The sequence below is a fragment of the Xanthobacter pseudotagetidis genome (assembly GCF_043194795.2).
Lineage (GTDB): Bacteria > Pseudomonadota > Alphaproteobacteria > Rhizobiales > Xanthobacteraceae > Xanthobacter > Xanthobacter tagetidis_A.
This window is the reverse complement of record NZ_CM195534.1, coordinates 3,355,680-3,411,197: the sequence shown is the minus strand read 5'-3', so window position 1 is coordinate 3,411,197 and position 55,518 is coordinate 3,355,680. Positions and strand designations below refer to the sequence as shown.

Below are 55,518 nucleotides of genomic sequence, written 5' to 3'. Positions count from 1 at the left end.
TTCAGCTCGGAATAGAAGTCGAGCGAGCGCGCCCCGCCCTCGCGGCCGATGCCGGAGCGCTTGAAGCCGCCGAACGGCGCGCGCTCGTCGCGCACGCGCCAGCAGTTTGCCCACACCGTGCCGCTCTGGAGTTCCGCGCCCACCCGCTCCACGCGCGCGGCGTCGGTGCTCCAGACGGTGGCCGCAAGGCCGAACTCGGAGGCGTTGGCGCGGGCGACGACTTCGTCCTCGTCGTCGAACACCGAGAGGTGGGCGCAGGGGCCGAACACCTCGCGGCGGCAGATCTCCGCCGTGTCCGGCAGGCCGGCCCACAGCGTGGGCTCGACCCAGTAGCCGTCCGCGAACGGGGCGGGCATCTCCAGCGCGCCGCCGCCGGTGAGCACCTGCGCACCCTCGGCCTTCGCCGTGGCGTAGAGGCCGAGCACCTTCTCGCGCTGCACCGCGCTGATGGCCGGGCCGAGCGTCGTTTCCGGCGCACGGGGATCGCCCGGCTTCAGGGCTTTGGCCGCGGCGGCGAGGCCGGCGGCGAAGCGCTCGAAGATCGGCCGCTGCACGAACACCCGCTCGGTGGTGAGGCAGACCTGCCCGCAATTGTCGAACATGGAGCGCGCGGTGCCGGCGATGGCGGCGTTAAGGTCGCAATCGGCGAAGATCAGGGCCGGGTTCTTGCCGCCCAGCTCCAGCGAGACCGGGCGCGGCCCGGCGGCTGCGGCGCGCATGATGGCCTCGCCGGTGCGCGTCTCGCCGGTGAAGGAGACGGCGTCGACGCCGGGGTGGGCGACGAGGAACGCGCCCGCCGCGCCCGCGCCGTGGCCGTGCACCACGTTGAGCACCCCGTCCGGCAGTCCGCATGCCTTGGCCATGCGCGCCAGCATGAGGGCGGTGCGGGGCGAGTGCTCGGAGGGCTTCACCACGATGGCGTTGCCGCACACCAGCGCCGGCGCCACCTTCCAGGTGAGCAGCAGCAGCGGCAGGTTCCAGGGCGCGACGATGCCGATCACGCCGACAGGATGGCGCAGCACCCGGTTGCGCGCCCGCCCGCCGGCCATGGGGGTCTCGAACGTCTCTTCCGGCGCCTGCCGGGCGATCTCGGCGAAGGCGCGAAGATTGGCGATGGCGCGGGGAATCTCGATGCCGGTCGTCACCGTGACCGGCTTGCCGGTGTCGGCGATCTCCGCCGCGACGATGGTGGCAAGGCTCGCCTCCATGTGGGCGGCGAGCTTTTCCAGGAAGGCGATGCGCTGGTCGAGCGTGGTGCGGCCCCACGGTCCGCGCAGCGCCGCGCGCGCGGCCGTGACCGCCGCATCCACCAGCGCCGCATCCGCCTCCGCCACGCGGGCATTGGGCCGGCCGGTGGCAGGATCGTGCTTGTCGAAGCTCGCGCCAAGCGGCATCTCGTCCCCGCCGACGAAGCAGGGAACCGGCTCGATGGGGTTCATGGGCGTTTCCTCGCGCGTTGTTATGCGTCCTCGTCCTGGAAGATCTCCTCGCGCCGCTTGCGGATGAAGGGCAACGCCACGGAGATCAGCAGGGCGACGGAGAGAAGCAGGAAGGCGAGGCTGATGGGGCGCTCCAGGAAGACCATCGGATCGCCCCGGCCGGTGATCATGCTGCGCCGGAAGTTCTCCTCCAGCATCGGCCCGAGCACGAAGCCCATCAGCATCGGCGCCGGCTCGGCGTCGAGCTTGCGCAGCAGATAGCCGAGCAGGCCGAAGCCGATCATCAGATAGATGTCGAAGACGGAATTGTTGACCGAGTAGACGCCGATGGCGCTCACCACCACGATCAGCAGGAACAGGAAGCGGTAGGGCAGGCGCAGCAGGCGCACCCACAGCCCGATCATCGGCAGGTTGATGATGATGAGCATCAGGTTGCCGACGAACATGGAGGCGACGAGGCCCCAGAACAGGTCCGGCTGGCGGGTGATGACGTTCGGCCCCGGCGCGATGCCGTGGAGGGTGAGCGCGCCCACCATCAGCGCCATGGTGGCGCTGGTGGGCAGGCCCATGGTGAGGAGCGGGATGTAGGAGGTCTGCGCGGCGGCGTTGTTGGCTGATTCCGGCGCCGCGACACCCTCGATGGCGCCGTTGCCGAAGCGCGAGGGGGTGCGCGAGACCTTCTTCTCCAGCGCGTAGGAGGAGAAGGCGGCCATGGTGGCGCCGCCGCCCGGCAGCACGCCCATGAGCGAGCCCAGCGCCGTGCCGCGCAGGATCGCGCCCATGGACTGGCGCAGCACCGCGAAGGACGGCCACAGGTTGGTGATCTTGGTGTTGTTGATCGCCCGCGTGGTGTCCTGCTCCAGGTTGCAGATCACCTCGGCGACGCCGAACAGACCGAGGGCGATGGCGACGAAGCTCACCCCGTCCGACAGCTCGATGAAATCGCCGGTGAGGCGCGGCATGCCGGTGTTCACGTCCATGCCGATCATGCCGAACAGCAGGCCGAGCACGATCATCGCCACGGCGCGGAACAGCGAGCCGTTGGCGAGCACCACCGCCGAGACCAGGCCGAACACCATGAGCGAGAAATAGTCCGGCGAGGTGAAGGACTGCGCCACCCGCGCCAGCGGCGGGCCGGCGAAGGCGATCACCAGCGTGCCGATGCAGCCGGCGATGAAGGAGCCGATGGCGGCGATGGCGAGCGCCTCGCCGGCGCGGCCCTGGCGCGCCATGCGGTAGCCGTCGATGGCGGTGACCACCGAGGTGGATTCGCCGGGGATGTTGACCAGGATCGCGGTGGTGGAGCCGCCATACTGGGCGCCGTAATAGATGCCCGACAGCATGATGATGGCGCCCACCGGATCGAGCGCGAAGGTGGCGGGCAGCAGCAGCGAGATGGTCGCCACCGGGCCGAGGCCGGGCAGCACGCCGATCAGCGTGCCGCACAGGGCGCCGATGAGGCAGAACAGGAGATTGTCGAAGGTCAGGACGACGCCGAAGCCGTGGCCCAGAAGCTGGAGGCTCTCGATCACGGCCACACCTCCACGGGGATGCCGAGCAGCCAGACGAACAGCGCCACCGAGCCCGCCGCCATGGCGGCGCCGAACAGCAGCGTCTGCCACAGCACGCTCTCGCGCGAGGCGAAGCTCGCGATCAGGGACTGGGCGAGGATCGCGGCGACAAGGCCGAAGCGGTCGAGCAGCAGCGCGAAGGCGAGGAAGGAGGCGAGGACCAGGACTGTCGCCCGCAGGTTCATCGGCGGGACCTCGGGACCGTCGACCGCGAGGCCGCGCACCACCAGGGCCGCGCCCATGACGGCCAGCACCGAGGCGATCATCAGCGGGAAGTAGCCGGGCCCCATCTCCAGGGCCGTGCCGATCTCAAGGCTTGCAATGTAGTAGAGCGCGGCACCGGCGATCGCCACGAGAAGCAGGCCGGACCAGAAGTCCACGGCGCCCCGCACCAGCTTTATCCTCATCGTCCCTCTCCAGGCCTCACGCGCCGCCATGCTGCCGGACCGGCGGCGGGAACGCCCATTGGACGCGGTGCGCTGGGGGTCGAGCAAGATGGGAGCGCTCCTCGCGCGCCATCCCGCCCGGAGCGGCGACGCGCAGGTGGCGCGCGGCCGGCCCGCGCGCGGCGGGCCGGCGATGCGTCAGTTCTTGGTGGTCTTGATCTCCTTGAGGAGATCGGTCCACTGCGCCACTTCCTTGGCGATGGCGGCCTGGTACTCTTCCGGGGTGGTGAAGACGGGCGTGGCGCCGATCTTGGCGAGCGCCTCCTTCACTTCCGGGTCCTCGGCCATCTTCTTCAGCGCCGCGGACATGCGGTCGATGATCGGCTTCGGGGTGCCGGGCGGGGCGATGATGCCGTTCCAGGATTCCACGGAAAAGTCCTTCACGCCGGTTTCCTCGACCGTCGGCAGGTTCGGCGCGAACGGGCTGCGCTTGCCGGAGGTGACGGCGATGCCGCGCACCGTGCCGGCCTCCATCTGCGGCAGGGCGTCGGTCATGTTGGTGAAGGAGATGTCGACCTCGCCCGCCACCACGGCGGCGGTGGCCGGGGCCCCGCCCTTGAACGGCACGTGCACCATCTTGGTGCCGGTGCGGGTATCGAACAGCTGCACCGAATAGTGCATCAGGCCGCCGGCGCCGCTGGAGCCGTAGGTCAGCTTGCCGGGGTTGGCCTTGGCGTAGGCGATCAGCTCCGGGATGGTCTTGATGGGCAGCTTCGGATTGACGATCACCGTCTGCGGGATGGTGCTGACGATGGAGATCGGCGCCAGGTCCTTCAGCGGATTGTACTGGGTGGTCTGCGCCACGGGGGCGACCGAGACCGCGCCGACGCTGCAGACGCAGAAGGTGTAGCCGTCGGCCGGCGACTTCGCCACCAGGTCGGTGCCGACGATGCCGCCGGCGCCGGGCTTGTTCTCCACCACCACCGTCTGGCCCAGGTCCTTCTCCAGGAAGCGGGCGGTGATGCGGCCGGTGAGGTCGGTATAGCCGCCCGGTGCGTAGGGGACGATCAGCTTGATGGTCTTGGCCGGCCACTTCTCCTGGGCCATCGCCGCGGGCGATGCCAGAATTGCGAAGGACATCACGGCCGCCGCCAGCGTCTTCATGTTGTTCTCCTCTGTCCCTTGAAGGTGCGGGCGATTGAGCCGCCTCGTGGTCTGAATGGAGTGGCGAGCCGGAAGGCATCCACCAAAGCGATCAGGGCACGGTTGCGACCATGCCCCTCAACCACCTGTATCGGAACGGAAGTTTTAGCTAAGCGACAAAGCTAGTCAAGCCGCGATTGCGGGCAGGCCGTGGCGCCGATGAAGGCACGAACGGCCTTGATGCGATCGTGGCTCTTCGCCACCTCGCCCGCAACGGTATCTTCCGTGGTGCTGCCCTGGCTGGGAGGCAAACTGGCTTTTTAACAAAGCTAAAATGCACGCAGATCGACTGTGCGTCCACGTCCACCGAGGGCATGCTGCCCACGCATTGCGCATGGGGTGGAGCCTTTGGCCGTCGGCTCGGCTTCCTCGGCGGGATTGCTGCGCTGCGTATTGACTAGCTTTGTCGCCTAGCTAATTTGAGCCGCAAAGCGCGATCCCGCGCTCCCCGCGCGCCCCGCGCCACTTCCTCCCAGCCCTGCCGGAGCCCTCATGGCGATCTCCAACACCGTGGACACGGGTTTCAGGCCCGCACTGGAGCGGCTTGCCGCAGACGGGCGCATCCGCGTCTTCACCGGCGAGGCCGACCCGCATCTCGAGATCGCCGCGCTGATGAAGAAGCTCGACGGACAGGAAATGCTCCTGTTTCCGAAGGTCCGGGGCTTCGACGCGGCCGTCGTCGGCAACCTCTTGAGCTGCCGCGAGAACTGCGAGAGCGCCTTCGGCCGCGACTATCGCGGCATCCGCGAGAGCATCTCCCAGGCGCTGGGCTCGCCCATGGCGCCGCGCCCGGTGGAGAACGCGCCGGTGCACGAGGTGGTTCAGACCACCGGCATCGATCTCGGCAAGACCCTGCCGGCGCTGTTCCACGCGCCCAAGGACGGCGGGCGCTACGTGACCTCCGGCATCCTGGTGGCGCAGGACCCGGAGACCGGCATCTACAACGCCTCCTATCACCGCCTCCAGCTCATCGGCCCGGACACCTTCGCCGTGAAGCTGGATTTCGGCCGCCACCTGCGCCTCGCCTTCGAGCGGGCGCAGAAGCAGGGCCGGAACCTGCCGGTGGCGATCTGCATCGGCGCCGACCTCGCGCTGCACTTCACCGCCGCCACCATGGGCTCGCAGATGCCCGAGAACCTGGACGAGCTGGCGGTGGCGGGCGGCCTCTCCGGCCGTCCTCTGTCGGTGGTGAAGGGGAAGACCGTCGACCTCATGGTGCCGGCGGAGTGCGAATACGTGCTGGAGGGCGAGATCAGCGCCACCGAGGTCCACATGGAGGGGCCGTTCGGCGAGTTCGTCGGCTTCGCCGCGCCGCCGGCGGACGCGCCGGTGCTGAAGGTGAAGGCGCTCACCCGGCGCGCCAAGCCCATCTACCACGCCATCAACGGCTTCGGCCGCGAGACCATCATGCTGCGCAAGTACGTGCTGGAGGCGAGCCTCCTGAAGGTGCTGCGCGCGGCGGTGCCGATCGTCACCGATGCCGAGATGACGGCCGGCGGCCTGCACCGCTTCCACGCCATCCTCCAGGTGAACAAGCAGGGGCCGCACCACGAAGGCCTCCAGCGCAACGCCATGCTGGCCGCCTTCGGCGCGCTGAAGGACCTCGACATGGTGATCGTGGTGGACGACGACATCGACATCCGCGATCCCGCCGACGTGGAATACGCGCTCGCCACCCGCATGGAGGCCTCGGGGGACGTCATCGTGATTCCTGAGGCGCGCGGGCACGAATATGTCCGCATCAGCCGCAACGGCGTGCGCGCCAAGCTCGGCATCGACGCCACCGTCCCGGCGGGCGAGAAGGCGCGTTTCGGCCGCGTGTCGTTCGCGCCCGTGGAGGTGACGGCCGGCATGTTCGGCGCCGGCGGGGAGGCGATGAAGGGGCTCCTGTGAGCCCCTTCGGCCTCACAGATCGAGGGTGATCGCGCCGCGGGCGCGGGAGACGCACGGCATCAGCCGGGTCTTGCGCGCCGCGTGGGACAGCACCACGTCGCGGTGGATCACCGTGCCGTCGCGGTAGCCGCACTCGCAGGTGCCACAGACCCCGATCTCGCACGACGATCCGCGCACGAAGCCGTTCTCCCGCAGCACCGCGAGCAGGCTGCGGTCCGCCGGCACCTGGAGGACGCGCCCGCTCGAGGCGATCACCGCCTCGAACGGCTCGGGCGTGAAGCCGGCATCCGCGCGCGCGGCGAAATGCTCGGTGTGATAGCGCGCCTCGGGCCAGCCGCGCGCCGCCGCCGCGCCTTCGGCGGCCTCGGTCAGGGCGCTCGGGCCGCAGACATAGAGGTCCGCGCCGGCCTCGGCATCGAGCAGGGCCGCGATGTCGAGGCGGCGCCCCTCGGCGGACAGCCAGAGCCGCAGACGGTCTCCGCAGAGCGCCTCCAGCGCCGCCACCAGCGGCGCGCTCTCGCGGCTGCGGGCGCAGTAATGGAACACGAAGTCCGCTTGCTCCGCCGCCAGCTGCCGCGCCATGGCGATCAGCGGCGTGACGCCGATGCCGCCGGCGACCAGGACGTGCCGCTTGGCGTCGGCATTGAGCGCGAAGTGGTTGCGCGGCGCGCTGACGAAGATCTCGCCACCCACCTTGAGGTTCTCGTGGAGCCATCGCGAGCCGCCGCGCCCGGCATCCTCCCGCTTCACAGCGATGCGGTAGAGGCCGCGCTCGGCCGGGTCGCCATAGAGCGAATACTGGCGCACCGCCCCGTCGGGCAGGTGCACGTCCACATGGGCGCCGGGCACCCACGCCGGCAGCGCCGGGCGCCGCGGATGCGCGAAGGCGAACGTCGACACGTCCGCCGTCACCGCCGCCGCCTCGGCGACGGTGAGCTTCATGATGAGGCGTCCGGACATGGTCAGTCCAGAAGCTCGATCTCGTCGCCGGGACGGATGACGCCACCGCGCTCGATGCCGCAGTTCAGTCCCGAGCGGTTGTAGAGCGGCAGGTAGACCGGAAGGTCGAGCAGCTGCTCCAGATACTTGCAGGGGAAGTTGAGGCGTCCGCCGCGCAGGATCACCTCGCCCACCCGGAAGCGCCGGCCGACCAGATGGTTGAGCGGCACGCCGCGCACCGTGAGGTTCCGGCGGTGGTCCACCGGCGCGAGCACGATCGGCGCTTCCTGGAGCGGGGGATCGTTGCGGGCGAGCGCGTCGAGCGCCTCCTGCTCGATCAGCGTCACCTCGCGCACGTCCGGGCGGCCGGAATAGGTGCCGTTGCCGAGGAAATAGCGGTCGCCGACGATGCCGCGCCCGGCGACGCATTCCGCCTCGGCCAGCTCCTCCATCTCGTAGCTCGCCGCCTGGGCGATGTGGATGTGGAGCAGGACGCCCTTGAAGTTCACCGCGCCGCCGGGCATGGCGAGCGCCGCCTGGGCGGCCGGGTGGTCGTACGCCTCGACGATCTTCAGCGGGCCGCTGTCCTTGACGGGAAGGGACGGGGGTGGGGGATGGGCGGTCATGGCAGCCTCAGTCGATGCGCACGGCGATGGCTTCGATCTCGACCAGGGCGCCCTTGGGCAGGCGCGCCACCTCGATGGTCGAGCGGGCGGGGGGATTGGTGGGGAACGCGGAGGCATAGACCTCGTTCATGGCGGTGAAGTCATCCATGTTCTTGAGAAACACGGTGGTCTTCAGCACGCTTGAGAAGCTCGCGCCGCCGGCGGCGAGGACCGCCTCCAGATTGGCGAGCGAGGCCTTGGTCTGGGCGACGATGCCCTCGGCGAGCGCACCGCTCTTCGGATCGACCGGCAGCTGGCCGGAGGCGAAGACGAGGCTGGCGAAGCCGATGCCCTGGGAATAGGGGCCGACGGCGGGCGCCGCCGCCGCCGTCGCGATCACCTTACGTGACATGGTTGTCTCCTGTCGTTCGTTTGGATGGGAGGCCCGGCTCAGTAGCCGAGGTAGTTCGGCAGCCAGAGCACGAGGGCCGGAAAGATCAGGCACAAAGCGAGCCCGGTGAGCTGAAGCAGGGTGAAGGGGATGATGCCCCGGTAGATGTCCGCCAGCGTCAGGAAGCCGGCCCCGGCCTGCCGCAGGTAGAACAGGGCCGGCCCGAAGGGCGGCGTGAGGTAGGAGGTCTGAAGGTTCACCGCGACAGCGATGGCGAACCAGAGCAGGATCTGGTCCTTGGGCACCGCCGCGCCGAAGTCGAGCTCCATCACGATCGGCCGGAACACCGGCAGGATGATGAGGGTGATCTCCAGCCAGTCGAAGAAGAAGCCGAGCAGGAAGATCACCACCATCAGCAGCGCCAGCAGCGACCAGTCGTGCAGGCCGAGCGCGTCGATGACGTGGATGATGGCGTCGTCGCCGCCGAGCTCCCGGAACACGTAGGAGAACAGCGTCGCGCCGCAGAAGATGCCGAAGATCATGGCGTTGGTCAGGGCGGTCGCCTGCACCACCTCGTTCAGCAGCTTCACGCTGAAGGTGCGGTTGTAGATGGCGAGCAGGGTGGCCCCGAAGGCGCCCACGCCCGCCGCCTCGGTCGGGGTGGCGAAGCCGCCGACGATGGAGCCGAGCACCATCACCACCAGCACGGTCGGTGGCACGAAGCCGCGCAGCACGAGCTTGATGAGATCGGCGCGGGGCAGCGGGTCGGCCTCCGGCGGCCGCGGCATGCGCTTCGGCTGGAGCAGGCCGACGACGAGGATGTAGACGAGGTAGAGCCCCGACAGCAGCAGGCCGGGTATCACCGCGCCGGTGAACAGGTCGCCCACCGGGATCGCCAGCAGGTCGCCCATGATGACCAGCATGATGGATGGCGGGATCAGGATGCCGAGCGTCCCCGAGGAGGCGATGACGCCGGCACAGATGCCCTTGTCATAGCCGCGCTCGACCATCACCGGCAGCGCCAGCATGGTCAGCATCACCACCGAGGCGCCGACGATGCCGGTGGTGGCCGCCATGATGGTGCCCATCAGCACCACGGCGAGGGCGAGCCCGCCGGGCACGCGCTTCAGCAGCACCGAGAGGATTTCCAGCAGGTGCCGCGCGACGCCGCTGCGCTCCAGCATGATGCCCATGAAGATGAACATGGGGATCGCCACCAGCACCAGATTGTCCGCGATCGAGCCCCAGATGCGGCTGACGACGAGAAACAATTGGGCCGGCTGGAACAGGCCGAAGGCGCCGCCGACGAGCGTGAACACGAGGCCGACCCCGGCGAGGCAGAACGCCACCGGGAAGCCCGAGAACAGGATCACCACCAGCAGGCCCAGCATGGAGAGCGGCAGGACGGTCTCGAACAGGGTCATAGGCCGACCTCCTGCGGGTGGTGGGGCGCTTCCGGCTTGGGCGGCGATCCGAGGAGGGTGGCGAGCGAGGCGGCAATGGCGCCCAGCGCCGCCAGCAGCAGCGTCGAGAAGCCGATCAGCAACGTCGACTTGATGATCCAGCGGTAGGGCAGGCCGGTGAGCGAGGGCGAGCCCTCGTTCAGCCGGAAGGAACTGGCGAGGAACGGCCAGCCGTAATAGAGGACCACCGCGCAGAACGGCACGATGAACAGCGCGGCGCCGATCAGCTCGATCGCCGCCGCGGTCTTGGCATTGAAGCGGCTGCTCAGCACGTCGATGCGCACGTGCTCGCCCTCGACATAGGCGTAGCCGAGGCAGAGCAGAAAGAGAGCGGCATGAAGATGCCACTCCAGGTCCTGCAGCTTCGTCGAGCCGAGCACGACGAAGCGGCGGGTGATGACGTCGGTCACGACCACGAGCACCAGCAGCACGGAGCACCATGCCGCCACCTGCCCGACCCGCCGCGCGATCGCCTTCAGGATTTGGGCCGAAGCCAGAAGCGCGGACATCAGTTCTTCAGGTAGCCGATTTCACGCCAGGTCGCGTAGTCCTTACGGAACTGGGAGAAGCTCGCATAGGCCCGCGCGAAATCGGGGTCGGCGGCCACCTGCTCGGCGATCACCTCGTCCACGGCGCCCTTGAGCTTCTTCAGGTCCTCGTCCGACCACTTGTGGAGCTGGACGCCCTTGGCCTGGAGCTCCTTCAGCGCCGGGATCTGGATCGCCTCGCCCTCGGCGATGCCATAGCGGATGTTGTCGCCGCAGACCGACTCGATCTGGGCCTTCTGGGTCTCGCTGAGCGCGTCCCACTTGGCCTTGTTCATCATCAGGTCGAAGAAGGTCGACTGCTGGTGCCAGCCGGGGAAGTAATAGTGCTTGGCAATCTGCCAGAAGCCCATCTTGAGGTCGATGGCGGGCTGCACGAATTCCAGGCCGTCGATGACGCCGCGATCGAGCGCGGGATAGACGTCCGGCGGCGCGAGCAGCTGGGCGGAGACGCCGAACTTGCCGAGCGCCTTGGCGCCGAGGCCGAAGAAGCGCAGCTTGAGGCCGTTGAGGTCGTCGACGCTCTTGACCTCCTTCTTGAACCAGCCCGAGCCCTCGGGCGCGAGCATGCCGCACATCACCGACTTGATGCCGTACTTGCCGTAGATTTCGTCGAAGATCTGCTTGCCGCCGCCGAAATAGTACCAGGCCATGTATTCCGGGGCCGGCGGGCCGAACGGGAGCGCCGCGAACACCTGGAGCGCCGGCACCTTGCCGCCCCAGAAGCCGGGCGTGGAGAAGGCGGCATCCACCGCGCCGGCCGCGACCGCGTCGAAGGTCTCCAGCGGCGGTACCAGCGCGCCCGGCTCGTAGAAGCGCAGCTCGATGTTGCCGCCCGAGACCTTCGCGATCTGTGATTCGAGGCGCTTGCCGAGCGTCCCGAGCTGCGGCAGCGAGCTCGAGAAGGTGGCGGCCATCTTCCATTTGACCTTCGGGTCCTGGGCCGACGCGGCCGAGACCGGCAGGGCCGCGGCCAAAAGTACCAGCAGCGCGTGGCGCAAGTGATTGGCGAGCTTCATCACTTTGTTCCCCTTTCATTGCTGGCTGCTATCAAATTAGACAACGTTGCCTAACAAGCAACCAGATTTGCCGGTCCCGAGCCAAATTCGGGCCTGGCGACCCCTTTCACGCAAAGGGCGTGCCAAGAGGCGGTGGGGGATGCTGTGCGGGAGCGGAAGTGTATGTTGTCTGAAGATCAACGTTGGTTAAAGGACTACGATGCCCCTTGCAATCGCTCCAAAGTGAGGGAAATGTTTCTCCTGTCGTTGCTGAATTTTGGTGCTTGTCCATTGAGCCCGCGGAAGAGGCGGGGTTGCCCAGATTTTCGGCCCCTGTCCGGGGCCGCATCAGGAGTTGTTTGATCCCATGGCCACTCTGGATATGTCCCATGGAATGCCGCTGTCGGCCGGCGTCAGCCTCGGCCGCGCCATCCGCGCTTTGCGCGCCGAGCGCGGGCTGTCTTTGTCCCAGCTCGCGCTCGCGGCGGCGCTCGACAAGGGTTATCTCTCGCGCGTCGAGCGGGGGCTGAAGGTGCCTTCGGTCGCCATCGTGCTGCGCATCTCTACAGCGCTGGAGGTCTCGGCCGCGCAGCTGTTCGGCGCCGCCGAGCGCCAGGAGCCGATCTTCGTCACCCGCGCCGGCGACCGCGACGAGCGGACCGCCGACGACGGCAACTACCACATGGAGATCCTCACCCAGAGCACGGGAAGCTCGGGCCTCGAGGTGTTCCTCATGTACCCGCCGGCGGAGTTCGCCAACGAGCCGGAGGCCGCCCATCGCGGCGAGGAGGTGCTGTTCGTTGTCGCCGGCACCGTCGAGGTGCGCTTCGCGGAGAAGGTTCTGGTGCTGGAGAAGGGCGACTCGGTGCAGTTCCCGGGCCCGCTGCGCCACCAGGTGCGCCGGCTCGCGGAGAACAGCTGCGTGCTGATCTCCGTCTACGGGCCGTGATCGTCCGGCATCCTGGAAGGATGTGGCGGCGCGGCCCCCCGCTTGCGCCGCGCCTCAGGCCGCGGACGTCTCCACCGCCGCGCCCGAGCCGAGCCAGTGGTCGATCTCGCCGTCGGCGAAGCCCGCCTCGCGCAGGATTTCGCGCGTGTGGGCGCCGAGGGGCGGGGCGGGAAGGTCCTCGGCGCGGGCGGCGCTCGACCAGCGCGCGGGCAGGCGCATGCTCACGAGCCGGCCCTCGGTCGGGTGCTCGACGGTGCGGAAGAAGTTCACGGCGGCCAGATGCGGGTCCTTGAGCAGGCTCTCCGGCGTGTGCAGCGGCATGGCGGGGATGTCGGCCTTCTCCAGCAGCTCCAGCCATTCGGCGGTGGTCCGCTGCTTCAGCTCCTCGGCCACCAGCGCGTAGAGCGCGTCGATGTGGCGGGTGCGGGTCGCCATGTCGGCGAGGCGCGGGTCGTCCTCGAAGGCGGCGCGGCGCCCGATCAGCTCGAAGAAGGCGCGCCAGTGCCGGTCGGTATAGACCACCACGCAGATGTGGCCGTCGCTGGTGGCGTAGGGCCGGCGATACTTGGCGAGCAGGCGCGCATAGCCCATCTCCCCCTCGGGCGGATCGAACGTGCGCCCGCCCATGTGATCGCCCAGCACGAACTGGGCGATGGTCTCGAACATGGGCACCTCGATCGCCTGCCCCTCGCCGGTGCGCATGCGATGGATCAGGGCGGCGAGGATGGTGTAGGCGAGGCTCTGGCCCACCACCCGGTCGGCCAGCACCACGGGGGCGTAGAGCGGATCGTCGGTGCCCGAGGCCCGCATGGCGAGCGAGGGCACGGCGCTGAGGCCCTGGATCAGGTCGTCATAGGCGGGGCGGCCGGCATAGGGGCCGCCCTCGCCGAAGCCGTAGGCGCCGGCATAGATGATGCCGGGCGCGGCCCGCGCCACCTCCTCGTAGGAGAGGCCGAGCCGCGCCATGGCCTTGGGCCGCGCGTTGAACACGAACACGTCGGCGCCCGAGACCAGCCGCAGGAGGATGTCCCGGCCGCCGGGCCGCTTCAGGTCCAGCACGATGGAGCGCTTGTTGCGGTTGGCGTTGAGGAAGAGCGGGCCCATCCCCTCATGCCGCGCCGGCCCGACCGCCCGCATGCTGTCGCCGCCCGGCGCCTCCACCTTGACGATGTCGGCCCCGAGATCGCCGAGGATCTGGGTGGCGAACGGGCCCATCATCACCGTGGTCATGTCGATGATGCGGATGCCCTCGAGCGGCGCGGCCATGGGGGATCTTCCTCCTGTGGGCGGGCTTACTGGGAGACCGCGGCGAGCGCGCCGCGGAACGCCTTGAGGGTGGCGCTGCCGGGCTTGCCGCGCTGGTCGAGGGTCTTGGCCCAGTCCTCGGCCACCGCGGCCATGGCGGCGTCGACCTTCGCCTGGTCGGCCTTGTCGAACGCGATCATCCTCACGCCCTTCGCCTTCAGCCGGTCGGCGGTCTCGGTCTCCTGGCGGTCGAAGGTCTTGCAGGCGCCGAGCGAGATCTCGTCGCCGGCCTTGGCGAGCACCTCCTGCACGTCCTTCGGCAGGCGCTGCCACTTGGCGTCGCTGATGGAGTAGGTGACCACCACGGTGCCGAAGTTCTGGCCCACGGTGGCGGACTTCACGATGTCCGCGAGCTTGTAGGACTCGACGCTCACGAACGAGAACAGGGTGCCGTCGATGGTGCCCCGCGAGAGGCTCTCATAGATTTCCGGCGGCGCCATGCGCACCGGCACCATGCCGAGCTCGCGCAGCGTGAGGTCCTGCGCGCCGCCGCTGGCGCGCAGCTTCTTGCCGGGGAGGTCGGAGAGGTTCGCCACGTTCGCCGACGCGCCGAGCACCGCCTGGTAGGGCGGCAGCGCGGCGATGAAGAGCGGGCGGATGCGGTTGGGCTTGAACTCGTTCTCGTAGAGGAAGCCGCCCTCCTTGGCGAGGCTCCAATAGGCCCGCATCACCTGGCAGGCATTGGAGAACGAGCCGGGCAGCTCCGCCACCGCCGAGAGCGGCATCTTGTCGGCCACATAAGAGGGCCCCACATAGCCCACGTCCACGAGGCCGGACTGGGTCAGCTGGAGGAAGTCCTTCGCCTTGCCCAGCTGCTCGGCCGGAAAGTACTGGATCTCGACGTTACCGCCCGAGAGCTTGCCCACGAGCTCGATCCAGGGGCGGGTCGAGTTCTCGGCGATGATGTGGCCGATGGGCAGCGAGTCCGCGACCCGCAGCGTCGTCTTCTGCTGGGCGGCAGCGGGCTGTGCGGCGAGGGCGGCGAGCGCCGCGGCGGCGAGGGTGAAGAAGGTCTTGCGCATGGGGGTCCTCCGTTTGTTGCTTCTTCAGTGCATGAGGCTGGGGAGCCAGAGCGCGATCCCGGGGAAGGCCACGAGGATGGCGATGGCGATGAGGTGGGCGACGAAGTGGGGCAGGGTGCCCTTGAACACCTCGCCGACGGGCCGGTTGGCGTAGCGCGCGACCACGTAGCAGTTGAGGCCGATGGGCGGCGTGATCATGCCGATCTCGGCGGTGACGATCTTGATGACGCCGAACCACACGAGGTCGAAGCCCAGCGAGGACATCAGCGGCACCACCACCGGCACGGTCAGCACCAGGATGGCGATCTGGTCCATGAACGAGCCGAGCACGATGTAGCCGGCGAGCACGATGGCGAGGATCACCCAGCGCGACACCTCGAGCGAGCCGACGAAGGCGACGAGGTCCTGCGTCACCTGGGTGAGCGCGAAGAAGTAGCCGAACACGCTGGCGCCGAGCAGGATCACCATGATCATGGCGCTGCCGTGCGCCGCCCGGGCCAGCGCCTGGCCGAGCCCGCGGACCGTCAGCCGGCCGCTGTAGGCGAGCAGCAGGAAGCCCATGAAGGCGCCGATGGCTGCGGCTTCGGTCGGCGTGGCGGCGCCGGTGTAGATGATGCCGGTGACGGCGCCGAACAGCAGCAGCAGCGGCCCCACCACCTTCAGCATGGCAAGCTTCTCGCGCAGCGGCACCGCGGGCGCGGAGGGCGCGTGCTCGGGCTTCCACCACGCCAGCACGTAGACGGTGGCCATGATGGTGAACATCACCAGCAGGCCCGGCAGCAGGCCGGCGATCAGCAGCTGGCCGATGTTGACGTTGGCGAGCAGGCCGTAGACCACCATGGCGACGCTCGGCGGGATCAGCATGGCGAGCGTGCCGGAGATGGACACCACGCCGGCGGCCAGGCTGGGGTCGTAGCCCTGCTTGATCATGGCCGGCAGGCTGGTGGCCGACAGCGTCGCGGCGGACGCGGTGCTGGTGCCGCACACCGCGGCAAAGCCCGCGCCCGCAAGGGCTGTCGCCATGCCGAGGCCGCCGCGCAGGCGGCCGACCCAGGCGGCGGTGGCCTTGAACAGGTCGTCCGCCATGCCGCTCTGGAGGATGAACTCCGCCATCAGCAGGAACAGCGGGATGGTGATGAACTCATAGGCCCCGGCGAGCGTGAGCGGGGCGGTCTCCAGGATGCCGAGGAGGCCGTCGAAACCCACCACAAGCAGGAGGCCGGCGGCGCCGGCGATGAGCATGGCGAAGCCGACCGGCGCGCCGAGGGCGAGCAGGCCGAACAGCGAGCCCATGACGAGGGGAAGGGTCATTCGTAGGCTCCCTGGGCTTCGAGGCTGTGGGGATTGGCGGCGGGCTCCTCGACCAGGCCGGCGGCCTCGCCGAGCGCGCGGGCGATCAGCCGCAGGGCGATCATGCCGGCGCCGACCGGCACCAGAGCGGCCGAGGGCCAGGTCGGCCAGGGGACGATGCCGACCGTCACGTCGCCGTTGGCGAAAGCGTCCACGGCGCGCAGAGCGCCGGCATAGGCGATGAGCGCGAAGACGAGGAACGCCAGCAGGTTGCACAGACAGTCCGTGACCCGCCGCACGCCACGCGGCAGGAGGCGGTGGACGATGTCGACATTCACCTGGGCGCCCGAGCGGAAGCTGTCGGAGAGCGCCAGGAAGAACAGCGCCGGGGTCAGATAGAGGGTGATGACGTCATGCGACCAGGCGAAGGGATGGTTGAGGAAATAGCGCGCGGCGACGTCGGCGGTGACGACCGCCATCAGCGCGAAGAGGCAGAGGCAGGCGACGAGCGTCGCCCCCTTTTCCACCTGCCGCAGGGCGCAGGCGATGCGCTTCATTCCGTTTCCTCCTCGTCCGGTTGCCGCGCTCTTCGCGCGCTTATTGCCGCTGTGGCCGGCGTTATCTGCCGCGATAGGCCGGCGGGCGCTTCTCGGCGAAGGCCCGGCGGCCCTCGATGCGGTCCTCGGTGTCCCGGAGCACCCCCCAGGCGACTTCGGTGAGGGCGATCGCCTCTCGAAGCGGCAGGTTGGCGCTGTCGATGGCGAGCCTCTTGGCCATCTGCACCGCGAGCGGGGCGTTGGCGGCGATGCGGCGGGCGATCTCGCGCACCTTCGGCATCAGGCCGTCGGGCTCGCAGAGGTCCGAGACGAGGCCGGCGGCGAGCGCCGCCTCGGCGTCGATGCGCTCGCCGGTCAGCGCCATGCGCATGGCAAGGGCGGAGGGGACGGCGCGCAGCAGGAGCTGGACGCCGCCCACCGCCGGGATCGAGCCCACCGCCACCTCTGGCAGGCCGAAGGTGGCGGTCCGCGAGGCGAGGCGCAGGTCGCACTGGAGCGCCAGCTCCAGCCCGCCGCCGAGGCAGTGGCCGTTCACCGCCGCGATCAGGGGCTTCAGGATGGCGAGGCGTGACAGCTCGATCAGGCGCACATAGAGCCCGAGCTCCACCGCCGGGCGGGTGGAGAGCAGGCAGGCCTCGGCATAGCTCGCGCTCGGAGGCAGGGTGGACTTCAGGTCCGCGCCCACGCAGAAGGCGCGGGTGCCGGCGCCGGTGAGCAGGATGGCGCGGATCTCCCGGTCGTCGCGCGCCTCCACCAGCGCCGCCTCCAGCGCCTCCAGGTCCGGCACCGAGAGGGCGTTCAGCGCCTCCGGCCGGTCGAGGGTGATCTCGGCGACGTGCCCGTCCTTTTCGAGGGTGATGCTCATGGCGCCCTCACACGCTCGGGCTGGAGAGCGAGCGGCCGCCGCACACGTAGAGCGTCTGGCCGGTGACGTAGGACGCCTCGCGCCCGGCGAGGAAGGTTACCGCGTTGGCGATGTCCGCCGGCGTGCCGATCCGGCCCATGGGCACGGTCCGCGCCAGCTTCTCGCGCACCTCCTCGGTGTAGGAGCGCAGCAGCGGGGTATCGACGATGCCCGGCGCCACGGCGTTCACGGTGATGCCGTCCTTCGCCAGCTCGATGGCCAGCGCCCGCGTCAGGCTCACCACGCCGCCCTTGGAGGCGGAATAGTTGGCCTGCCCGAAGCCGCCCAGCCAGGCGCGCGAGGAGATGTTGACGATGCGCCCGTAGCCGCGCTCCGCCATGTGCGGCACCAGCGCCTTCGCGGTCAGGAACTGGGACTTGAGGTTGACCGAGAGGACGATGTCCCAGTCCTCCTCCGTCATCTTGGAGAAGCGCCGGTCGCGGGCGAGGCCGGCATTGTTCACCAGCACCTCGACCGAGCCGAAATCGGCGCGGGCGCGGGCGACGGCCTCGTCCACCGACGCCTTGGAGGTCACATCCACCTTGTAGCCGCGCGCCTTGGCGCCGAGCGTCGCCACGGCGGCGTCGAGCGCCTCCGCGTTGATGTCGAACAGCGCGACGCCGCAGCCCTTGGCCGCGAACGCCTGCGCGATGCCGAAGCCGATGCCCTGGGCGCCGCCGGTGACGATGACGGTGTCGCTCTCCACGCCTTCCTCCCTCGCGCCTTTCCGGGCGCCGTTGGTCTTGTCAGATGCTCAGGATGTGGACCGCCGAGGCGGCGTGATCGACGCCGGCGATGCCGCCGCCGGTGCACTGGGTCATCCCCACCTTGGGATTGTCGATCTGCCGGCCCTCGGCGCGGCCCTGGAGCTGCCACACCACCTCGACCATCTGGGCGACGCCGGTGGCGCCGAGCGGATGGCCCTTGGCGAGCAGGCCGCCGGACGGGTTCACGGGCACGCGCCCGCCCAGCGCGGTGACGCCGTCCTTCACCAGCTTCGGGCCTTCGCCGCGGCCGCACAGGCCGAACGCCTCGTAATAGAGCAGCTCGCCGATGGTGAAGGCGTCGTGCAGCTCGATGACGCCGAGGTCCTGCGGGCCGAGGCCGGCCTCCTCATAGGCGAGGCGGGTGGCGCGGGCGGTGATCTCGGCGTCGAGGATGTCGTCGCCGTCCTCCTCCCGCCGGCCCGACTGAACCACCGAGGCGCGGATGCGCACCGCCGGGCGGCCGTCCGCCGGCGGCCTGGTGGTCAGCACCACGGCGGCGGCGCCGTCCACGGCCGAGGGGCAGCACTGGAGCAGGGTCAGCGGGTCCGCCACCATGCGCGAGCCCATCACCTCGTCGAGCGTCACCGCCGTGCGGGTCTGGGCATAGGGGTTGAGCGTGCCGTGGCGGCGGTTCTTCACCGCGATCTCGCCCAGCACCGAGGGCGAATGCCCGGTCTCGGCCAGATAGCGCGTGCCGCGCATGGCGTAGACGGTGGGCAGCGTCATGCCCTGAGCGGCATATTGCTCGGTCTTGTAGTCGTTGCGCTGGAGCGGGATGGTGCCGCCGCCGAGCTTGGTGAGCATCTCGACGCCGAACACCACCACGGTGTCGTAGATGCCGGCCAGCAGCGCGTGGCGGGCGAGGTGGACGCCGGTGGCGCCGGAGGCGCAGGCATTCTCCACGTTGTAGACCGGCACGCCCGACAGGCCGAGGTCGCGCAGCAGCGTCTGGCCGAGGATCATGCCGCCATAGACGTTGGCGCAATAGAAGGCCTGGGGCGCCTGGACGCCGAGGCCGGCATCGACCACCGCGCGCAGCACCGCGTCCTGCGCCAGCGCCTGCATGGGCATCTGGTCGTGGCGGCCGAAGGGCGTCATGGCGACGCCGGAGATGAAGATGTCCTGGGCCATGGCGCGCCTCACGGAATGGGTTCGAAGCGATAGGCCGGGGCCGCGGGGTCCGCGTCCGGCTCGACCACGGCGCGCAGGCGCTGGCCGATCACCGGCCGGCCCGCCGGCATGTCGAGCCGGCCGAACACGCGCACGCCCTCCGGGAAGTCGGCATAGGCGAGCGCGAACGGCGGCAGGCCGCTCTTCGGATTGGGATGGACGATGGTGAAGGAATAGAGGACCGCCTCGGCGCCGAGCGCCAGATCCTCGGCGCCCTCGGCCACCGGCAAAGCCGGCGGGAGGGGCGGAAAGGTGAGGCGACCGTCCTTCGGGTCGCGGCTCGCATGAAGGCGCGCACGGCCTTCATCGGACGCGCGGTTCGCGTCCGCCACAGCGGCTGAATTCGGCAAGGGCTGTCCTCGTTACTTGTTCATTGTTATTGCGGTGCGGAATAATTCTTCACGCCACCGCCTTTGTCGGTGCGGATCATCAGAAAGTCGCGGCACGCGCTCAACCGATTATTTTGCCGGGAATGGGTGAGAAAAACTCAACAAATCAGCGCCCGCTGGGGCTCGCGCGCGTTGACCAAAACTCAATGCTCGGCCATGGTTCCACAACGGACCTCTCGGCGTCCGGGTGCCAGGAACAATGCGGGCGCGGGGGCGTATCCGCCGACGGGAGGCAGGGCGCTCAATGATCGCGCCGCAGACCACGCCGCGGGCCGGCGCATCGGTGGGGGCGGCCTCGCCGTCCATGTGCTGATGTCCGCGCTGCCGCCGCTCAATCCCCTGCGCGCGTTCGAGGCCGCGGGGCGGCTGAAGAGCATCCGCCGCGCGGCGGAAGAGCTCGCCGTGACGCCGGGCGCCGTGAGCCGGCAGGTCCAGATCCTGGAGACGCATCTCGGCGTGCGCCTGTTCCGCCGCCTGCCGCGCGCCATCACGCTCACGGCGGCGGGCGAGCAGTATCTGGAGCAGGTGAGCTTCCACCTCGCCGGCATCGAGACCGCCACCGCCAAGCTCACCGGCAAGACCGGCCGCCAGCAGGTGAAGATCCGCGCCTACACCACCTTCGCCATGAAATGGCTGATCCCGCGCCTGACCGCCTTCCATGCCCAGCACCAGAGCGTCGAGGTGCGCCTGACCACGTCGCTGGAGGAGGTGGACTTCGACAGAGAGGACGTGGACGGCGCCGTGCGCCTCGGCGGCGGCGACTGGAAGGGGCACGGCGTCGATCTGCTGGTGCGCAACGAGCTGGTGCCGGTCTGCGCGCCGCGCTTCTCGCAGGAGCGCCGCCTTCGCGCCCCCGGCGATCTCGCCAGCCACATGCTGCTGCATTCCCTCGCGCGGCCGGACGACTGGGCCCACTGGCTGCGCCATGCCGGGCTGTCCGGCATCGACGCCTATGGCGGGCAGAAGTACGAGAGCTCGGTGCTCGCCTATCAGGCCGCCATCGAGGGACAGGGCGTCGCCATGGCGCAGCGCGCTCTGGTGCAGGGGGAGCTTGCCGCCGGCACGCTGGTGGCGCCCTTTCCGCTCCAGCTCGACATGGGCCGCTGGACCTACTACCTGATCTATCCGCAGAGCCGGCTGCGCAACCCGGCGTTCCGCGTGTTCCGCGACTGGCTGCTCGCCAATGCCAGCGCCGGCGCGGCTGGCGGCGCCGGCTGAGGCTCAGGGCTGCGCGGCCGCCTCGGGACTGTCGTAGTAGATCGCGTCCAGCTCCTCGGCGCTCACCGCCGCCGCCGGCGCGTCGAGCACCAGGCGGCCCTTGCGCATGGCGACGATGCGGTCGGCATAGCGGCAGGCGAGATCCGTCTGGTGCAGGGCGCACAACACGGCGATGCCGCGCTCGCGGGCGATGTCCCTCAGCACGTTGAGAACGTTGGAGGCGGAGGCCGGGTCGAGGCTCGCCACCGGCTCGTCGGCGAGCACGAGGCGGCTCCTCTGGGCCAGCACCCGGGCGATGGCGACGCGCTGCTGCTGGCCGCCGGAGAGGCTGTCGGCGCGCTGGTAGGCCTTCTCCAGCAGGCCGACGCGGTCGAGCGCGGCGAGCGCGATCTGGCGGTCCTCCCGGGAGAAGCAGCGGGTGACGGCGCGCCAGGTGGGCACGTGGCCGAGCCGGCCGGCGAGCGCGTTGTCGATCGCGTTCATGCGCCCGATCAGGTTGAACTGCTGGAAGATCAGCCCGATGGCGCCGCGATGCTCGCGCAGCGCCCGGCGGTCGAGGGTGCCGACGTCGCGGCCGAGCACCGTCACCGTGCCGGCGTCCACCTCGGCGAGGCGCGAGATGCAGCGGAAGATGGTGGACTTGCCGGCCCCGCTGGGGCCGAGTAGCGCCACCACCTCGCCGGGGGCGATGGAGAAGCTGACCCGGTCGAGCGCGACCGCGCCGCCGAAGGTCTTGGTGATGGCGTCGAGCCTGAGCGCCGGCTCGCCCGCGGCGGCGGCCTTCATCCCGGACGCGGGGGTGATGAGGGTCATACCAGCCTCCGGCGCAGCCAGGCGCTGAACTGGTCGATGAGCGTCACCATGATGAGCATAATGACGGTCACGGTCAGCAGCTTGGGGAAGTCGAGCAGGTCGATGGCGGCCTTGATCTCGATGCCGATGCCGCCCGCCCCGACGATGCCGAGGATGGTGGACGTGCGCACGTTCGCCTCCCACACATAGAGCGACACCGAGGTGAGGTTCGGCAGCACCGAGGGCAGAAGCGCGTAGGAGACGATCTTGGTCCGGTTCGCCCCGGTCATGGCGGCCGCCTCCAGCGGTGCCTTGGGCACGGTCTCGATGGCCTCGCTGTTGAGCTTGGCGATGACGCCGAGCGAATGGACGATCATGCCCAGCACGCCCGCGAACGGCCCGAGCCCCACCGCCGCCACGAACAGCAGCGCGAACACGATGGTGTCGACGCCGCGGAACGAGTTCACCAGCAGCCGCACCGGCGCGGCCAGCCAGGGGGAGGGCGACGTGTTGTGGGCGATGAAGATGGAGAGCGGGAAGGCGAGGATGGTGGCGGTTACCGTCGCCACCGTGGCGATGGCCACCGTCTCGGCCGCGCGCAGCCAGTAGACGTCGAGGTCGGCGAGGTAGGGCGGCCACGCCTTCGCCGCCCAGTTCAGAAGCCGCGGGATGCCGGCGATGAGCGCCGCGGGGTCCACCTCCGACAGGCGGATGCAGACCCAGAACGCGACCGCCATGGCGGCGCCGAGCGCGATCCGCGCCAGCACCGCCGGCGAGGCGGGGCTGAGGGGCGTCTCCACATAATGTCCCGTCCCGTCCCGGGCGGGCGGCACGCGCTCGATCTCCCACATGGCCTTGAGGCTCCCAAGAAAGCGCGGCCGGGAGGGCAAGGCCGCCCCTGGCCGCCGGTTGGCGCGTCCGCGATCAGCTCTTCAGGACGCCGAGGTCGCGGCCCATGGTCTCCAGCACCACATAGGGCTCGTGGGTGGTGGAGCGATAGCCGGTATAGGGCCAGGGCAGGACCTTCAGCTCCTCGGGGGTGAGGCTGTTGAAGGCCGCCTGGAGCGCCATCGCGGTCTCGTCGTCCATGCTCTTGCGCACCACCACCGGCTCGTTGGGCAGCGGCACCGATTGCCACACGATCTTGTTAGAATCCGCCTTCATCAGGCCGTTGCGGATCATGGTGTTGCGGTGGATGTCCCAGCCCGTGGCGAGGTCCACCTGGCCGTTGATGGTGGCCATCTGCGCGGCGGCGGCGGAGGCGCCTTCCGCGTACTTGCCGAAGAAGGTCTTCGGCTCGATGCCCTGGGAGCGGAAATAGTGGGTCGGCACCATCCAGCCGGTGGTGGAGCCGGTGTCCAGCATCTGCATGGACATGCCCTTGGCGTCCTGCGGGAACTTCTCCAGCTTGAGGTCCGGGCGGGCGACGATGAGGCCGTGATAGGTGGGCTTGCCCTCCACCAGCATGACATTGATGACGCGGGTGCCGGAGGAGTTCTTCGCCAGCACGTAGCCCCACGGGCCGAGCTGGGCGAGGTCGGCATTCTCCGAGCCGATGGCGACCGACACGCCGGCCCAGTCGTTGGCGACGGTGAGCGCGAGGTCGGCGCCGATGCGCTCGCACACCATGCGGTAGAGCGGCTCCCACACCTTGCGGGTTTCCTGCTGGGTGGGCTGGGAAGGGGCGAGAGCCACCTTGATGGTCTTGCGGGTGACGGACTGGGCGCGCACGACGGCCGGCGCGGCGAGGACGCCGGCGGCGGCGCCGATGAGGAAGGTGCGGCGACGGATCATGGGGTCACTCTCCTGTTCAGCGTGAGCAACGGCTGCAACGGTCTTCGGGCGGTCGCCACCCCGGAGCGATGGGACGCGGGGCGGGGAGGCGGTCGGGAACGGCGTTGGATTTATCTATACTCAGTGACATCACAATGACATTGAGGAAAGCTCAAAAATTGTGCGATGCACGCGCTGTTTCGCTGGAGAATTGAGCTTTCCTCACTTTGTCGGCCTTGCTACTGAGGATGTCCGAGCGAGGACGAGATGACGCTGCCAACCCTTTCGACCGCCCGCGCCCCGGGCGTGATCGCCGAGCCGCCGGAGACGTGGAGCGCCCACGCCGCGCCGCCGGGCGCCGTTCCCGGCGTGGACGGCCGGGCCGCGGCCGCCCGTCCGGTCCTCGACGCCGGGGATGCGCGCGCGGTGCTCGCGGCGGCGCGGGGCATCCTGTTCGACCTCGACGGCACCCTCATCCGCACCGACGAGGTGATCGACGGCGCCCGCGAGGTGCTCGCCGCCTACGGCCAGCGTGCCATGATCCTGTCCAACAATTCCTCGGATTCCGCCGAGGGCCTTTCGCTGCGCCTCGCCCGAGCCGGGCTCGATGTCGCCGCGCCGCGCATCGTCCTCGCCGGCGTCGAGACGGTGCGGGCGGTGGCGGCGCTGCGGCCTGGCGCGCGCACCATGATGCTCGCCTCGGCGGCGCTTGTCTGCGAGGCGCGCGCCTTGGGCCTGCATGTCGGCGACGAGCGCCCGGACGTGGTGCTGGTGGCCCGCACGCCGGCATTCGACTATGCGGCGCTGGAGCGCGCCGCGAACGCCATCCGCGCAGGCGCGGAATTCGTGGTGGCGAACCCCGACACCTCCCATCCCGGCGCCTTCGGCCGCCTCGTGCCCGAGACCGGCGCGCTCGCCGCGGCCATCGCCGCCGCCGCGGGGACGTCGCCGGCGCGGGTGTTCGGCAAGCCCGAGCCGGACTTGTTCCGCGCCGCGCTCGGCCGGCTCGGCCTCGCGGCGGGCGAGGTGGTGATGGTGGGCGACAATCCCGATACCGACGGCGCCGGCGCGCGCCGGCTCGGCATTCCCCACATCCTCATCGGCGAGGGCCTGCCCCTGCGCGCGCTGCTCGGCTGAGGGCGGAAAGGTCAGGAGGCGCCGGCCTCCGCGCTCGCGCCTCCCCTCTGCGCGTCGTGGGAGCGCGCGGGGAGCGCCAGCCCCCGAACGAAAAACGCCGCCGGGAGCCCGGCGGCGTCGTCTTGATCGAAGAGGAAGCCGCCCTCAGGCGGCGGGTGCCCCTTCGGCCGCCCTCAGGCGGCCATGGCCTTGGTGAGGTTCTCGGAGATCTTGTCCAGGAAGCCGGTGGTGGAGAGCCATTTCTGGTCGGCGCCGACCAGGAGCGCGAGGTCCTTGGTCATGTGGCCGGCCTCGACCGTGTCCACGCACACCTTCTCCAGCGTCTGCGCGAACTTCGCGAGCTCGGCATTGTCGTCGAGCTTGGCGCGGTGGGAGAGGCCGCGGGTCCAGGCGAAGATGGAGGCGATGGAGTTGGTGGAGGTCTCCTTGCCCTTCTGGTGCTCGCGGTAGTGGCGGGTGACGGTGCCATGGGCCGCCTCGGCCTCCACCGTCTTGCCGTCCGGCGTCATCAGCACCGAGGTCATGAGGCCGAGCGAGCCGAAGCCCTGGGCGACGATGTCGGACTGCACGTCGCCGTCGTAGTTCTTGCAGGCCCACACATAGCCGCCGGACCACTTGAGCGCCGAGGCCACCATGTCGTCGATCAGGCGGTGCTCGTAGATGATCCCGAGCTTGTCGAACTCGGCCTTGAACTCGGCCTCGTAGACCTCCTGGAAGATGTCCTTGAAGCGGCCGTCATAGGCCTTCAGGATCGTGTTCTTCGTGGAGAGGTAGACGGGATACTTGCGGATCAGACCGTAGTTCAGAGAGGCGCGGGCGAAGTCGCGGATGGACTCATCCAGGTTGTACATGGAGAGCGCGACGCCGGCGCCGGGGAACTTGTAGACCTCCTTCTCGATCTTCGTGCCGTCCTCGCCGACGAATGAGATGGAGAGCGTGCCCTTGCCGGGCACCTTGAAGTCGGTGGCGCGGTACTGGTCGCCGAAGGCATGGCGGCCCACCACGATCGGCTGGGTCCAGCCCGGCACCAGGCGCGGCACGTTCTTGCAGATGATGGGCTCGCGGAAGATCACGCCGCCGAGGATGTTGCGGATGGTGCCGTTGGGCGACTTCCACATCTCCTTGAGGTTGAACTCCTTAACGCGCGCCTCATCGGGGGTGATGGTGGCGCACTTCACACCCACGCCGTGCTTCTTGATGGCTTCCGCGGCTGCGATGGTGACCTTGTCGTCGGTGGCGTCCCGGTTCTCGACCGAGAGGTCGTAATATTCGAGGTCGATGTCCAGGTAGGGATAGATCAGCTTGTCCTTGATGTACTGCCAGATGATCCGGGTCATCTCGTCGCCGTCGAGTTCGACGACCGGATTTGCCACCTTGATCTTCGCCATGGGACGGCCTTTCGCGCGTGCTCTGAGAGCCTTGGGGAACTTGGGGGACGACCTCCGGCGCGGCTCTCGCGCCGGCAATCCTCCGGCGCCGCCGCTATAGCACCGCCGCGGTGCGCTGCAAAAGCGCCAAACGCGGCCCGGCGGCCCGTCTTTGGCATGAGGCGCCGGCGCGCCGGCCGGCGTCCGGCGCAAGGTCCCCTTGCCGGGTCTCGACTTCCGCCCGCCCTCCGTGCGAGAGAGCGGATCGCGCGCCAGAAGGATGAAGATGCCTGGTTCCGGTACCGACAGCACCAAGCCCTGGACCGCCGGCGGCCCGGCGGTGATCCTGGTGGAGCCCCAGCTCGGGGAGAATATCGGCTCCGCGGCGCGCGCCATGGGCAATTTCGGCCTGTCGCGCCTGCGCATCGTCAATCCGCGCGAGGGCTGGCCGAACGAGAAGGCGCGCATCTTCAGCGCCGGCGCCGACCGCATCCTGGAACAGGCGGAGCTGTTCCCGGACCTGCGCGCGGCGCTTTCCGGCACCCGCTACGCCTTCGCGGCCACGGCCCGCGAGCGCGGCATGGCCAAGCCCGTGCTCGGCGCCGACGGCGCCGCCGCCGAGACGCTGGCGCGCCTCTCCTCTGGCGAGGACGTGGCGCTGGTGTTCGGCCGCGAGCGCACCGGCCTCTACACCGAGGAGGTATCTTTATGTGATGCCATCCTCACTTTGCCTGTGAACCCGGCCTTCGCCTCGCTGAACCTCGCCACCTGCGTGGCGGTCGCGGCCTATGAATGGTCGAAGGCCGCGAGCGCCGGGGGGCTCCCCTTCGCCCCGCCCGACCGCTCGCCGCTCGCCGACAAGGCGGACCTGTTCGCCTTCTTCGACCATCTGGAGGGGGCGCTGGAGGAGGCCGGCTTCTTCCGCTCGGCGGAGAAGCAGCCCTCCACCACCCGCAACATCCGCAACATCTTCCACCGCCTCGGCCTGACCAAGCAGGACCTCGCCACGCTCCACGGCGCGGTGGCCGCCCTGGTGGAGGGCCGGGAAGGGCGTGAGGCGCGCAAGGCGGAGAACAACGCCCGGGCGGCGCAGAAGGCCGTGGAACGGCGCGCCCGGCGCGAGAGCGGGGACTGAGGCGTCTGACGCTCAGCCGAGATGCGCCCGCGCGAAGGCACCCATATCCGCCAGCGCCGCGCGGCCCGCCGCGAGACGGGCATGCCAGATCGGCCAGGCGTGGATCATGCGCGGCCATACGGAGAGCGTGGCCCGCCCGTCTGCCAGCGCCAGGCGCCGGGCGAGGCGCACCGCATCGTCCAGCAGTGCCTCGGCGGTGCCGACCTGGATCAGCGCCGGCGGCAGGCCGGCAAGGTCGCCATAGAGCGGGGACACAAGCGGGTCGTCCGCCGGCGTGCGGCCGGCGAGGTAGGCATCCGCCAGCTCCTGGAGGTAGGCGCGGTGGATCAGCGGGTCGTCCGCGTCCTTCTCGGCGATGCTGGCGCCGGTGATCTTGAGGTCGGTCCAGGGCGAGACCAGCCACAGGCCGGCGGGCAGCGGCCGCCGCTGCGCCTTCAGCGCGAGGCAGAGCGCCAGCGTCAGCCCGCCGCCGGCGCTGTCGCCGCCCACCACGATGTCGCCCGGCTCGTAGCCCTGCGCGGCGAGGAAGTCCCACGCCGCGCGGGCGTCCTCCAAAGCGGCGGGGAAGGGGTGCTCGGGCGCGCGCCGGTAGTCGATGGCCAGCGTGCGGATGCCGGCGGCGCGGCCGGCGCCCGTGACCAGGGTGCGGTGGCTCTTCAGCGAGCCGGAGAGATAGCCGCCGCCATGGAAGAACAGCAGGGCCTTTTGAGGATCGCTGCCCGGCGCCAGCGACCATTCCGCTGCGACGGCGCCGATCTGCTGCGGCATGAGGGCGATGTCGGGCGGGATCGGATCGATGGCGGTGATGGCCTCCATGCGCGCCCGCCGCTCGGCGAGGCTGGCGGGGCGGGGGCTTGCGGCGATCAGCGCGCGCAGCGCCTCGATCTCGTGCCGGTCGTCGGGCGGCGTCATGAGGCGTCCTCCTGCGCTTTGGAGGAATCATAGCCGGTCTGTGCACAACGGGAATGCCGCGGATCGGCCCGGCCCTGAGGGCGGCCCCAGGAGCCCGTCGGCGCGCGTTCCCGGAAGCCCGCGGTACAGGCGGCGCCTCAGCGCGCGGCGGCGCTGTCCACAGGGTCAGAGGGCTTGACGCTTTTTTATCCATCGCCCCTTTCAATTGGGATCGCGGGTTGCTACATACGCCTCCTCGCCGACCGGCCGCTTCGCCGGCTCAACGGTGATTGACGCGGGGTGGAGCAGCCCGGTAGCTCGTCAGGCTCATAACCTGAAGGTCGCAGGTTCAAATCCTGCCCCCGCAACCAAATTTCCCGAAAACGTCCAGCGTTATCGAACCTTCGCCGCATCGGCGACCGTGGGCGCGCCGCCCTCCAGCACGCGCGCCACGTTGTCGGCCACCAGCAGGCTCGCGCGCAGCACCGCGTCCTTGGTGATGCCGGCGATGTGGGGCGAGAGCAGCAGGTTCGGCACGCCTGCGAGGTGCGAGCCCGCCGCCACCGGCTCCGTCTCCATCACGTCCAGCATGGCGCCGCCGAGGGCACCGGACTTCAGCGCCGCCACCAGCGCATGCTCGTCGACGATGCCGCCGCGCGCGGTGTTGATGAGGTAGGCCCCGGCCGGCAGCCGGGCCAGCGCCGCGGCATCGACGAGGTGGCGCGTCTGGTCGGTGAGCGGCACGTGGATGCTGAGGATATCCGATCCCGCCATCAGGCTTTCGACGTCGGCGCAGCGCCGGTCCGCCTGCGCCCAGGCCGGGTCGCCTTCGGGCACGAACGGGTCATAGGCCGAGACCGCGATGCCGAACGCCTTGGCGCGCTTCGCTACCTGGCGGGCGATGGCGCCGAAGCCGATCAGGCCAAGCCTCAGGCCCTTGGCGTCGCGCGCCTTGAAGCGGGTACGCGGCCACGTGCCCGCCGCGACATCCGCGGTCGCCTGGAAGGCGCCGCCGCGCGTGAGGCTCAGCAGCGCCCCCATGACGAACTCCGCCACCGTCTCGTCATTGGTGCCGGTGGCCGGCAGCACGCTGATGCCGGCGGCGCCGCAGGCGGGAAGATCAATATTGTCGAGCCCGACGCCGAGGCGGCCCACCGTCTTCAGATGCGGGGCCCTGGCCAGCAAGGTCGGGCGCACCTGGGTGCGGTTGCGCACGATCAGGCCGCGGCAGTCGGCGAGAAGCGCGTCGAGCGCCGCCGGCCGGTCGACGAGGTCCGGGTCGTAGACGGTCTCGTGGCGTGCGGCGATCAGGTCGACGCCGTCCTGGTCCATGAACTCGGTGATGACGACGGCGGGCATGGCAGGGCCTTCGCAAGGGGAATGGGAGGCCTGCCCGGCGAGGCGGGAGCTCTCCGGGCAGGCGGAAGGAAGGGCGGCCGGGCGGTCAGGGCTGGCCCGGCCGCAGTGCGGCGGGCCTTCAGCTTCCCTTGAGCTGGTGGGCTTCGGGGAAGAAGAGGTCCTGCCAGCCGGCGGGCTTATTCTTGACCGAGCCCACCTGGTTCAGGAATTTGGCGAACGCCATGGTGCCCTGTGGGGCGGTGGTATAGATCACCTCCGGCTTGGTGATGATCTCGTCGATGAAGGCCTGGTCCAGCTTCGACTTGTCGTATTCCTTGTAGAAGCGTGCGTATTTCAGCTTGTCCGCGTTGATCTTCTCGATCGCCTCGTTGAGGCCGGCCACGAAGGCGGCATAGGTCTTCGGGTTCTCGTTGCGGAATTTCGACGTGGTCCAAACCGCGTTGAAGGTGTGCGGCTCGCCCACCACGTCGTAGGAGGAAAACACGCGGTGCACCTTCGGGTCGCGCAGCTCCTGATACATGAAGGGTGGGGCGGTGAGATGGGCCGTCACCTCGGTCCGGCCGGACATCAGCGCGGCAGCGCCGTCCGGGTGGGCCATGGCGACCGTCAGGCGGTCGAGCTCGTTGGCCTTGCCCGGGCCGAACGCCTTCTCCGCCGCCATCTGCAGCACCACCGCCTGGATCGAGGTGCGCACGACCGGCAGCGCGATCCGGTCCTTGTCGGTGAAGTCCTTGATGGTCTTCACATCGGGATTGATGGTGTTGAGATAGAGCGGCATCGAGTTGATGGAGGCGATGCCCTTCACGTCCATGTTGCCCTTGGTGCGGTCCCACACCGTGATCAGCGGGCCGAGGCCGCCGGAGGAGATCTCCAGGTTGCCGCCGATCAGCAGGTTGGCCTGCGTCGTGCCGCCGTCCACCACCAGCCATTCGGACGTGCTGTCGAGTCCCGCCGCCTTGGCGTGCTTCTCGAACAGCTTCTCGTGCTCCATCACCAGGAGCGGCAGGTAGCTGATGCCGAAGCCCTTGGCGATGCGGATCTTGGAAACCTCGGCATGGGCCGGCGCGGCGAGCGCGGCCCCGGCGGCGAGGGCGAGCGCGACGGCCGCCCTGCGGGTGAGAACTCCCATGGTCTTCCTCCTCTTGTCGTTGCGTGTGCAGGCAGAACCGCCTGCGGCGCCGCTCTGTGGCGGCTTCTTCAGGGCCGGACGCCGGCCTTGAGCTTGGGTCCCACGTTCTGCGCCAGCGCCCCCTGCGCGGCGTCGATGAAGCGGATGAGGTAGGGCCGCGTCTCGCGCGGGTCGATCACGTCCTCCACCGCGAACGCCTCGGCGGTGCGCAGCGGCGAGGCCAGCGCCCGTAGCTCCGCCTCGATCTCGCGCTCGCGCGCCAGCGGGTCTGGCGCGGCCTGGATCTCGCGCTTGAAGGCGGCGGCGACGCCGCCCTCCACCGGCAGCGAGCCCCATTCGCCCGAGGGCCAGGCGATCTTGAGGTCGAGACCGCGCTTGGAGGTGGTGGCCATGCCGGCCATGCCGTAGCACTTGCGGATCACCAGGGTGATGGTGGGCACGGAAAGCTGCCCGCCCACATAGACGCAGCGCATGCCCTCGCGCAGGGTGGCCGCGACCTCCGCCTGCTGGCCGACCATGAAGCCCGGCACGTCCACCAGGAAGATCAGCGGGATGTTGAAGCAGTCGCACAACTCCATGAAATGGGTCTGCTTGCGCGCCGCCTTCACGTCCATGGCGCCGCCATTGACCATGGGATTGTTGGCGCAGATGCCCACCACCTTGCCGTTCAGCCGGGCGAACGCAGTGATCACCGACTTGCCGAACGAGGGCTGGATCTCGAAGGTCGAGTCCTTGTCCACGATCAGCTTGATCAGACGGCGCATGTCGTAGGGCCGCCGGCGCTCGCGCGGGACGATGGAGAGCAGGGCCTCCTCCTTGCGGTCGACCGGGTCGCCGGTCTGAACCACCGGCGGCAGTTCCCATACGTTGGCCGGCATGTAGGAGAGGTAGCGCCGGATCATCTCCAGGCAGGCGGCCTCGTCCTTGGCGAAATTGTCGATGGTGCCGGCCACGTCCACCGCCACCGCGGCGCCGCCCAGGTCCTCCTTGTCGATCTTCTGCCCGAGCGAGCGCTCCACCACCGGCGGGCCGGCGGCGAACACCTGGCTCGTGCCCTTCACCATCACCGACCAATGGGCGAGGATGGCGCGCCCGGCGGGACCGCCGGCGGCGGTCCCCATCACCGCGCACACCACCGGCACCTTGCCCAGAAGCTCGATCGAGCGGTCGAAGCTGTCGACGCCGGGAAACACGGTGTAGCCGCGCCGGCGCGCGCTCGTCACCGTGCCGCCGGCTCCGTCGATGAGGCTGACGAGGGGAATGCGGTAGTTGGCGGCGAGATCCTCGACGAAGCCACCCTGTCCGCCCTTGCGGCGGAAGCCGCCCCAGCTGGTGCCGCCGCGCACGGTGAAGTCCTCGCCGCCCACCGCGACCGGGCGGCCGTCGATCCGCGCGAGGCCCATCACGTAGGGCGCGGGCGTGACGCCTGCCAGCTTGCCGTCCTCGTAGCGGCCCTGGCCGGTGAGCGACCCCACCTCCTGGAACGAGCCCTGGTCCACCAGCCCATCGATGCGCTCGCGGATGGTGAGGCGGCCGAGCGAATGGTGCTTGGCGACAGCCTCCGGCCCGCCGAGCGTGGCGGCATAGCGCTTGCGCTGGGCGATCTCCTCGGCTTCGGCGGCCCAGCTTTCGGGGAGGGCAGGGCGCTCATTCATGGTCGGTGCTCCGGAGGCTGTGGGCGGGCGAGAGGCGGTGGAATTGGGTTGAATGGCGCGCAACGATGTTGCGCATGCGAAGGACTTGAAGGAAATTTTGCGTCGCGGAAACGCGGGCTCGGCCGCATGCCGAAGCGATCGCGAGCCGCGGCGCCGATCGGCTGTCCGTATAAAAATTTATTTCGATACAGGTATTTGCCCTGATCGATCCGATCGCGGCGGCGGTCATCGGCCTCCCTCTTTTTATTATGTCGACAAATTTGTCGACGTTTGCATTGCAATAATGCCGATACTTTTGTTGACATAAATGTTGAATGTAACTTTCATGGCGTCAAGACGCTTCTGAAGAATGGAGGATTGCGTTGGGGAAGGCGCGGGACGGCCGTACGGCGGCGGAAGTGGCTCTGATCCTCCGGGAGAGGATTTCCGGGCACCAGCTTCCGCCGGGCAGCAAGCTGCAGGAAGTGGAGCTGGCCGAGGAGTTCGATGTCTCCCGCGCCTGCATCCGCGAGGTGCTCGGCTTCCTGGAGCAGCGCCGCCTGATCCGTCGCGAGCCCAATCGCGGCGCGGTGGTGGTGCGCCTCGAGGTGGAGCAGGTGTTCGCCCTCTACGAGGTGCGCGAGATGCTGGAAGGCCTGTGCGCCCGCCTCGCCGCCGAGAAGGCCGAGCCCGCCTCCTGGCAGGACCTGATCGAGGCCTTCGACGGCCCCATGGCGCGTTATGTGGAGGACGCGGATGTGAGCGCTTTCGTTTCCGAGCTGGACGGTTTCCGCCGTCGCCTCGTCGCGTCCGCCGCCAACCCGGTGCTGAGCGACGCGCTCGACTCCATCCGCGACCAGACCAAGGTCATCATCCGCCGCATCATCGTGCTGCCGGGCCGCATGGCCGCCGGCCTCAGCGAGCACCGCGCGACCCTCGCGGCGCTGCGCGCAGGCGACCCGGACGAGGCGGAGCGCTGTGCGCGCGCCAACATTCGCTCCGCCAAGTCCTTCCTCAAGCGGTTCGAGGCCTACGTGCTGTGAGCGATCCCCGCACCACCTCCCCCGGCGCCGGCCCGCTTGCCGGCATGAAGGTGCTGGAGCTCGGCTCCACCGTCGCCGGGCCCTTCTGCGGCCGCCTGCTGGCGGATTTCGGCGCCGAGGTGGTGAAGGTGGAGCCGCCCGAGGGCGACGTGGTGCGCACCATGGGCAAGATGATGGAGGGCAAGTCCCTCTACGCCGCCAGCATCTTCCGCAACAAGCGCCTGCTCAGCCTGGACATGCGCGCGGAACAGGGCCGCGCGCTGGTGCGCGAGATGGCGGCGCGCTGCGACGTGCTGGTGGAGAATTTCCGCCCCGGCTCGCTGGAGAAGTGGGGCATGGGCTACGACGTGCTCAGCGCCGCCAATCCCGGCCTCGTCCTGGTGCGCATCTCCGGCTTCGGCCAGAGCGGTCCCTACAGCACGCGGCCCGGCTACGGCGTGATCGGCGAGGCGGTGAGCGGCATGCGCCACATCACCGGCGATCCGGACCGTCCGCCGGCACGGGTCTCGGTCTCGCTCACCGACTACATCACCGGCCTCTACGCCGCCTTCGGCGCCGCCATGGCGCTCCTGGCGCGCGCACGCACCGGGCGCGGCCAGGTGGTGGACACCGCGCTCTCCGAATGCGCCTTCTCCTTCATGGAGCCGCACGTGCCGGCCTATGACAAGCTCGGCTTCGTGGCGGGGCGCACCGGCTCGGCGCTGCCGGGCAGCGTGCCCAACAATCTCTATCCCACCGCCGACGACAGCTTCGTCCACATCACCGCCATGAGCGACGCGGTGTTCGCACGCCTGTGCGCGGCCATGGGTCGGGACGACCTCGCCGCCGATCCGCGCTTCGCCAAGGCCAAGCAGCGCGTGGGCAACGTGGAGGCGCTCGACGCCATGATCGCCGACTGGACCTCGACCCTGCCGCGCGCGCGGCTGGAGGCGCTGCTGGTCGAGGCCGCGGTGCCGGCGACGCGCATCTTCACCATGGCCGACATCTTCGCCGACCCGCACTACGCGGCGCGCCATATGCTGGTGAAGGCGCCGAGCGCGGAGTTCGGCGAGGTGGTGATCCCCGGCATCGCGCCGGTGCTGTCGCAGACAGCCGGCGCGGTGCGCCATGCCGGACGGCGCATCGGCCAGGACACGCGCGCGGTGCTCGCCGACTGGCTGGGCACGGGCGGCGCCGAGCTCGACGTCCTCGAACAGTCGGGCGTCATCCATCAGGACACAGCCGCGCGTGACGCGGCGAGGGGGGAGCGGATTTCGGCATGACCACCATGAAGGACGCCCAGCTCTGCGAATACGATGCCCGCAAGGCGCAGGCCCTCGCCATGGGCGGCGAGAAGAAGCTCGCCGCGCGGCGCGAGAAGGGCCAGCTCGACGCCCGCGAGCGGGTCGCGCATTTGCTCGATCCCGGCACGTTCGTGGAGAGCGGCCTGTTCGGCACCTCCATCATGGCCGAGGAGCGCGCCCGCACGCCGGCGGACGGCAAGATCGCCGGCTACGGCAAGATCGCCGGCCGCGAGGTGGCCGTCGTCTCCAACGACTTCACGGTGAAGGGCGCCTCCTCCAGCGCCGTCAACGGGCGCAAGATCGGCCACATGAAGCGCACCGCCACGGCGCGCGGCATGCCGATGGTGTTCCTCGGCGAATCCTCCGGCGCCCGCATGCCCGACACCATGGGCGCCGCCGGCATGGGCACCATGCTCGGCAACGACCCGACCCAGTACCAGCGCATGCGCGAGACGCCGTGGGCCTCCGCCGTGCTCGGCCACTGCTTCGGCTCGTCCTCCTGGTATGCGTGCCTCTCCGACTTCAACGTGATGCGCAAGGGCGCGGTGTTTGCCGTGTCGAGCCCGCTGCTCGTGTCCAAGGCGGTGAACGAGACCATCGACCCCGAGGAGCTGGGCGGCTGGCGCCTCCATGCCGAGACCACGGGCCTTGCCGACCTGGTGGTGGACACCGACCAGCAGGCGCTCGACGCGGTGAAGACCTTCCTCTCCTACATGCCGGCGCACCACCGCCAGGCGCCGCCGCGCGTGGAGGTGCCCGCGGGCTCCGGAGCCGGCATGGGCCGCATCCTCGACCTGATGCCGGAGAAGCGCACCCAGGTCTACGACATGCGCAAGATCGTGCGCGCCATCGTCGACACCGACAGCTTCTTCGAGCTGAAGGCGCGCTTCGGCAAGGCGCTGCTCACGGGCCTCGCGCGCATCGACGGGCGCACGGTGGCGATCATCGCCAACAACCCGCTCCACAAGGGCGGCGCCATGGACGTGGATGCCTGCGAGAAAGGCACGAGCCTCCTCGTCATGGCCGACAGCTTCAACATCCCGGTGGTGATCCTCGTCGACACGCCCGGCTTCATCATCGGCAAGGAGGCCGAGCTGCGCCGCGCGCCGGGCAAGATCATGAACTTCATGAACGCGCTCGCGCTCTGCACCGTGCCGAAGCTCTCCGTCGTGGTGCGCAAGAGCTACGGGCAGGCCTATCTCAACATGGGCGGCGGGCGGAACTCCGACGAGATGGCGGTGTGGCCCACGGCCGAGATCTCCTTCATGGAGCCGGCCTTCGCCGCCTCGGTGGTGACCGGCGCGGAAGCGGGCGACCCCGCCTATGACGCGGCGCTCGCGAAGATGCAGCGCGAGACCAGCGTGTGGGACATCGCCTCGATCTACGCGGCACAGGCGGTGGTGCGGCCGGACGAGACCCGCGACTGGCTGATCCAGATGCTGGAGGCGCACGAACTGCGCCTGACGGGTGGGGTGGGCCAGCACCTCATGCGCGCCTGGCCCACGAGCTTCTGAAGGAGGACGCCCCAATGTTCGAGAGCATCCTCATCGCCAACCGCGGCGCCGTCGCCGCCCGCATCGTGCGCGCCTGCAAGGCGCTCGGCGTGCGCTCGATCTGCGTCTATTCCCAGGCGGACGCCGGCGCGCCGTTCCTCAAGGAGGCGGACGAGGCGCACGAGATCGGCCCCGGTCCCGCGCCCCAGTCCTATCTCGACCAGGAGAAGGTGCTGGCGGTGGCCGAGGCGGCGGGCGCGCGCGCGATCCATCCCGGCTACGGCTTCCTTTCCGAGAACGCCGACTTCGCCGAGAAGGTGATCGCGCGGGGCCTCGCCTTCGTCGGCCCCTCGCCGCGCTTCATCCGCGCCATGGGGCACAAGACGCGCGCCCGCGACCTCGCCGCCGAGCGCGGCCTTCCCGTGGCGCCCGGCACCCAGCTCGTGAGCGAGAATATCGACGACCTGCTCGCGGCGGCCCGCAGCATCGGCTACCCGCTGATGGTGAAGCCGGCGGGCGGGGGCGGGGGCATCGGCATGCTGCCGGTGCACGACGAGAGCCAGCTCGCTGCGGCGGTGGAACGCTCGCGCTCCATGGCTCAGCGCGGCTTCGCCAATGCCGAGATCTATCTCGAAAAGCTCATGCGCACGCCGCGCCACATCGAGTTCCAGGTGATCGGCGACAGGAAGGGCAACGTGCGTCACGTGTTCGAGCGCGACTGCTCGGCCCAGCGCCGCAACCAGAAGATCATCGAGGAGGCGGTCGCCCCCGGCGTGCCGCGCGACGTGATCGAGGCCCTGGGCGAGAAGATCGCCAAGGTGCTCACCGACATCGGCTACGACAATATCGGCACCGTCGAGATGCTGATGGATGCCGACGGCACCTTCTCGTTCCTCGAGATGAACACCCGCCTCCAGGTGGAGCACGGCGTGACCGAGGAGGTGACCGGCATCGACCTCGTGGCGAGCCAGATCCGCCTCGCCGCCGGCGAGCCCATCGACGCCGTGCTGCCCGCGCCGCCGAAGGTGAGCGGCCACGCGGTGCAGGCCCGCGTCTACGCCGAGGACCCCAAGCGCTTCCTGCCTTCGCCGGGCACGCTCGCGACCTTCCGCGTGCCGCAGGGCATCCGGGTCGAGACCGGCTACGGCGAGGGCTGCCAGATCTCCACCTTCTACGACCCGCTGGTGGCCAAGGTGATCGCCCACGGCGCGACCCGCGAGGCGGCGATCGAGCACCTTTCCGCAGCGCTCGATGCGTTCGTGATCGAGGGCGTGAAGACCAACATTCCCGCGCTTCAGGCCATCCTGCGCGCGCAGGCCTTCCGCGATGGGCAGGTGCATACCGGTCTCGTGGCGGACGTCATGGCGGCATGAGAAAGATTCACATTGGTTTCATTGGCTGCGAAGCGTGAGAGGAAATGATGAGTCGTCAGGAAATAAAATCCGAAATCACCGGCACCGTCTGGAAGATTTTGACGCAACCTGGGCAGGACGTTGCCGAGGGCGACACTTTGATGATTCTTGAGTCCATGAAGATGGAGATTCCTGTTATCGTGGAAGACGGCGGCAAGGTCGCCGAGATTACCGTGGCCGAGGGAGAGGCAATCCAAGAGGGTCAGGTGGTGGCGATCATCGAGACCTGACCAGCCCAGCAGCCGCGCACCGGAAAACCGGGCGCTCGACGGAGGGAGGATCCATTGCTGGCACACGCTCCGGAAGGACAGACGAGGGCAGCATACGAATATGCCGCGATCGAGGGTCGGCAGAACAGCCTTGAGACGCCGGTCCTGAGCGTCGAGGGCGTCACGCTCCAGTACAAGACCAAGGACCATCTCGTCACCGCCACCTACCAGGTCGGATTCGACGTGCACCAGGCGGACCGCTTCGTGCTCCTCGGGCCGTCGGGCTGCGGGAAATCGACCCTGCTCAAGGGCATCGCCGGCTTCATGAAGCCGGTGGAGGGCGAGATCAGGCTCGACGGCAAGGTGGTCGACCGGCCGGGCCCCGACCGCATGATGGTGTTCCAGGAGTTCGACCAGCTGCTGCCGTGGAAGACGGTGCTGGAGAACGTCATGTTCCCCATGCTGGTGTCGCACCGCTGGGGCCACAAGGAAGCCCGCGAGCGCGCGCTCGCCGCCATCGCCAAGGTCAACCTCACGAAGTTCCATGACGTGCACCCGCACATGCTCTCCGGCGGCATGAAGCAGCGCGTGGCCATCGCCCGCGCCATGGCCATGGAGCCGAAGATCCTGCTCATGGACGAGCCGTTCGCCGCGCTCGACGCGCTCACCCGGCGCAAGATGCAGGAGGAACTGCTGCACCTTTGGGACGACGTGCGCTTCACGGTGGTGTTCGTCACCCATTCCATCGAGGAGGCGATCATCGTCGGCTCGCGCATCCTCGTGCTCTCGCCCCATCCGGGGCAGGTGCGCGCCGAGCTGAACTCCCACGAATTCACCCATGCCCACCAGGGCGGCACCGAGTTCCAGTCACTGCAACTGCGCATCCACGAGATGCTGTTCGCCGAGGAGTTCGAGCCCGAAGCCGCGGAGGTGCGTCATGGCTGACATCTCGGTTTCCGAGGGCGGCACCCGCGCCCGCCGCCTGCCTCCGGTGCGGCCCGAGCGCGCGGTCGAGCGCCGCCGTCTCGGCTATGTGGGCGAGGTGGAGCGCCCGCTCTCCCTGTGGGAACGCCTCTACGGCTACACTTGGCTAAGGCGTCTGTTCATCCTCGCGGTGCTGGCGCTCGCCTGGGAGTTCTATGCCCGCTGGATCAACAACCCCCTGATGCTGCCTTCCTTCACGGAGGTGGTGGGCGCGCTCTATGAGGAGACGGCCCACGGCCCGCTGATCGAGCGCACCATCACCACCATCGAGGTGCTGCTGATCGGCTATGGCTGCGGCCTCTCCCTCGCCGCCGTGCTGACCACGCTCGCGGTGTCGACGCGGCTCGGCAACGACGTGCTCTCCACCCTGACCGCCATGTTCAACCCCTTGCCCGCCATCGCGCTCCTGCCGCTGGCGCTCTTGTGGTTCGGCCTCGGCATCCCGAGCCTCGTCTTCGTCATCGTGCATTCGGTGGTCTGGGCGGTGGCGCTCAACACCCATACCGGCTTCATGTCGGTGTCCCAGACCCAGCGCATGGCGGGGCAGAATTACGGGCTTCGGGGCATCCGCTACGTGGTGCTGCTGCTGATCCCGGCGGCCTTTCCCTCGATCCTGGCCGGACTGAAGATCGGCTGGGCCTTCGCCTGGCGCACGCTGATCGCGGCGGAACTGGTGTTCGGCGTGTCGTCCCGCTCGGGCGGCCTCGGCTGGTACATCTTCGAGAACCGCAACCAGCTCCTCACCGCCAACGTCTTCGCCGGCCTCCTGATGGTCATCATCATCGGCCTTTTGGTGGAGAGCGTGATCTTCCGCACCCTCGAGAAGCACACCGTCCAGAAGTGGGGCATGCAGAACTAGGTTCTGCATGCGGCCAACAAGCGGGAGGACGAAGATGACCCAGATGAACGGGGGCGCCGCGGTGGTGGAGGCGCTCCGGGCGGCCGGGGTGACGCATGTGTTCGGCCTGCTCGGTTCCTCCACCATGGAGCTGTACGACGCGCTCTACGACGCCCCCGACATCACCTATGTGGGGGTGCGCGACGAGCGCTCGGGCACCCACATGGCGGACGCCTATGCCCGCGTCAGCGGTCGGCCGGGCGTGGTGCTCGCCGGGCAGGCGGGGCCGGGCGCCACCAACCTCGTCACCGGCCTTGCCCAGGCGCTGCATGCCTTCTCGCCGGTGGTGGCCATCGCCGGCACGGTCTCCACCGACCATGTGGGGCGCGCCGCGTTCCAGGAGGTGGACCAGCACGCGCTGTTCACCCCCGTGACCAAGCGCACCATGGACGTGCCGCGCGGCGAGCGGCTGCCGGAGTTCGTGAAGGAGGCGGTGCGCCTCGCGCTGGCGGAGCGGCGCGGGCCGGTGGTGCTTAACATCCCGCGCGACATGTTCGCCCAGCAGGTGGAGGCGGCGGTGGTGCCGCAGGAGCGCTTCCCCGTCACCTTCGCCGGCACCACCAACCCCGCCGAGGTGGCGCAGGCGGCGCGGCTCCTGCGCGGCGCCCGCGCGCCGGTGATCCTCGCGGGTGCCGGCATCAAGAAGCACGGCGCCTGGCGCGCGGTGGCCCGGCTCGCCGAGCGGCTGAATATCCCGGTGGCGCTCGCCCCCGGGCACGGCGACGCCATGCCCAACGACCACCCCTGCGTGCTCGGCCAGGTGGGGCCGCGCGGCAACCCGGTGGCGAGCCGGGCGACGCGCGAGGCGGACGTGATCCTGGCCATCGGCGCGCGGCTCGGCTTCAACACCACCTTCTTCACCTACAACGACATCGCGCGCGACGCCCGCATCATCCAGGTGGACGTGTCGCCGGACTATGTGAGCCGCTATTTCCCCACCGATGTCGGCTTCGTCGGCGACCCTGGGGCGGTGGCGGACGGGCTCGACATCGAGCTTGCCGACCTCGCTCCGCCCGCCGGCTGGCGCGAGCGGCTGGCCGGCCTCGCCGACGCCCGCGAAGCGCTCTGGCGTGAGCGCGACGCGGCCGGCCGCACCGAGCGCACGCCCTATGCGGCGGAACGGGTGTTCGCCGAGCTGCGCCGGGCCATGCCGCGCGACGCCATCGTCACGCTCGATGCCGGCACCATGTGCCTGCAGGCCACCGACCAATTGCGCTACTACACCGTGCCGAGCCTCGTCACGCCGCTCGATTTCGGCCTGGTTGGCTTCTCCTACGCTGCCGGGCTCGGGGCCAAGGCGGCGGCGCCAGAGCGGCCCGTGGTCTCGCTCATGGGCGATGGCGGCTTCGCCATGAACATGGCCGAGATCACCACCGCGGTGGAGGCGAACCTGCCCACCGTCTGCGTGGTGCTCGACAACGGCTGCTGGGGCGCCGAGAAGGCCTACCAGCGCGACTTCTACAATGGCCGCTACATCGGCGCCGACATCAAGAGCCCGCCCTACGACAAGGTGGCCGAGCTGTGCGGCGCCAACGGCTATCGGGCCGAGAAGCCGGGCGAGCTGTCCGCCGCGCTGGAGGCCGCGCTCGCCAGCGGCCGGCCGTCCGTCATTCACGCCAAGGTGGACGCCAACGCCATCGTCTCGTTCCGCCGCGACGCCTTCAAGCACCGCGGCGCGCCGCAGCCGACGACGGCTTGAAGCCGCCGCAGCATCGGCCAAGAAGAAAGCCAAGGAAAGATAGTAAAAACAAACAGGATCGGGAGGAAAACATGGAGGAACCGGACTTCCTCGTGCACCACAAGGGCGACACGCTCGGCGTCGTCGTCGTGGAGGGGGTCAAGGCGGGCCAGACCCTGCGCGGCTGGGTGATGGATGCGGACGAGACCACTACCGTCAAGGTGCTCGCCGACATCCCGCTCGGCCACAAGGTGGCGCTCGCCGCCGTCGACAACGGCGCCAACGTGATCGAGTACGGCAACGATGTCGGCAAGGCGGTCGAGGCGATCCCGGTGGGCGGCTACGTCCACTACCACAACATCAAGAGCAACAGGTGGTGACGATGGCCCGCGATCACTTCTACGGCTTTAGGCGCGAGAACGGCCGCGTCGGCGTGCGCAACCACGTCCTCATCCTGCCGGTGGACGACATCTCCAACGCCTGCTGCGAGGGCGTCGAGCGCCTCGTCTTCGGCACCATGGCGCTGCCCCACTCCTACGGCAGGCTGCAGTACGGCGAGGACCTGGACCTCCACTTCCGCACCCTGATCGGCTGCGGCTCCAACCCCAACGTCGCCGCGGTGGTGGTGATCGGCATCGAGCCTGGCTGGACCGAGAAGATCGTCGAGGGCATCGCCAAGACCGGCAAGCCGGTGGCGGGCTTCCACATCGAGGGCCGCGGCGAGCTGGCGACCATCGCCTCGGCCTCCAAGACCGCGCAGGACTTCGTGAAGTGGTCCACCGAGCAGCAGCGGGTGAAGGCCGGCATTGATGAGCTGTGGGTCGCCACCAAGTGCGGCGAGAGCGACACCACGTCAGGACTCGGCTCGTGCCCCACGGTCGGCAACCTGTTCGACAAGTTCGACGCCAAGGGCGCCACCCTGTGCTTCGGCGAGACCACCGAGATCACCGGCGGCGAGCATCTGTGCGCCTCGCGCGCGGCGAGCCCGGACGTGGCCGCCAAGTTCATGAAGGTGTTCCAGGACTACCAGGACGAGGTGACGCGCTTCAAGGTGGACGACCTGCTCGACAGCCAGCCCTCCAAGGGCAACAAGGCTGGCGGCCTCTCCACCATCGAGGAGAAGGCGTTCGGCAACTTGGAGAAGATCGGCCGGAATTGCCGGTACATCGACGTGCTCGGCCCGGCCGAGGCGCCACAGAAGGGGCCGGGCCTCTATTACATGGACACCTCCAGCGCGGCGGCCGAGTGTCTCACTGTGCAGGCGGCCGGCGGCTTCGTGGTGCACCTCTTCCCCACCGGCCAGGGCAACGTGGTGGGCAACCCCATCATGCCGGTGGTGAAGCTGACCGCGAACCCGCTCACCGCCCGCACCATGCCCGAGCACATCGACCTCGACGTCTCGGACCTCTTGAAGCGGCGCATGAACATCGACCAGGCCGGCGAGGCGCTGATCGATATGACGCTGCGCACCTGCGACGGCCGCTACACCTGCTCGGAGACGCTGCGCCACCGAGAATTCTCGATGACGAAGCTCTACCGCAGCGCGTGACCGGCGGCGCCGGGCGCATCCAACGCCAATCGCCCGGCGCCGTCCAACATCGGAACGAGACCGCGAAAATGCGGCTGTTCGGAAGGGAGAAACGCACATGAACGCCACCGTTTCCAACGCCTTGCGCCACATGGTCGGCGCCGCGGCAGGTGCCGCCGCCCTCCTCGCGCTCGCCGGTCCTGCGAGCGCTCAATTGACCGAGATCCGCATCGCCAAGGGCTTCGGCATTCCCTATCTGCCCATAACCGTGATGGACCAGCAGAAGCTGCTGGAGAAGCATGTCGCCGCCGCCGGGCTCGGCCCGGTGAAGGGCGTCTACATGCAGCTCGCCAGCGGCGCGGCCATGACCGAGGCGCTGCTCTCCGGCAACCTGGACTTCGCCACCGGCGGTCCCGGCCCGCTGCTCACGGTGTGGGACCGCACCAAGGGCAATCTCAACATCAAGGGGATCGCCGCGGTCTCCTCGATCCCGGTCTATCTCAACACCATCAACCCCAACGTGAAGACCATCAAGGACTTCACGGACAAGGACCGCATCGCGGTGCCGACCGTAGGCGTCTCCACCCAGGCGGTGACGCTGCAGATCGCGGCGGAGAAGACCTTCGGCAAGGGCAAGCACGCCCAGCTCGACAAGCTCACCGTTTCCGTGGCGCCGCCAGACGCGCACAACGCCATGATGAGCGGCGGCACCGAGATCACCGCCAACTTCACCAGCCCGCCCTTCATGTACCAGCAGGTGAAGGACGGGAAGGCGCGGCGCATCCTCACCTCCTACGACGTGATGGGCGGCTCCACGAGCTTCATCCTCATGTGGACCACGGAGAAGTTCTACAAGACCTATCCGAAGTATTTCGACGCGGTGCTCGCGGCGCTGGAGGAGGCGAACGCCTTCATCAAGGCCAACCCGCGCCAGGCTGCGGAGATCTTCATCGCCGCCGAGAAATCGAAGCTGCCGCTCGATTTCGTGGAGGAAATGATCAAGGACCCGGACGTGATCTTCACCTCCTCGCCGCAGAACCTGATGGTCTACGCCGAGTTCATGCAGCGCAACGGCGCCATCAAGAACAAGCCCGAGGATTGGAAGGCCGTGTTCTTCCCGCCGGTCCACACCCGGTCCGGGTCCTGATCGCGCATCCCGAGCCGGAGCCGAGGCCAATGAAGAAGTCCTATCCAACGGAACCGCTCGCGCGCTGGCTCGGGAGCGTCTTTGCCGCCATCGGCGTCGAGCGGGCGCTTGCCGACCGCTCGGCGCGGGCGATCGTGCGCACCAACGCGCGGGGCATCGACACCCACGGCGTAGCTCGCGTGCTGATCTACGTGGACAAGCTGATGGCCGGCGAGCTCAATGCCGGCGCTGAGGTCCGCTTCGAGGACCGCAACGGCCTGCTCCACGTCCATGCGGACGGGGCGCTCGGCCAGGGCGCCGGCCTGATGGCGGTGGATGCCGCCGCGGCGCGGGCGCGCGAGACCGGCGCCGTGGTGGCGATCCTCCACGATGTCGGCCATCTCGGAGCGCTCGGCCTCTACGTGGCCGAGGCGGCGGACCAGGGCATGCTTGCCTTCATGGTCCAGTCCACCCCGCCGGTGATGGCGCTGCCGGGCTCGCGCGGCGCCGCCATCGGCAACAACCCCATCGCCTTCGCGAGCCCGGTGGAGGGCGGGGCGCCTCTGGTGTTCGACATGGCGACCAGCGGCGTCGCCCGCGGCAACGTGGTGATGGCGGCCCGTGCCGGACGGTCGATCCCGGAGGGCTGGGCCATCGACGCCGAGGGCAATCCCACCACCGACGCCCAGGCGGCGCTGCGTGGCGCCATGCTGCCGGTGGCGGGCCACAAGGGCATCGGCCTCGCCATGCTGGTGGAATGCTTCGCCGGCTCGCTCTCCGGCGCCAGGCCGCCGCCCATGGCGGCCACGGGCGGCAGCGCGCCGAGCCGCGTCGGCGCCTTCCTGATGCTGGTCAATCCCGCGCTTGCCGCCGGCCCCGGCGCCTATGGCGCGCACCTCGCGGAGTGGATGGAAATCTACAAGGCCGCCTCGGGCGAGGCCGGCCGCTATCCCGGCGAGCGCGCGCACGCGCTGGAGATCGAGCGCAGCCGCACCGGCATCCCCCTGCCGCCGGAGACGGTCGCCGACCTCGTGCGCGCCGGCGAGAAGGCGGGGGTGCCGTTCGACGTCGCGCCTCTGGAGGCCGCGCATTGAAGGAGGACCGCACAACCGTCACCGACGAGGCGTGCGACTTCGTGGTCGTCGGCGCCGGCTCGGCTGGCTGCGCGCTGGCTGGCCGGCTCGCCGAGGACGGACGCCACACCGTGGTGCTGCTGGAGGCCGGCGGCCCCGACGACAGCATCTGGATCCACATGCCGCTCGGCATCGGCAAGCTGCTCCAGGACGAGCGCTACATGTGGAAGTTCCAGACCGAGCCTGAGCAAGAGCTTCACGGCCAGTCCATCTACTGGCCGCGCGGCAAGGTGCTCGGCGGGTCGAGCGCGGTCAACGGTATGGTCTATGCCTGGGGCGAGGCGCGCGAGTATGACGGCTGGCGCGACCAGGGCCTTGCCGGCTGGGGTTTCTCGGACCTCTTACCCTATTTCCGGCGCATGGAGGCCTTCGACCGAAAGAGCGCGACGCCGCGCGGCCACGACGGCCCGGTGCGCATCACCGACCGCGGTGCCTTCGATCCCGACCCACTGTCGGACGCCTTCCGCGACGCCTGCGTTGCCGCCGGCATCCCACCGGTGGCGGACTACAATTCCGGCACGCCCGAAGGGGTGGCCTATCTCCAGCAGACGGTGTGGCGCGGCCGGCGCTGGACCTCCGCCACCGCCTATCTGCGCGACGCCCGCAAGCGTGGGAACTTCCGCCAGGTGGTACGCGCGCCGGTCTCGCGCATCCTGTTCGAGGGCGCGCGGGCGGTCGGGGTGGAATACCGCAAGGACGGCATGGTCCATCGCCTGCCGTGCCGGGGCGAGGTGATCCTCTGCGCCGGGGCGGTGCAGTCGCCGCAATTGCTGGAGCTGTCCGGCATCGGCGGCGCGGCGCGCATCGCCGCCTTGGGTCTGCCGGTGGTGGCGGACGTGCCGGGCGTGGGGGAGGGACTCCAGGATCATCTTCAGGTGCGCCTCTCCTACGAATGCCGGCTGCCGATCACCATCAACGACGTGATCCGCAGCCGCGCCCGCGCGGCGCTGGAGGGCCTGCGCTACCTCGTGACGCGCCGCGGCCTGCTTTCCTCCACCTCCTCCTCGGTGCACGCCATCGCCCGCACGCGGCCGGAGCTGGGGCGGCCGGACGTGAAGATCCAGATCGCCCTCATCAGTGGCAAGGACCGCTATTCGCGCTCGGCCGACCTCGGCATCGATCCGTTCCCCGGCTTCTCGTTGGGCGTGTTCAAGCTGCACCCGGCTTCGCGCGGCTCCATCCATGCGGTCTCGCGCGATCCCATGGCGCCGCCGCGCATCGTCGCCGGCTATCTCTCCGATCCCTCCGATCTGCCGACCTATCTGGACGGCATCGCCCTCATCCGCCGCATCGCCGCCGCGAAGCCGCTCGCGGACCTGATCGTCGCCGAGCGGCGGCCGGGGCCGGAGGTCGGCAGCGCGGACGAGATCGTCGACTATGTCCGCCGCACCGGGCAGACCTCCTGGCACCCCATCAGCACCTGCCGCATGGGCGTCGATGCCGGCGCCGTGGTGGATGCGCGCCTGAAGGTGCGCGGCGTCGACGGCCTGCGCGTCGCCGACTGCTCCGTCATGCCGACCATGGCGTCCTCCAACACCAACGCGCCGGCCATCATGATCGGCGAGAAGGCGGCCGACCTCGTGCGCGAGGATGCTGCCCGGCGCTCCAACACCTGACCGAAGGAAGACCGCGATGCCGAGAGCCATCGTCCTCGACCCCAGCGACAACGTCGCCACCCTCATCGACCCGGCCCGCAAGGCCGAGGCGGCGACGCTCGGCGGCGCCCGCTCCGGCACCGTCACGCTCGCCGCCGACGTGCCGTTCGGCCACAAGATCGCGCTCGCCGACATCGCCGTCGGCGCCAACATCCTGAAGTATGGACAGGTGATCGGCCGCGCCACCGCCGCCATCCCGGCCGGCGCGCATGTCCACGTCCACAATGTCGAGGCGCTCCGGGCGCGCGGCGACGTGAGCGGGAGGGCGGCATGAGCGGCGTGACCTTCCTTGGCTATGGCCGTCCGGACGGCTCGGCCGGCGTGCGCAACCACGTCGCCGTCGTCTCGGTGATGGACAATTGCAACCCCGTCACCCGCAAGGTGGCGGAGGCGGTCTACGGCACCATTCCGGTGACGACGCTGTTCGTGCGTGGCCAGCTCGGGCGCGACCTCGACATCACCCTCGACACGCTCGCCGGGCTCGCGCGCAACCCCAATGTCGCGGCCGTGCTGCTGATCGGCCTCGAAGGGGCGATGACCGAGGCGCTGGCGAAGCGCATCCGTCCGTGCGGCAAGACGGTGGCTTCGGTGGTGATCCAGCAGGTGGGCGGCACCATCAACGCCATCGCCGAGGGCACCCGCGCCGCCGCCCGCCTGGTGCGCGAGGCCTCGCGCCAGCGCCGGGCGGAATTCCCGCTGTCGAAGCTCGTCATCGGCGTCGAGTGCGGCGGCTCGGACACCACGTCGGGCCTCGCCTCCAACCCCGCCATCGGCGTGGTCGCCGACAGGGTGGCGGCGGCGGGCGGCACCGTCATCATCTCCGAGACCTCGGAATTCTTCGGCGCCGAGCACCTGTTCGCCGAGCGCGCCCGCACGCCGAAGGTGAAGGCGGACTTCCTGGAAGCGGTGCAGGGCTTCGAGCGCGAGATCATGGCGCACGGCATCGACCTGCGCGGCTCCAACCCGACGCCAGACAACATCCTCGGCGGCCTCACCACCATCGAGGAGAAGGCGCTCGGCGCCATGGCGAAGGCCGGCAAGTCGCCGCTCGTCGGCGTGCTCGCCTATGGCGAGGCGCCGCGCGAGCAGGGCCTGCACTTCATGGCGACCCCCGCCCCGGCGGTGGAATCCCTCACCGCGCTGGCGGCGGGCGGGTGCCAGATCTGCCTGTTCTCCACCGGGGTGGGCAATCCCATCGGCTCCATGGTGTCCACCACCATCAAGATCTCCGGAAACCGCAACACCGTCGACTTCTTCGCCGACAATGTGGACTTCGACGTCACTGGCGTTCTGGAGCGCGGCGAGCCGCTCGCCGAGGCCGGCGGCCGGCTCGGCGACTACATGCTCTCCGTCGCCTCCGGCGAGCTCACCACCAGCGAGGTGCTGGATGTGCGCGAGACCTGCATCAGCCGCTTCCTGCCCTCCATGTGAGGTGGCAGAAGACGGCGCTTCCCGGAGCACGCCACCCACGCGCGCTCCGAATGCCAGAAAAGCCGGCAGCGGGGCTTCGGCAATGGCTGTCGCTCCGTCCCACCGTCGGCGCCGACCCGCCTGCCGCCGCCCGCCCGCGTCGCGAGGGGAGCCGGAATCCGTTGCTCAGCAGATATTCAATGATCGTGTGATCTGATCGGCGCCCCACCCGCCCTCGTGTTGCCGGAGCGCCGCCACCCGGCGCGGAACGATCCCCATGGACAGCATCGCCACCAGTCTTCCGCTCATCGCCTTGGCCTATGCTCTCGGCGGGTTCGTGAAAGGCGTCATCGGCATCGGCATGCCGCTCATCATCGTGCCGATCCTGTCCCTGACCATGCCGGTGCCGAGCGCCATCGCGCTGGTCAGCATCCCGGTGCTGGTGAGCAACCTCGTGCAGGTGGCGGAGCTGAAGACGGTGCTGCCGGCGCTCGGGCGCTTCCGCTGGCTGCTCATCGCCCTCGTTCCCGGTGCGGTGATCGGAGCCTCGCTGCTGATGAGCCTCGATCAGCACCAGCTCTATCTGGTGCTCGGGGCGGCGCTGCTGCTCTTCTCGCTGCTCGGTCTGGTGCCGGTGCCGGAAGGGCGTGTCGCCGTCAACGAGCGGCTTTGGAATCCGCTGGCCGGCTTCGGCATTGGCATCGTGGGCGGGTTGTCCTCGTTCCCGGGTCCGCCGCTGGTGCTCTATTTCATGTGGCTGCGGGTGGACAAGGACGTCTTCGTCGGCACCAGCGCCTCGGTCTACTTTCTCACCGGCGTGCCGCTGATGGTGACGCTGGTGGCGCACGGCACGCTCGGCTGGCGTGAGGCGCTGATCTCGACGCTGGGGCTGGTGCCGCTGCTGGCGGGCATGCGCCTCGGCGCGATCATGCGCAGCCGTCTTTCCCAGGTGATGTTCCGCCGGATCATGCTCGCCGCCGTGGCGGTGATCGCGCTGGAGCTGCTGCGGCGCGGGGCGATGTGAGGGCCCGGTTCATCCCCCGAGACATGGGGGATGAACCGGGAGCCCTGCTCAGGGCGCGATCTCGACCACCACGCGACCGCGCACCTTGCCGTCGAGGATGTCGGCGCCCTTGGCGATCACATCGTCGAAGGCGACCGTCGTGGTCATGGCCGCGAGCTTGGCGTGGTCGAGGTCGCGCGCGAGGCGCGCCCAGGCCTCCAGGCGCCGGGCCTTGGGCGCCATCACGGAATCGATGCCGAGCAGCGAGACGCCGCGCAGGATGAAGGGGGCGACCGAGGTGGGCAGGTCCATGCCGCCGGCAAGCCCGCAGGCGGCGATGGCGCCGCCATAGCGTGTCATCGACAGCAGGTTGGCGAGCGTGTTGGTGCCGACGGAATCGACGCCGGCCGCCCAGCGCTCCTTGGCGAGCGGGCGCGCGGCGCCGGCCAGCTCCTGCCGGGCGATGATCTCCTTGGCGCCGAGGCCCTTGAGATAATCCGCCTCCTGCTCGCGGCCGGTGGAGGCGATGACATGCCAGCCGGCGCCCGCCAGCAGGGAGATGGCGACCGACCCGACGCCGCCGGCCGCGCCCGTGACCACCGCCGGGCCCTGCTCGGGCTTGAGGCCGTGGCGCTCCAGCGCCATCACGCAGAGCATGGCGGTGTAGCCGGCGGTGCCGATGGCCATGGCCTGGGCCGGCGAGAGGCCGGAGGGCAGGGGCACCAGCCAGTCGGCCTTCACGCGCGACTTCTCGGCATAGGCGCCGAGATGGGTCTCGCCGGTGCCCCAGCCGTTGAGGATCACGGCGTCGCCCGGCTTATAGGCGTCGCTGTCGGAGCGCTCCACCACGCCGGCGAAGTCGATGCCGGGGATCATGGGGAAGCGGCGCACCACCGGCCCGCGGCCGGTGAGCGCGAGACCGTCCTTGTAGTTCAGGGTCGAGTGGGTGACGCGGACGGTGACGTCGCCGTCCATCAGGTCGGCTTCGTCGAACGTCTTGAGGGCGACGCTCTGTCCGGCGTCTGTCTTCTCCACGACGATGGCGCGCATGATCTCTCCTTGTGCGTTTCCTGTTGGTCTGACGTTCCGCGTGGCTATCCGCGGACGAGCGCGAAGAAGCCGTCGGCGAAGGTGCGCAGCGGGGCGTTGGTCCGCTCCAGCTTGGCGCGCAGGACGGCGCCTTCCCAGCCGATCCAGAAGAAGGCGGCGAGCTGGTCCGGGTCGCGGTCGGGATCGATCTCGCCGGCCGCCTGCGCGCGGGCGAGGCAGGCGGCGGTGCGCGCCTGCCAGTCCGCGAATACGTCGGCAAGGCGTTGGCGGAAGGCCTCGGGCAGTGCGCCCATCTCCTGGCCGAGATTGCCCACCAGGCAGCCGCGCCGGAAATCGTGCCGCGCCATCGCCGCCTCGGCCGAGCGGGTGAAGGCTTCGAGCCGTGCCAGCGGCGCCAGGGACTCGTCGGCGAAGAAGCGGTCGAGCCGCTCGGCGAAGTAGGCGGCGTAGCGCTCGATCAGCTCGGCGCCGAACGCCTCCTTGCTCTTGAAGTAATGGTAGAAGGAGCCCTTCGGCACGCCGACACCGTTCAGCACCTGGTCGATGCCGGTGGCCGAGAAGCCCTTCTCCGTCAGCGCCGCGAGCCCCGCGCGCACCAGCGCCTCGCGCGTCTCGCTCGGGGCGTCGAGCGCCTTCGGCGGTCGCCCGCGCCGGCGCGGCTGGGGTGTGGCGGCATCCATGGGCTCGATAAATAGACCGATCGTCTATTTAATTCAAGCGGCCCTGCCCGCTGCCGCGACGTCCTGATCTCGCACCGTCATGCCCGGCCTCGTCCGGGGGATCCACCGGGCCGCTTGTCCTGCGCCGTGGGAACAGGACGCCAGCCCGGCCGCAGGGGTGGATCCCCCGGACAAGCCGGGGGATGACGCTCGATGCGGCGGCGCGGCCTGCGGCGGCAAGGTCCCGATCTCGTCCCGTCATGCCCTATTCGTCCCAGCGATTCCCGCTCCGTCATGCCCCGGCTTGATCGGGGCATCCACCGGGCCGCTTGCGCGGGGCTTCAGGACGTGTAGGCCTCCCGGTCGCAGGGTGTATCCCCCGGCCAAGCCGGGGCATGACGCTGGTGCATGTGTGGACGCAGGAGGGGATCATGTTCGGACGGCTCATGGCGGCGCTCGCCTGCATGTTCGCTCTTACCCTTGTGGGGGCGTCCGCACGGGCGGAGGCGGTCCTTTCCCTCAAGGCGGACGGCGCGTCGCGCACCTACACCGTCAGCCAGCTGCTGGCCCGGCCGGACGCGGTGTCGGTGACGGTGCCAGCGGACATCGCCTATGGCGGAACCGCCACCTATCGCGCCGTGCCGGTGCTGTCGCTGCTGAAGGAGGCGGGAATCCCCACCGACGCGCCGATCCAGATCAGGGCGCTCGACGGCTTCATCGCCCACTATCCTCCCGGCCTGTTCTCGGACGGCGGTCCGGACGGTCCGCGCGCCTTCGTGGCGGTGGAGCCGCACCACGCGCCCTGGCCGAAGCTGAAGGGCAAGGCCGCCACCGCCGGGCCGTTCTACATCGTCTGGCAGAACCCCCAGGCGGGGCGCGTCAGCAGCGAGCACTGGGCCTATCAGGTGGCGAGCATCGAGAGCGCGCTGGACCCGCTCCTGAAATGGCCGCAGATCGATGTGGCGCCTGCGCTCGCCGTCGATGCGCCGGCGCGTCGGGGGCTCGCGGTCTTCATCCACAATTGCATGCCCTGCCACCAGATGAACGGCGGCGGCGAGAGCACCATCGGGCCGGATCTGAACCTGCCCATGAACCCGACCGAGTATTTCCAGCCCGCCGCCCTGCGTCAGCTGATCCGCGATCCGGCAGCGGTGCGCACCTGGCCTGAGCAGCGCATGCCGGGCTTCGACGCCGCGACCATTCCGGAGCGGGACCTGAGCGACCTGATCGCCTATCTCGACGCCATGCGCCACCGGCGCAAGTGAGGAGGGCGATATCCCGCGCCTGTCATGCCCCGGCTTGTCCGGAGCATCCACCGCGTCGCTTGTCCGTTGCTTTGGGATAGACCGCCGGCCTGGCCGGAGGGGGATCCTCCGGACAAGCTGGGGGATGACGGCGCTCGGCGGACCTCAGGCCCGGAATTTCCTCGCCAGCGCTTCCGAGCCGCGCGCCAGGATGCCGGTGTCGGAGCCGACGGCGGTGAAGACGCAGCCGGCAGCGATGTAGCGCCGCGCCAGCGCCTCGTCGCCAGTGAGGATGCCAGCGCGGTTGCCGGCCTTGCCGATGCGGCGGATCATGTCCTCGATCAGCGCGACGATGGCCTCGTCCCCCTGGCCGCCCAGGTGGCCAAGCGCGGCGGAAAGGTCGCCGGGGCCGATGAACACGCCGTCCACCCCCGGCACGGCGGCGATGGCGTCGAGGTTGTCGAGGCCGAGCCTGGATTCGATCTGCACCAGCACGCAGATCTCCTCGTGGGCGCGGGCGTAATAATCTTTCACCCGGCCGAAGCGCGAGGCGCGCGAGGCGGAGGCGAAGCCGCGCATGCCGTGCGGCGGATAGCGTGTGGCGGCCACCGCCGCGGCCGCCTGATCGTCCGTGTCCACCATGGGGATGAGGAAGCTCTGCACGCCGGCATCGAGGAAGCGCTTGATGATTACCGTGTCGTTCACCGGCGGACGCACGATGGGCTGCGTCGCCGGATACTCCATCATGGCGTGGAGCTGGTTCACCACCTGCGGCAGCTCGTTGGGCGAATGCTCGGTGTCGAGCAGCAGCCAGTCGAAGCCGGAGCCCGCGAGAATCTCCACCGACAGGTGGCTCGCGAGGCTCGACCACAGGCCGATCTGCTGGCGTCCGGCATGAATGGCGCGCTTGAAGGTGTTCGCTGGCACATCCAAGGGATTGGTCCTTCTCGTCAGTAGATGGCGGGCTCGCCGGCGGGGGCGCCGAACGCGGTCTCGAGGAAGTCGAAGTCGCAGCCCTGGTTCGCCTGGCCGATATGGCGCGAGAACATCCAGCCATAGCCGCGCTCGAAGCGGGGCTCGGGGGCGGGCAGGGCGGCGCGGCGGCGGGCGAGCTCCTCCTCGGGCACCAGCATGTCGATGCTGCGGTTCGGCACGTCCACGCGCACCATGTCGCCGGTGGCGATGAGCGCCAGCGGGCCGCCCACATAGCTCTCCGGCGCCACGTGCAGGATGCAGGCGCCGTAGCTGGTGCCGCTCATGCGGGCATCGGAGATGCGCAGCATGTCGCGCACGCCCTCCTTCACCAGCTTCTTCGGGATCGGCAGCATGCCCCATTCCGGCATGCCCGGCCCGCCCAGTGGACCGGCATTGCGCAGCACCAGGACATGGTCGGGGGTGACGTCGAGGCTCTCGTCCTCCACCGCCGCCTTCATGCTGGGATAGTCGTCGAACACCAGCGCCGGCCCGGTGTGGACCCTCAGGTGCGGCGCGCAGGCGCTCGGCTTGATGACGCAGCCGTCCGGGGCGAGGTTGCCGCGCAGCACCGCGAGCGCGCCCTCGGCATAGATCGGGTTCTCCAGCGGGCGGATCACGTCGTCATTGTAGACGGTGGCGCCTTCCAGCGTCTCGCCGAGCCGGAGGCCGGAGACGGTGAGCGCGTCGAGGTGGAGAAAAGGCTTGAGGCGCCCCATCAGCGCCGGCAGGCCGCCGGCGAAGTAGAAGTCCTCCATCAGGTAGGCCTCGCCCGATGGCCGCACGTTGGCGAGCACCGGGACGATGCGGCTCGCGCGGTCGAAGTCATCCAGCGTGATGTCGCAGCCGGCGCGTCGCGCCTGGGCGATCAGGTGGATGATGGCGTTGGTGGAGCAGCCCATGGCCATGGCCACCGTGATGGCGTTCTCGAACGCTGCGCGGGTCTGGATGCGGGCTGGCACGAGGTCCTCCCACACCATGTCGACGATGCGCCGGCCCGAGGCCGCGCACATGCGCATGTGGCCGGCGTCCGGCGCCGGGATGGAGGAGGCGCCCGGCAGCGTCATGCCGATGGCCTCGGCGATGGCGGTCATGGTGCTGGCGGTGCCCATGGTCATGCAGTGGCCGTAGGAGCGGGCGATGCCGCCCTCGATCTCGTTCCACGCCGCCTGGTCGATGTTGCCGGCGCGGCGCTCGTCCCAGAACTTCCAGGCGTCGGAGCCGGAGCCCAGCGTCTTGCCGTTCCAGTTGCCGCGCAGCATCGGCCCCGCCGGCACGTAGATGGCGGGCACGCCGGCGCTGGTGGCGCCCATGAGGAGCGCCGGGGTGGACTTGTCGCAGCCGCCCATGAGCACCGCGCCGTCCACCGGATGGGCGCGGATCACCTCCTCCACCTCCATGGCCAGCATGTTGCGGTAGAGCATGGAGGTGGGCTTCAGGAACGTCTCGGAGACGGAGTGCACCGGGATTTCCAGCGGGAAGCCGCCGGCCTGGAACACGCCGCGCTTGATGTCCTCCACCCGGTCCTTGAAGTGGGCGTGGCAGGAGTTGAAGTCCGACCAGGTGTTGAGGATGGCGATCACCGGCTTGCCGGCCCAGTCCTCGGGCGCGTAGCCCATCTGCCGCAGGCGCGAGCGATGGCCGAAGCTGCGCAGGTCGTCGTCGGCGAACCAGCGGGCGCTGCGCAGCGCGTCGGGGCTCTTGCGGGGCTTCATGAACTCCACCTCGGAAATGGGCCGGGCCTCGACTGGAGGCCCGGCGACACGTCGCCGGATCGGATTGCTGCAATCGGTCCGATTCGGCGTCAGTTGGTCTCGATCTTCCCGGCCTTCACCACCTCGCGCCAGCGCTGTTCCTCGCCGTTGCGGAAGGCCACGAACTCCTCGGGCGTGTTGGCCACCACCTCGAAGCCGAGGCCGTTGAACTTCGCCTTCACCTCGGGGTCATTGAGGCTCGCCTTCAGCGCCTCGAAGAGCTTGGCCTTCACCGGCGCCGGCAGGCCCTTGGGTGCGGCGGCGGCCTGCCAGGAATAGACGTCGATGCCGGCGACGCCCGCTTCCTTCATGGTCGGCACGTCGGGCAGCACGGGGTTGCGGTCCGCCGCGGTGACGGCGAGGGCCTTCAGCTTGCCGGCCTTGATCTGGTTCGCCACCGCGCCGAGATTCTGGAACGACACGTTGGCATGCCCGGCGATGAGGTCGGCGATGGCCGGCCCGCCGCCCTTGTAGGGCACGTGCACGCCGCTGGTGCCGGTTTTCTGCCAGAACAGCGCCGCGGTCAGATGGTCCGATGAGCCGACGCCGGACGAGGCGAATGTCACCTTCTCCGGGTTCTTGTTGAGATAGGCGATCAGCTCCTTCACCGAGCGTGCTGGAAAGTCCGGATGGGCCACCAGCACGTTCGGGGTGCGCACCGCGACCGTCAGCAGGTCGAGGTCCTTGCCCGGCTGGTAGCTGAGGTTCGGGTTGAGCGCCGGATTGATGGCGAACACGCCGATGGAGCCCACCAGCAGCGTGT

General features: G+C 69.5%; 53 protein-coding genes and 1 tRNA gene (2 of these 54 running past the window's edge). 23 read left to right on the top strand and 31 right to left on the bottom strand.

The genetic code is table 11. The annotated features are described in order from the left end of the window. The 4 genes from V5F67_RS15620 to V5F67_RS15605 all read right to left on the bottom strand — a co-directional run. Positions 1-1,439, bottom strand: the 5' portion of a protein-coding gene (locus tag V5F67_RS15620; protein WP_394016887.1) for an aldehyde dehydrogenase family protein. 31 nt of this gene lie to the left of the window's left edge; the window shows 1,439 of its 1,470 coding nt (coding positions 1-1,439); it begins with the start codon at positions 1,437-1,439; its stop codon lies beyond the left edge, outside the window. 20 nt (positions 1,440-1,459) lie between these two features. After that, complete coding sequence (locus tag V5F67_RS15615; RefSeq protein ID WP_394017791.1) at positions 1,460-2,968, bottom strand: tripartite tricarboxylate transporter permease; 1,509 nt, start codon at positions 2,966-2,968, stop codon at positions 1,460-1,462. Further along, the gene (locus V5F67_RS15610; RefSeq protein WP_394016888.1) at positions 2,968-3,417 is read right to left on the bottom strand and encodes a tripartite tricarboxylate transporter TctB family protein; all 450 of its coding nucleotides are present in this window, start codon (positions 3,415-3,417) and stop codon (positions 2,968-2,970) included. Before V5F67_RS15610 ends, V5F67_RS15615 begins: the two co-directional genes overlap by 1 nt. Positions 3,418-3,594: 177 nt before the next feature. After that, positions 3,595-4,560 carry a Bug family tripartite tricarboxylate transporter substrate binding protein gene (locus V5F67_RS15605; protein ID WP_394016889.1) on the bottom strand — a complete coding sequence of 322 codons (966 nt, stop codon included), beginning with the start codon at positions 4,558-4,560 and terminating at the stop codon, positions 3,595-3,597. Between the two features lie 531 nt (positions 4,561-5,091). On the opposite strand from V5F67_RS15605, the gene V5F67_RS15600 reads away from it, so the two are divergent. Next, positions 5,092-6,492 carry a UbiD family decarboxylase gene (locus V5F67_RS15600; RefSeq protein ID WP_394016890.1) on the top strand — a complete coding sequence of 467 codons (1,401 nt, stop codon included), beginning with the start codon at positions 5,092-5,094 and terminating at the stop codon, positions 6,490-6,492. Positions 6,493-6,504: 12 nt separating this feature from the next. Here the strand turns inward: V5F67_RS15600 and V5F67_RS15595 are convergent, their stop codons facing one another. The 6 genes from V5F67_RS15595 to V5F67_RS15570 are packed head-to-tail and all read right to left on the bottom strand — an operon-like array spanning position 6,505 to position 11,454. Beyond that, positions 6,505-7,452, bottom strand: coding sequence for a PDR/VanB family oxidoreductase (locus tag V5F67_RS15595; RefSeq protein WP_394016891.1), 948 nt, complete (start codon positions 7,450-7,452; stop codon positions 6,505-6,507). Positions 7,453-7,454: 2 nt separating this feature from the next. Beyond that, positions 7,455-8,057 carry an MOSC domain-containing protein gene (locus V5F67_RS15590; protein ID WP_394016892.1) on the bottom strand — a complete coding sequence of 201 codons (603 nt, stop codon included), beginning with the start codon at positions 8,055-8,057 and terminating at the stop codon, positions 7,455-7,457. Positions 8,058-8,064: 7 nt separating this feature from the next. Continuing rightward, positions 8,065-8,448: a RidA family protein gene (locus V5F67_RS15585; protein ID WP_394016893.1), complete on the bottom strand. Its 384-nt coding sequence runs from the start codon at positions 8,446-8,448 to the stop codon at positions 8,065-8,067. A 38-nt stretch (positions 8,449-8,486) separates the two neighbouring features. Beyond that, on the bottom strand, positions 8,487-9,851 hold the full coding sequence (locus V5F67_RS15580) for a TRAP transporter large permease (protein ID WP_394016894.1): 1,365 nt from the start codon (positions 9,849-9,851) through the stop codon (positions 8,487-8,489). Continuing rightward, positions 9,848-10,399: a TRAP transporter small permease subunit gene (locus V5F67_RS15575; protein WP_394016895.1), complete on the bottom strand. Its 552-nt coding sequence runs from the start codon at positions 10,397-10,399 to the stop codon at positions 9,848-9,850. Before V5F67_RS15575 ends, V5F67_RS15580 begins: the two co-directional genes overlap by 4 nt. Then, a complete protein-coding gene (locus V5F67_RS15570) occupies positions 10,399-11,454 on the bottom strand; it encodes a TRAP transporter substrate-binding protein (RefSeq protein ID WP_394016896.1) in 1,056 nt (351 codons plus the stop codon). The genes V5F67_RS15575 and V5F67_RS15570 overlap by 1 nt, the downstream gene beginning before the upstream one ends. Before the next feature lie 346 nt (positions 11,455-11,800). Here V5F67_RS15570 and V5F67_RS15565 point away from each other — a divergent pair, with 346 nt between their 5' ends. Then, positions 11,801-12,382, top strand: coding sequence for a helix-turn-helix domain-containing protein (locus V5F67_RS15565; RefSeq protein WP_394016897.1), 582 nt, complete (start codon positions 11,801-11,803; stop codon positions 12,380-12,382). 54 nt (positions 12,383-12,436) lie between these two features. On the opposite strand, the gene V5F67_RS15560 is transcribed toward V5F67_RS15565, so the two are convergent. From V5F67_RS15560 to V5F67_RS15525, 8 genes are all read right to left on the bottom strand, one after another. Further along, a complete protein-coding gene (locus V5F67_RS15560; RefSeq protein ID WP_394016898.1) occupies positions 12,437-13,648 on the bottom strand; it encodes a CaiB/BaiF CoA transferase family protein in 1,212 nt (403 codons plus the stop codon). 26 nt (positions 13,649-13,674) lie between these two features. Then, the gene (locus V5F67_RS15555; RefSeq protein WP_394016899.1) at positions 13,675-14,709 is read right to left on the bottom strand and encodes a TRAP transporter substrate-binding protein; all 1,035 of its coding nucleotides are present in this window, start codon (positions 14,707-14,709) and stop codon (positions 13,675-13,677) included. Between the two features lie 24 nt (positions 14,710-14,733). Beyond that, positions 14,734-16,020 (bottom strand): TRAP transporter large permease, encoded by a 1,287-nt coding sequence (locus V5F67_RS15550; RefSeq protein WP_394016900.1) that lies wholly within the window; start codon positions 16,018-16,020, stop codon positions 14,734-14,736. Then, the gene (locus V5F67_RS15545; protein ID WP_394016901.1) at positions 16,017-16,556 is read right to left on the bottom strand and encodes a TRAP transporter small permease subunit; all 540 of its coding nucleotides are present in this window, start codon (positions 16,554-16,556) and stop codon (positions 16,017-16,019) included. The genes V5F67_RS15550 and V5F67_RS15545 overlap by 4 nt, the downstream gene beginning before the upstream one ends. Positions 16,557-16,617: 61 nt before the next feature. Continuing rightward, complete coding sequence (locus tag V5F67_RS15540) at positions 16,618-17,421, bottom strand: enoyl-CoA hydratase/isomerase family protein (protein WP_394016902.1); 804 nt, start codon at positions 17,419-17,421, stop codon at positions 16,618-16,620. Positions 17,422-17,428: 7 nt separating this feature from the next. Continuing rightward, a complete protein-coding gene (locus tag V5F67_RS15535) occupies positions 17,429-18,166 on the bottom strand; it encodes an SDR family NAD(P)-dependent oxidoreductase (RefSeq protein ID WP_394016903.1) in 738 nt (245 codons plus the stop codon). Between the two features lie 40 nt (positions 18,167-18,206). Continuing rightward, on the bottom strand, positions 18,207-19,358 hold the full coding sequence (locus V5F67_RS15530) for a thiolase family protein (RefSeq protein ID WP_394016904.1): 1,152 nt from the start codon (positions 19,356-19,358) through the stop codon (positions 18,207-18,209). 8 nt (positions 19,359-19,366) lie between these two features. Further along, complete coding sequence (locus V5F67_RS15525) at positions 19,367-19,747, bottom strand: Zn-ribbon domain-containing OB-fold protein (protein ID WP_394016905.1); 381 nt, start codon at positions 19,745-19,747, stop codon at positions 19,367-19,369. 351 nt (positions 19,748-20,098) lie between these two features. Between V5F67_RS15525 and gcvA the strand changes: the two genes are divergently transcribed. Next, positions 20,099-21,004 carry a transcriptional regulator GcvA gene (gene gcvA, locus V5F67_RS15520; protein WP_394016906.1) on the top strand — a complete coding sequence of 302 codons (906 nt, stop codon included), beginning with the start codon at positions 20,099-20,101 and terminating at the stop codon, positions 21,002-21,004. Between the two features lie 3 nt (positions 21,005-21,007). Here gcvA and phnC read toward each other — a convergent pair whose 3' ends face one another. From phnC to phnD, 3 genes are all read right to left on the bottom strand, one after another. Beyond that, the gene (gene phnC, locus V5F67_RS15515; protein WP_394016907.1) at positions 21,008-21,817 is read right to left on the bottom strand and encodes a phosphonate ABC transporter ATP-binding protein; all 810 of its coding nucleotides are present in this window, start codon (positions 21,815-21,817) and stop codon (positions 21,008-21,010) included. Next, the gene (phnE, locus tag V5F67_RS15510; RefSeq protein ID WP_394016908.1) at positions 21,814-22,647 is read right to left on the bottom strand and encodes a phosphonate ABC transporter, permease protein PhnE; all 834 of its coding nucleotides are present in this window, start codon (positions 22,645-22,647) and stop codon (positions 21,814-21,816) included. The genes phnC and phnE overlap by 4 nt, the downstream gene beginning before the upstream one ends. Positions 22,648-22,720: 73 nt before the next feature. Continuing rightward, a complete protein-coding gene (gene phnD / locus V5F67_RS15505; RefSeq protein ID WP_394016909.1) occupies positions 22,721-23,590 on the bottom strand; it encodes a phosphate/phosphite/phosphonate ABC transporter substrate-binding protein in 870 nt (289 codons plus the stop codon). 246 nt (positions 23,591-23,836) lie between these two features. Between phnD and V5F67_RS15500 the strand changes: the two genes are divergently transcribed. Continuing rightward, positions 23,837-24,706 (top strand): HAD-IIA family hydrolase, encoded by an 870-nt coding sequence (locus V5F67_RS15500; RefSeq protein ID WP_394016910.1) that lies wholly within the window; start codon positions 23,837-23,839, stop codon positions 24,704-24,706. A 173-nt stretch (positions 24,707-24,879) separates the two neighbouring features. Here the strand turns inward: V5F67_RS15500 and V5F67_RS15495 are convergent, their stop codons facing one another. After that, complete coding sequence (locus tag V5F67_RS15495) at positions 24,880-26,094, bottom strand: NADP-dependent isocitrate dehydrogenase (RefSeq protein WP_394016911.1); 1,215 nt, start codon at positions 26,092-26,094, stop codon at positions 24,880-24,882. Positions 26,095-26,359: 265 nt separating this feature from the next. On the opposite strand from V5F67_RS15495, the gene V5F67_RS15490 reads away from it, so the two are divergent. Further along, positions 26,360-27,208, top strand: a complete 849-nt coding sequence (locus tag V5F67_RS15490) for an RNA methyltransferase (protein ID WP_394016912.1) — start codon at positions 26,360-26,362, stop codon at positions 27,206-27,208. A 12-nt stretch (positions 27,209-27,220) separates the two neighbouring features. Here the strand turns inward: V5F67_RS15490 and V5F67_RS15485 are convergent, their stop codons facing one another. Then, positions 27,221-28,120: an alpha/beta hydrolase gene (locus V5F67_RS15485; RefSeq protein ID WP_394016913.1), complete on the bottom strand. Its 900-nt coding sequence runs from the start codon at positions 28,118-28,120 to the stop codon at positions 27,221-27,223. Between the two features lie 273 nt (positions 28,121-28,393). Here V5F67_RS15485 and V5F67_RS15480 point away from each other — a divergent pair. After that, positions 28,394-28,470, top strand: a tRNA-Met gene (locus V5F67_RS15480). A gap of 22 nt (positions 28,471-28,492) precedes the next feature. Here the strand turns inward: V5F67_RS15480 and V5F67_RS15475 are convergent. The 3 genes from V5F67_RS15475 to V5F67_RS15465 form a co-directional block, all read right to left on the bottom strand. Further along, positions 28,493-29,458 (bottom strand): hydroxyacid dehydrogenase, encoded by a 966-nt coding sequence (locus V5F67_RS15475; RefSeq protein WP_394016914.1) that lies wholly within the window; start codon positions 29,456-29,458, stop codon positions 28,493-28,495. Positions 29,459-29,576: 118 nt separating this feature from the next. After that, a complete protein-coding gene (locus V5F67_RS15470) occupies positions 29,577-30,587 on the bottom strand; it encodes an ABC transporter substrate-binding protein (RefSeq protein WP_394016915.1) in 1,011 nt (336 codons plus the stop codon). Positions 30,588-30,655: 68 nt separating this feature from the next. After that, positions 30,656-32,242, bottom strand: coding sequence for an acyl-CoA carboxylase subunit beta (locus V5F67_RS15465; RefSeq protein ID WP_394016916.1), 1,587 nt, complete (start codon positions 32,240-32,242; stop codon positions 30,656-30,658). 398 nt (positions 32,243-32,640) lie between these two features. Between V5F67_RS15465 and V5F67_RS15460 the strand changes: the two genes are divergently transcribed. The 16 genes from V5F67_RS15460 (at position 32,641) to V5F67_RS15385 (ending at position 49,097) form a co-directional block, all read left to right on the top strand. Continuing rightward, on the top strand, positions 32,641-33,264 hold the full coding sequence (locus V5F67_RS15460) for a GntR family transcriptional regulator (protein ID WP_394016917.1): 624 nt from the start codon (positions 32,641-32,643) through the stop codon (positions 33,262-33,264). Next, positions 33,261-34,526: a CaiB/BaiF CoA transferase family protein gene (locus tag V5F67_RS15455; RefSeq protein ID WP_394016918.1), complete on the top strand. Its 1,266-nt coding sequence runs from the start codon at positions 33,261-33,263 to the stop codon at positions 34,524-34,526. Before V5F67_RS15460 ends, V5F67_RS15455 begins: the two co-directional genes overlap by 4 nt. After that, entirely contained in the window at positions 34,523-36,061 is a 1,539-nt protein-coding gene (locus V5F67_RS15450) for an acyl-CoA carboxylase subunit beta (RefSeq protein ID WP_394016919.1), read from the top strand. The genes V5F67_RS15455 and V5F67_RS15450 overlap by 4 nt, the downstream gene beginning before the upstream one ends. Before the next feature lie 14 nt (positions 36,062-36,075). Beyond that, entirely contained in the window at positions 36,076-37,413 is a 1,338-nt protein-coding gene (locus tag V5F67_RS15445; protein ID WP_394016920.1) for an acetyl-CoA carboxylase biotin carboxylase subunit, read from the top strand. Positions 37,414-37,457: 44 nt separating this feature from the next. Then, the gene (locus V5F67_RS15440) at positions 37,458-37,682 is read left to right on the top strand and encodes a biotin/lipoyl-binding carrier protein (protein WP_394016921.1); all 225 of its coding nucleotides are present in this window, start codon (positions 37,458-37,460) and stop codon (positions 37,680-37,682) included. A gap of 108 nt (positions 37,683-37,790) precedes the next feature. Then, positions 37,791-38,606: an ABC transporter ATP-binding protein gene (locus tag V5F67_RS15435; RefSeq protein WP_394017792.1), complete on the top strand. Its 816-nt coding sequence runs from the start codon at positions 37,791-37,793 to the stop codon at positions 38,604-38,606. After that, entirely contained in the window at positions 38,599-39,504 is a 906-nt protein-coding gene (locus V5F67_RS15430; protein ID WP_394016922.1) for an ABC transporter permease, read from the top strand. Before V5F67_RS15435 ends, V5F67_RS15430 begins: the two co-directional genes overlap by 8 nt. Positions 39,505-39,538: 34 nt before the next feature. Beyond that, positions 39,539-41,242, top strand: a complete 1,704-nt coding sequence (locus V5F67_RS15425) for a thiamine pyrophosphate-binding protein (RefSeq protein ID WP_394016923.1) — start codon at positions 39,539-39,541, stop codon at positions 41,240-41,242. A 71-nt stretch (positions 41,243-41,313) separates the two neighbouring features. Next, on the top strand, positions 41,314-41,601 hold the full coding sequence (locus tag V5F67_RS15420) for a UxaA family hydrolase (RefSeq protein ID WP_394016924.1): 288 nt from the start codon (positions 41,314-41,316) through the stop codon (positions 41,599-41,601). A 2-nt stretch (positions 41,602-41,603) separates the two neighbouring features. Continuing rightward, a complete protein-coding gene (locus V5F67_RS15415; RefSeq protein ID WP_394017793.1) occupies positions 41,604-42,770 on the top strand; it encodes a UxaA family hydrolase in 1,167 nt (388 codons plus the stop codon). Between the two features lie 97 nt (positions 42,771-42,867). Next, positions 42,868-43,896, top strand: a complete 1,029-nt coding sequence (locus tag V5F67_RS15410; RefSeq protein ID WP_394016925.1) for an ABC transporter substrate-binding protein — start codon at positions 42,868-42,870, stop codon at positions 43,894-43,896. Between the two features lie 29 nt (positions 43,897-43,925). Continuing rightward, positions 43,926-44,969: an Ldh family oxidoreductase gene (locus tag V5F67_RS15405; RefSeq protein ID WP_394016926.1), complete on the top strand. Its 1,044-nt coding sequence runs from the start codon at positions 43,926-43,928 to the stop codon at positions 44,967-44,969. Further along, the gene (locus tag V5F67_RS15400; RefSeq protein ID WP_394016927.1) at positions 44,966-46,624 is read left to right on the top strand and encodes a GMC family oxidoreductase; all 1,659 of its coding nucleotides are present in this window, start codon (positions 44,966-44,968) and stop codon (positions 46,622-46,624) included. Before V5F67_RS15405 ends, V5F67_RS15400 begins: the two co-directional genes overlap by 4 nt. A 16-nt stretch (positions 46,625-46,640) precedes the next feature. Then, on the top strand, positions 46,641-46,937 hold the full coding sequence (locus V5F67_RS15395) for a UxaA family hydrolase (protein ID WP_394016928.1): 297 nt from the start codon (positions 46,641-46,643) through the stop codon (positions 46,935-46,937). Continuing rightward, positions 46,934-48,094, top strand: a complete 1,161-nt coding sequence (locus V5F67_RS15390; RefSeq protein ID WP_394016929.1) for a UxaA family hydrolase — start codon at positions 46,934-46,936, stop codon at positions 48,092-48,094. Before V5F67_RS15395 ends, V5F67_RS15390 begins: the two co-directional genes overlap by 4 nt. A gap of 256 nt (positions 48,095-48,350) precedes the next feature. Further along, a complete protein-coding gene (locus V5F67_RS15385; RefSeq protein WP_394016930.1) occupies positions 48,351-49,097 on the top strand; it encodes a sulfite exporter TauE/SafE family protein in 747 nt (248 codons plus the stop codon). Positions 49,098-49,145: 48 nt separating this feature from the next. On the opposite strand, the gene acuI is transcribed toward V5F67_RS15385, so the two are convergent. Together acuI and acuR are read right to left on the bottom strand one after the other, a co-directional pair. Further along, the gene (gene acuI, locus V5F67_RS15380) at positions 49,146-50,126 is read right to left on the bottom strand and encodes an acrylyl-CoA reductase (NADPH) (RefSeq protein ID WP_394016931.1); all 981 of its coding nucleotides are present in this window, start codon (positions 50,124-50,126) and stop codon (positions 49,146-49,148) included. 44 nt (positions 50,127-50,170) lie between these two features. Next, positions 50,171-50,806 (bottom strand): acrylate utilization transcriptional regulator AcuR, encoded by a 636-nt coding sequence (gene acuR, locus V5F67_RS15375; protein WP_394016932.1) that lies wholly within the window; start codon positions 50,804-50,806, stop codon positions 50,171-50,173. A 410-nt stretch (positions 50,807-51,216) separates the two neighbouring features. On the opposite strand from acuR, the gene V5F67_RS15370 reads away from it, so the two are divergent. Then, the gene (locus tag V5F67_RS15370) at positions 51,217-52,050 is read left to right on the top strand and encodes a c-type cytochrome (RefSeq protein WP_394016933.1); all 834 of its coding nucleotides are present in this window, start codon (positions 51,217-51,219) and stop codon (positions 52,048-52,050) included. Between the two features lie 144 nt (positions 52,051-52,194). Here the strand turns inward: V5F67_RS15370 and V5F67_RS15365 are convergent, their stop codons facing one another. The 3 genes from V5F67_RS15365 to V5F67_RS15355 form a co-directional block, all read right to left on the bottom strand. After that, positions 52,195-52,962, bottom strand: coding sequence for an aldolase/citrate lyase family protein (locus V5F67_RS15365; protein WP_394016934.1), 768 nt, complete (start codon positions 52,960-52,962; stop codon positions 52,195-52,197). A gap of 17 nt (positions 52,963-52,979) precedes the next feature. Continuing rightward, entirely contained in the window at positions 52,980-54,716 is a 1,737-nt protein-coding gene (araD, locus tag V5F67_RS15360; protein ID WP_394016935.1) for an L-arabinonate dehydratase, read from the bottom strand. An 89-nt stretch (positions 54,717-54,805) separates the two neighbouring features. Further along, positions 54,806-55,518: the 3' portion of a Bug family tripartite tricarboxylate transporter substrate binding protein gene (locus V5F67_RS15355; protein ID WP_394016936.1), read on the bottom strand. The gene runs 256 nt beyond the window's last position; 713 of the gene's 969 nt are visible here — the last part of the coding sequence; its start codon lies beyond the right edge, outside the window; the stop codon is at positions 54,806-54,808.

What these genes read in the sequence shown, in the direction of transcription:
- V5F67_RS15585 (WP_394016893.1), bottom strand. Translation starts at nt 8,448, where the DNA reads ATGTCACGTAAGGTGATCGCGACGGCGGCGGCGGCGCCCGCCGTCGGC.
- V5F67_RS15495 (WP_394016911.1), bottom strand. Translation starts at nt 26,094, where the DNA reads ATGGCGAAGATCAAGGTGGCAAATCCGGTCGTCGAACTCGACGGCGAC.
- V5F67_RS15545 (WP_394016901.1), bottom strand. Translation starts at nt 16,556, where the DNA reads ATGAAGCGCATCGCCTGCGCCCTGCGGCAGGTGGAAAAGGGGGCGACG.
- V5F67_RS15550 (WP_394016900.1), bottom strand. Translation starts at nt 16,020, where the DNA reads ATGACCCTTCCCCTCGTCATGGGCTCGCTGTTCGGCCTGCTCGCCCTC.
- V5F67_RS15485 (WP_394016913.1), bottom strand. Translation starts at nt 28,120, where the DNA reads ATGACGCCGCCCGACGACCGGCACGAGATCGAGGCGCTGCGCGCGCTG.
- V5F67_RS15560 (WP_394016898.1), bottom strand. Translation starts at nt 13,648, where the DNA reads ATGGCCGCGCCGCTCGAGGGCATCCGCATCATCGACATGACCACGGTG.
- araD (WP_394016935.1), bottom strand. Translation starts at nt 54,716, where the DNA reads ATGAAGCCCCGCAAGAGCCCCGACGCGCTGCGCAGCGCCCGCTGGTTC.
- V5F67_RS15475 (WP_394016914.1), bottom strand. Translation starts at nt 29,458, where the DNA reads ATGCCCGCCGTCGTCATCACCGAGTTCATGGACCAGGACGGCGTCGAC.
- V5F67_RS15555 (WP_394016899.1), bottom strand. Translation starts at nt 14,709, where the DNA reads ATGCGCAAGACCTTCTTCACCCTCGCCGCCGCGGCGCTCGCCGCCCTC.
- V5F67_RS15530 (WP_394016904.1), bottom strand. Translation starts at nt 19,358, where the DNA reads ATGGCCCAGGACATCTTCATCTCCGGCGTCGCCATGACGCCCTTCGGC.
- V5F67_RS15600 (WP_394016890.1), top strand. Translation starts at nt 5,092, where the DNA reads ATGGCGATCTCCAACACCGTGGACACGGGTTTCAGGCCCGCACTGGAG.
- V5F67_RS15570 (WP_394016896.1), bottom strand. Translation starts at nt 11,454, where the DNA reads ATGAAGCTCGCCAATCACTTGCGCCACGCGCTGCTGGTACTTTTGGCC.
- V5F67_RS15500 (WP_394016910.1), top strand. Translation starts at nt 23,837, where the DNA reads ATGACGCTGCCAACCCTTTCGACCGCCCGCGCCCCGGGCGTGATCGCC.
- phnD (WP_394016909.1), bottom strand. Translation starts at nt 23,590, where the DNA reads ATGATCCGTCGCCGCACCTTCCTCATCGGCGCCGCCGCCGGCGTCCTC.
- phnE (WP_394016908.1), bottom strand. Translation starts at nt 22,647, where the DNA reads ATGTGGGAGATCGAGCGCGTGCCGCCCGCCCGGGACGGGACGGGACAT.
- V5F67_RS15410 (WP_394016925.1), top strand. Translation starts at nt 42,868, where the DNA reads ATGAACGCCACCGTTTCCAACGCCTTGCGCCACATGGTCGGCGCCGCG.
- V5F67_RS15405 (WP_394016926.1), top strand. Translation starts at nt 43,926, where the DNA reads ATGAAGAAGTCCTATCCAACGGAACCGCTCGCGCGCTGGCTCGGGAGC.
- V5F67_RS15575 (WP_394016895.1), bottom strand. Translation starts at nt 10,399, where the DNA reads ATGTCCGCGCTTCTGGCTTCGGCCCAAATCCTGAAGGCGATCGCGCGG.
- V5F67_RS15425 (WP_394016923.1), top strand. Translation starts at nt 39,539, where the DNA reads ATGACCCAGATGAACGGGGGCGCCGCGGTGGTGGAGGCGCTCCGGGCG.
- V5F67_RS15390 (WP_394016929.1), top strand. Translation starts at nt 46,934, where the DNA reads ATGAGCGGCGTGACCTTCCTTGGCTATGGCCGTCCGGACGGCTCGGCC.
- V5F67_RS15580 (WP_394016894.1), bottom strand. Translation starts at nt 9,851, where the DNA reads ATGACCCTGTTCGAGACCGTCCTGCCGCTCTCCATGCTGGGCCTGCTG.
- V5F67_RS15395 (WP_394016928.1), top strand. Translation starts at nt 46,641, where the DNA reads ATGCCGAGAGCCATCGTCCTCGACCCCAGCGACAACGTCGCCACCCTC.
- V5F67_RS15445 (WP_394016920.1), top strand. Translation starts at nt 36,076, where the DNA reads ATGTTCGAGAGCATCCTCATCGCCAACCGCGGCGCCGTCGCCGCCCGC.
- V5F67_RS15440 (WP_394016921.1), top strand. Translation starts at nt 37,458, where the DNA reads ATGATGAGTCGTCAGGAAATAAAATCCGAAATCACCGGCACCGTCTGG.
- V5F67_RS15415 (WP_394017793.1), top strand. Translation starts at nt 41,604, where the DNA reads ATGGCCCGCGATCACTTCTACGGCTTTAGGCGCGAGAACGGCCGCGTC.
- V5F67_RS15470 (WP_394016915.1), bottom strand. Translation starts at nt 30,587, where the DNA reads ATGGGAGTTCTCACCCGCAGGGCGGCCGTCGCGCTCGCCCTCGCCGCC.
- acuI (WP_394016931.1), bottom strand. Translation starts at nt 50,126, where the DNA reads ATGCGCGCCATCGTCGTGGAGAAGACAGACGCCGGACAGAGCGTCGCC.
- V5F67_RS15490 (WP_394016912.1), top strand. Translation starts at nt 26,360, where the DNA reads ATGCCTGGTTCCGGTACCGACAGCACCAAGCCCTGGACCGCCGGCGGC.
- V5F67_RS15540 (WP_394016902.1), bottom strand. Translation starts at nt 17,421, where the DNA reads ATGAGCATCACCCTCGAAAAGGACGGGCACGTCGCCGAGATCACCCTC.
- phnC (WP_394016907.1), bottom strand. Translation starts at nt 21,817, where the DNA reads ATGACCCTCATCACCCCCGCGTCCGGGATGAAGGCCGCCGCCGCGGGC.
- V5F67_RS15605 (WP_394016889.1), bottom strand. Translation starts at nt 4,560, where the DNA reads ATGAAGACGCTGGCGGCGGCCGTGATGTCCTTCGCAATTCTGGCATCG.
- acuR (WP_394016932.1), bottom strand. Translation starts at nt 50,806, where the DNA reads ATGGATGCCGCCACACCCCAGCCGCGCCGGCGCGGGCGACCGCCGAAG.
- V5F67_RS15430 (WP_394016922.1), top strand. Translation starts at nt 38,599, where the DNA reads ATGGCTGACATCTCGGTTTCCGAGGGCGGCACCCGCGCCCGCCGCCTG.
- V5F67_RS15450 (WP_394016919.1), top strand. Translation starts at nt 34,523, where the DNA reads ATGACCACCATGAAGGACGCCCAGCTCTGCGAATACGATGCCCGCAAG.
- V5F67_RS15385 (WP_394016930.1), top strand. Translation starts at nt 48,351, where the DNA reads ATGGACAGCATCGCCACCAGTCTTCCGCTCATCGCCTTGGCCTATGCT.
- V5F67_RS15465 (WP_394016916.1), bottom strand. Translation starts at nt 32,242, where the DNA reads ATGAATGAGCGCCCTGCCCTCCCCGAAAGCTGGGCCGCCGAAGCCGAG.
- V5F67_RS15370 (WP_394016933.1), top strand. Translation starts at nt 51,217, where the DNA reads ATGTTCGGACGGCTCATGGCGGCGCTCGCCTGCATGTTCGCTCTTACC.
- V5F67_RS15420 (WP_394016924.1), top strand. Translation starts at nt 41,314, where the DNA reads ATGGAGGAACCGGACTTCCTCGTGCACCACAAGGGCGACACGCTCGGC.
- V5F67_RS15565 (WP_394016897.1), top strand. Translation starts at nt 11,801, where the DNA reads ATGGCCACTCTGGATATGTCCCATGGAATGCCGCTGTCGGCCGGCGTC.
- V5F67_RS15595 (WP_394016891.1), bottom strand. Translation starts at nt 7,452, where the DNA reads ATGTCCGGACGCCTCATCATGAAGCTCACCGTCGCCGAGGCGGCGGCG.
- gcvA (WP_394016906.1), top strand. Translation starts at nt 20,099, where the DNA reads ATGTCCGCGCTGCCGCCGCTCAATCCCCTGCGCGCGTTCGAGGCCGCG.
- V5F67_RS15610 (WP_394016888.1), bottom strand. Translation starts at nt 3,417, where the DNA reads ATGAGGATAAAGCTGGTGCGGGGCGCCGTGGACTTCTGGTCCGGCCTG.
- V5F67_RS15590 (WP_394016892.1), bottom strand. Translation starts at nt 8,057, where the DNA reads ATGACCGCCCATCCCCCACCCCCGTCCCTTCCCGTCAAGGACAGCGGC.